This window comes from Rhodovulum bhavnagarense, from assembly GCF_004343505.1.
GTDB classification, from domain to species: domain Bacteria; phylum Pseudomonadota; class Alphaproteobacteria; order Rhodobacterales; family Rhodobacteraceae; genus Rhodovulum; species Rhodovulum bhavnagarense.
Window position 1 is genome coordinate 1 of the sequence record NZ_SLXU01000004.1, and the last position, 56,849, is coordinate 56,849.

General features: G+C 65.5%; 53 protein-coding genes (1 of these 53 running past the window's edge). 24 read left to right on the forward strand and 29 right to left on the reverse strand.

Going from position 1 to position 56,849, the window contains the following annotated elements; translation table 11 throughout:
• On the forward strand, positions 1–245 hold a 245-nt coding region (locus EV663_RS15730), incomplete at its 5' end, for a hypothetical protein (RefSeq protein ID WP_207904401.1).
• Here EV663_RS15730 and EV663_RS06055 read toward each other — a convergent pair.
• The 5 genes from EV663_RS06055 to EV663_RS06075 all read right to left on the reverse strand — a co-directional run bounded on the left by EV663_RS06055 (position 242) and on the right by EV663_RS06075 (position 10,107).
• Positions 242–2,644, reverse strand: a complete 2,403-nt coding sequence (locus EV663_RS06055; protein WP_132950898.1) for a calcium-binding protein — start codon at positions 2,642–2,644, stop codon at positions 242–244. The two genes, EV663_RS15730 and EV663_RS06055, sit on opposite strands and share 4 nt — an antisense overlap.
• A 117-nt stretch (positions 2,645–2,761) precedes the next feature.
• A complete protein-coding gene (locus EV663_RS06060) occupies positions 2,762–3,184 on the reverse strand; it encodes a hypothetical protein (protein ID WP_132950899.1) in 423 nt (140 codons plus the stop codon).
• Positions 3,185–3,392: 208 nt separating this feature from the next.
• The gene (locus tag EV663_RS06065; protein WP_132950900.1) at positions 3,393–6,374 is read right to left on the reverse strand and encodes a choice-of-anchor L domain-containing protein; all 2,982 of its coding nucleotides are present in this window, start codon (positions 6,372–6,374) and stop codon (positions 3,393–3,395) included.
• Between the two features lie 267 nt (positions 6,375–6,641).
• On the reverse strand, positions 6,642–9,131 hold the full coding sequence (locus EV663_RS06070) for a pre-peptidase C-terminal domain-containing protein (protein WP_165910141.1): 2,490 nt from the start codon (positions 9,129–9,131) through the stop codon (positions 6,642–6,644).
• Positions 9,132–9,321: 190 nt separating this feature from the next.
• Complete coding sequence (locus EV663_RS06075; protein WP_132950902.1) at positions 9,322–10,107, reverse strand: TOBE domain-containing protein; 786 nt, start codon at positions 10,105–10,107, stop codon at positions 9,322–9,324.
• 314 nt (positions 10,108–10,421) lie between these two features.
• Here EV663_RS06075 and EV663_RS06080 point away from each other — a divergent pair, with 314 nt between their 5' ends.
• From EV663_RS06080 to modC, 4 genes are read left to right on the forward strand one after another with little or no spacing between them, the layout of a single operon-like run.
• Positions 10,422–10,847, forward strand: a complete 426-nt coding sequence (locus tag EV663_RS06080; RefSeq protein WP_243697887.1) for a TOBE domain-containing protein — start codon at positions 10,422–10,424, stop codon at positions 10,845–10,847.
• 38 nt (positions 10,848–10,885) lie between these two features.
• Entirely contained in the window at positions 10,886–11,650 is a 765-nt protein-coding gene (gene modA, locus EV663_RS06085) for a molybdate ABC transporter substrate-binding protein (RefSeq protein WP_132950904.1), read from the forward strand.
• A 3-nt stretch (positions 11,651–11,653) separates the two neighbouring features.
• The gene (gene modB / locus EV663_RS06090; protein ID WP_132950905.1) at positions 11,654–12,337 is read left to right on the forward strand and encodes a molybdate ABC transporter permease subunit; all 684 of its coding nucleotides are present in this window, start codon (positions 11,654–11,656) and stop codon (positions 12,335–12,337) included.
• Positions 12,334–13,470, forward strand: coding sequence for a molybdenum ABC transporter ATP-binding protein (gene modC / locus EV663_RS06095; RefSeq protein ID WP_132950906.1), 1,137 nt, complete (start codon positions 12,334–12,336; stop codon positions 13,468–13,470). Before modB ends, modC begins: the two co-directional genes overlap by 4 nt.
• Before the next feature lie 13 nt (positions 13,471–13,483).
• Here modC and EV663_RS06100 read toward each other — a convergent pair whose 3' ends face one another.
• The 5 genes from EV663_RS06100 to EV663_RS06120 form a co-directional block, all read right to left on the reverse strand.
• Complete coding sequence (locus EV663_RS06100; RefSeq protein WP_132950907.1) at positions 13,484–14,110, reverse strand: DUF1523 family protein; 627 nt, start codon at positions 14,108–14,110, stop codon at positions 13,484–13,486.
• A gap of 7 nt (positions 14,111–14,117) precedes the next feature.
• Positions 14,118–14,384 (reverse strand): hypothetical protein, encoded by a 267-nt coding sequence (locus EV663_RS06105; protein WP_132950908.1) that lies wholly within the window; start codon positions 14,382–14,384, stop codon positions 14,118–14,120.
• A 108-nt stretch (positions 14,385–14,492) separates the two neighbouring features.
• The gene (panC, locus tag EV663_RS06110; protein ID WP_132950909.1) at positions 14,493–15,344 is read right to left on the reverse strand and encodes a pantoate--beta-alanine ligase; all 852 of its coding nucleotides are present in this window, start codon (positions 15,342–15,344) and stop codon (positions 14,493–14,495) included.
• Entirely contained in the window at positions 15,341–16,159 is an 819-nt protein-coding gene (panB, locus tag EV663_RS06115; protein ID WP_132950910.1) for a 3-methyl-2-oxobutanoate hydroxymethyltransferase, read from the reverse strand. Before panB ends, panC begins: the two co-directional genes overlap by 4 nt.
• A 444-nt stretch (positions 16,160–16,603) precedes the next feature.
• The gene (locus EV663_RS06120; protein ID WP_132950911.1) at positions 16,604–17,809 is read right to left on the reverse strand and encodes an aminopeptidase P family protein; all 1,206 of its coding nucleotides are present in this window, start codon (positions 17,807–17,809) and stop codon (positions 16,604–16,606) included.
• A gap of 458 nt (positions 17,810–18,267) precedes the next feature.
• On the opposite strand from EV663_RS06120, the gene EV663_RS06125 reads away from it, so the two are divergent.
• The gene (locus tag EV663_RS06125; protein WP_132950912.1) at positions 18,268–19,263 is read left to right on the forward strand and encodes a P1 family peptidase; all 996 of its coding nucleotides are present in this window, start codon (positions 18,268–18,270) and stop codon (positions 19,261–19,263) included.
• Between the two features lie 78 nt (positions 19,264–19,341).
• Here EV663_RS06125 and EV663_RS06130 read toward each other — a convergent pair whose 3' ends face one another.
• Positions 19,342–20,163, reverse strand: coding sequence for an alpha/beta hydrolase (locus EV663_RS06130; protein WP_425057126.1), 822 nt, complete (start codon positions 20,161–20,163; stop codon positions 19,342–19,344).
• Positions 20,164–20,213: 50 nt separating this feature from the next.
• Between EV663_RS06130 and EV663_RS06135 the strand changes: the two genes are divergently transcribed.
• Positions 20,214–21,686 carry an NAD-dependent succinate-semialdehyde dehydrogenase gene (locus EV663_RS06135; protein ID WP_132950913.1) on the forward strand — a complete coding sequence of 491 codons (1,473 nt, stop codon included), beginning with the start codon at positions 20,214–20,216 and terminating at the stop codon, positions 21,684–21,686.
• A gap of 351 nt (positions 21,687–22,037) precedes the next feature.
• Complete coding sequence (locus EV663_RS06140) at positions 22,038–23,972, forward strand: elongation factor G (protein ID WP_132950914.1); 1,935 nt, start codon at positions 22,038–22,040, stop codon at positions 23,970–23,972.
• Positions 23,973–23,991: 19 nt separating this feature from the next.
• Here EV663_RS06140 and EV663_RS06145 read toward each other — a convergent pair whose 3' ends face one another.
• The 7 genes from EV663_RS06145 to EV663_RS06175 all read right to left on the reverse strand — a co-directional run bounded on the left by EV663_RS06145 (position 23,992) and on the right by EV663_RS06175 (position 32,567).
• Positions 23,992–25,308 (reverse strand): M16 family metallopeptidase, encoded by a 1,317-nt coding sequence (locus EV663_RS06145; protein ID WP_132950915.1) that lies wholly within the window; start codon positions 25,306–25,308, stop codon positions 23,992–23,994.
• The gene (locus EV663_RS06150) at positions 25,305–26,651 is read right to left on the reverse strand and encodes a M16 family metallopeptidase (protein ID WP_425057127.1); all 1,347 of its coding nucleotides are present in this window, start codon (positions 26,649–26,651) and stop codon (positions 25,305–25,307) included. Before EV663_RS06150 ends, EV663_RS06145 begins: the two co-directional genes overlap by 4 nt.
• A gap of 86 nt (positions 26,652–26,737) precedes the next feature.
• Positions 26,738–27,265: a DUF3035 domain-containing protein gene (locus EV663_RS06155; RefSeq protein WP_132950916.1), complete on the reverse strand. Its 528-nt coding sequence runs from the start codon at positions 27,263–27,265 to the stop codon at positions 26,738–26,740.
• Between the two features lie 53 nt (positions 27,266–27,318).
• On the reverse strand, positions 27,319–27,789 hold the full coding sequence (gene lspA / locus EV663_RS06160; RefSeq protein ID WP_132950917.1) for a signal peptidase II: 471 nt from the start codon (positions 27,787–27,789) through the stop codon (positions 27,319–27,321).
• Positions 27,790–27,807: 18 nt separating this feature from the next.
• Complete coding sequence (gene purH, locus EV663_RS06165; protein WP_132950918.1) at positions 27,808–29,397, reverse strand: bifunctional phosphoribosylaminoimidazolecarboxamide formyltransferase/IMP cyclohydrolase; 1,590 nt, start codon at positions 29,395–29,397, stop codon at positions 27,808–27,810.
• A gap of 21 nt (positions 29,398–29,418) precedes the next feature.
• Positions 29,419–31,152, reverse strand: coding sequence for a heparinase II/III family protein (locus EV663_RS06170; protein WP_132950919.1), 1,734 nt, complete (start codon positions 31,150–31,152; stop codon positions 29,419–29,421).
• Between the two features lie 134 nt (positions 31,153–31,286).
• Positions 31,287–32,567 carry an RsmB/NOP family class I SAM-dependent RNA methyltransferase gene (locus EV663_RS06175; protein WP_132951068.1) on the reverse strand — a complete coding sequence of 427 codons (1,281 nt, stop codon included), beginning with the start codon at positions 32,565–32,567 and terminating at the stop codon, positions 31,287–31,289.
• A 70-nt stretch (positions 32,568–32,637) separates the two neighbouring features.
• Here EV663_RS06175 and EV663_RS06180 point away from each other — a divergent pair, with 70 nt between their 5' ends.
• Positions 32,638–32,823 carry a DUF1674 domain-containing protein gene (locus tag EV663_RS06180; protein WP_132950920.1) on the forward strand — a complete coding sequence of 62 codons (186 nt, stop codon included), beginning with the start codon at positions 32,638–32,640 and terminating at the stop codon, positions 32,821–32,823.
• A gap of 216 nt (positions 32,824–33,039) precedes the next feature.
• Here the strand turns inward: EV663_RS06180 and dapB are convergent, their stop codons facing one another.
• Complete coding sequence (dapB, locus tag EV663_RS06185) at positions 33,040–33,849, reverse strand: 4-hydroxy-tetrahydrodipicolinate reductase (RefSeq protein ID WP_132950921.1); 810 nt, start codon at positions 33,847–33,849, stop codon at positions 33,040–33,042.
• 83 nt (positions 33,850–33,932) lie between these two features.
• Here dapB and rbfA point away from each other — a divergent pair, with 83 nt between their 5' ends.
• The 6 genes from rbfA (at position 33,933) to rpsO (ending at position 38,177) form a co-directional block, all read left to right on the forward strand.
• On the forward strand, positions 33,933–34,331 hold the full coding sequence (gene rbfA / locus EV663_RS06190; protein ID WP_207904402.1) for a 30S ribosome-binding factor RbfA: 399 nt from the start codon (positions 33,933–33,935) through the stop codon (positions 34,329–34,331).
• Complete coding sequence (locus EV663_RS06195; protein ID WP_132950923.1) at positions 34,321–35,061, forward strand: phosphodiester glycosidase family protein; 741 nt, start codon at positions 34,321–34,323, stop codon at positions 35,059–35,061. The genes rbfA and EV663_RS06195 overlap by 11 nt, the downstream gene beginning before the upstream one ends.
• Before the next feature lie 59 nt (positions 35,062–35,120).
• On the forward strand, positions 35,121–36,026 hold the full coding sequence (truB, locus tag EV663_RS06200; protein WP_132950924.1) for a tRNA pseudouridine(55) synthase TruB: 906 nt from the start codon (positions 35,121–35,123) through the stop codon (positions 36,024–36,026).
• Positions 36,027–36,034: 8 nt separating this feature from the next.
• Positions 36,035–36,541, forward strand: coding sequence for a DUF1643 domain-containing protein (locus EV663_RS06205; protein WP_132950925.1), 507 nt, complete (start codon positions 36,035–36,037; stop codon positions 36,539–36,541).
• Positions 36,542–36,672: 131 nt separating this feature from the next.
• On the forward strand, positions 36,673–37,689 hold the full coding sequence (locus tag EV663_RS06210; RefSeq protein ID WP_165910142.1) for a calcium-binding protein: 1,017 nt from the start codon (positions 36,673–36,675) through the stop codon (positions 37,687–37,689).
• 218 nt (positions 37,690–37,907) lie between these two features.
• Positions 37,908–38,177, forward strand: coding sequence for a 30S ribosomal protein S15 (gene rpsO, locus EV663_RS06215; protein ID WP_132950927.1), 270 nt, complete (start codon positions 37,908–37,910; stop codon positions 38,175–38,177).
• Between the two features lie 63 nt (positions 38,178–38,240).
• On the opposite strand, the gene EV663_RS06220 is transcribed toward rpsO, so the two are convergent.
• A complete protein-coding gene (locus EV663_RS06220) occupies positions 38,241–38,864 on the reverse strand; it encodes a TetR/AcrR family transcriptional regulator (protein ID WP_132950928.1) in 624 nt (207 codons plus the stop codon).
• A gap of 94 nt (positions 38,865–38,958) precedes the next feature.
• Between EV663_RS06220 and EV663_RS06225 the strand changes: the two genes are divergently transcribed.
• The 3 genes from EV663_RS06225 to pnp all read left to right on the forward strand — a co-directional run bounded on the left by EV663_RS06225 (position 38,959) and on the right by pnp (position 42,188).
• Entirely contained in the window at positions 38,959–39,390 is a 432-nt protein-coding gene (locus EV663_RS06225; RefSeq protein WP_132950929.1) for a DUF2147 domain-containing protein, read from the forward strand.
• Positions 39,391–39,404: 14 nt separating this feature from the next.
• The gene (locus tag EV663_RS06230) at positions 39,405–39,839 is read left to right on the forward strand and encodes a hypothetical protein (RefSeq protein ID WP_132950930.1); all 435 of its coding nucleotides are present in this window, start codon (positions 39,405–39,407) and stop codon (positions 39,837–39,839) included.
• Between the two features lie 213 nt (positions 39,840–40,052).
• Complete coding sequence (gene pnp / locus EV663_RS06235; RefSeq protein ID WP_132950931.1) at positions 40,053–42,188, forward strand: polyribonucleotide nucleotidyltransferase; 2,136 nt, start codon at positions 40,053–40,055, stop codon at positions 42,186–42,188.
• Positions 42,189–42,282: 94 nt separating this feature from the next.
• On the opposite strand, the gene EV663_RS06240 is transcribed toward pnp, so the two are convergent.
• The 4 genes from EV663_RS06240 to EV663_RS06255 form a co-directional block, all read right to left on the reverse strand.
• A complete protein-coding gene (locus EV663_RS06240) occupies positions 42,283–42,939 on the reverse strand; it encodes a peroxiredoxin (protein ID WP_132950932.1) in 657 nt (218 codons plus the stop codon).
• A gap of 170 nt (positions 42,940–43,109) precedes the next feature.
• Positions 43,110–43,757: a pseudouridine synthase gene (locus tag EV663_RS06245; protein ID WP_132950933.1), complete on the reverse strand. Its 648-nt coding sequence runs from the start codon at positions 43,755–43,757 to the stop codon at positions 43,110–43,112.
• 79 nt (positions 43,758–43,836) lie between these two features.
• On the reverse strand, positions 43,837–44,289 hold the full coding sequence (locus tag EV663_RS06250) for a GAF domain-containing protein (protein WP_132950934.1): 453 nt from the start codon (positions 44,287–44,289) through the stop codon (positions 43,837–43,839).
• Positions 44,290–44,373: 84 nt separating this feature from the next.
• Positions 44,374–45,546 (reverse strand): thiolase family protein, encoded by a 1,173-nt coding sequence (locus EV663_RS06255; RefSeq protein ID WP_132950935.1) that lies wholly within the window; start codon positions 45,544–45,546, stop codon positions 44,374–44,376.
• An 88-nt stretch (positions 45,547–45,634) separates the two neighbouring features.
• On the opposite strand from EV663_RS06255, the gene EV663_RS06260 reads away from it, so the two are divergent.
• The 3 genes from EV663_RS06260 (at position 45,635) to EV663_RS06270 (ending at position 48,254) form a co-directional block, all read left to right on the forward strand.
• The gene (locus EV663_RS06260; RefSeq protein ID WP_132950936.1) at positions 45,635–45,979 is read left to right on the forward strand and encodes an STAS domain-containing protein; all 345 of its coding nucleotides are present in this window, start codon (positions 45,635–45,637) and stop codon (positions 45,977–45,979) included.
• Positions 45,976–46,452 carry an ATP-binding protein gene (locus EV663_RS06265; RefSeq protein ID WP_165910143.1) on the forward strand — a complete coding sequence of 159 codons (477 nt, stop codon included), beginning with the start codon at positions 45,976–45,978 and terminating at the stop codon, positions 46,450–46,452. Before EV663_RS06260 ends, EV663_RS06265 begins: the two co-directional genes overlap by 4 nt.
• A gap of 221 nt (positions 46,453–46,673) precedes the next feature.
• Positions 46,674–48,254, forward strand: coding sequence for a gamma-glutamyltransferase family protein (locus EV663_RS06270; RefSeq protein WP_132950938.1), 1,581 nt, complete (start codon positions 46,674–46,676; stop codon positions 48,252–48,254).
• A gap of 12 nt (positions 48,255–48,266) precedes the next feature.
• Here EV663_RS06270 and hspQ read toward each other — a convergent pair whose 3' ends face one another.
• A complete protein-coding gene (gene hspQ / locus EV663_RS06275; RefSeq protein ID WP_132950939.1) occupies positions 48,267–48,593 on the reverse strand; it encodes a heat shock protein HspQ in 327 nt (108 codons plus the stop codon).
• 83 nt (positions 48,594–48,676) lie between these two features.
• Between hspQ and EV663_RS06280 the strand changes: the two genes are divergently transcribed.
• Positions 48,677–49,558, forward strand: coding sequence for an AEC family transporter (locus EV663_RS06280; RefSeq protein ID WP_132950940.1), 882 nt, complete (start codon positions 48,677–48,679; stop codon positions 49,556–49,558).
• Between the two features lie 74 nt (positions 49,559–49,632).
• Positions 49,633–50,214: a transglycosylase SLT domain-containing protein gene (locus tag EV663_RS06285; RefSeq protein ID WP_132950941.1), complete on the forward strand. Its 582-nt coding sequence runs from the start codon at positions 49,633–49,635 to the stop codon at positions 50,212–50,214.
• Between the two features lie 6 nt (positions 50,215–50,220).
• Here EV663_RS06285 and EV663_RS06290 read toward each other — a convergent pair whose 3' ends face one another.
• From EV663_RS06290 to EV663_RS06305, 4 genes are all read right to left on the reverse strand, one after another.
• A complete protein-coding gene (locus tag EV663_RS06290) occupies positions 50,221–50,832 on the reverse strand; it encodes a LolA family protein (protein ID WP_132950942.1) in 612 nt (203 codons plus the stop codon).
• Between the two features lie 67 nt (positions 50,833–50,899).
• The gene (locus EV663_RS06295; protein ID WP_132950943.1) at positions 50,900–53,755 is read right to left on the reverse strand and encodes a DNA translocase FtsK; all 2,856 of its coding nucleotides are present in this window, start codon (positions 53,753–53,755) and stop codon (positions 50,900–50,902) included.
• A 12-nt stretch (positions 53,756–53,767) separates the two neighbouring features.
• Positions 53,768–54,949 carry an aminotransferase class I/II-fold pyridoxal phosphate-dependent enzyme gene (locus EV663_RS06300; protein ID WP_132950944.1) on the reverse strand — a complete coding sequence of 394 codons (1,182 nt, stop codon included), beginning with the start codon at positions 54,947–54,949 and terminating at the stop codon, positions 53,768–53,770.
• A 139-nt stretch (positions 54,950–55,088) separates the two neighbouring features.
• Positions 55,089–56,414 (reverse strand): amidase, encoded by a 1,326-nt coding sequence (locus EV663_RS06305; RefSeq protein ID WP_132950945.1) that lies wholly within the window; start codon positions 56,412–56,414, stop codon positions 55,089–55,091.
• Positions 56,415–56,497: 83 nt separating this feature from the next.
• Here EV663_RS06305 and EV663_RS06310 point away from each other — a divergent pair, with 83 nt between their 5' ends.
• On the forward strand, positions 56,498–56,849 hold the 5' end (the start) of the coding sequence (locus tag EV663_RS06310; RefSeq protein ID WP_132950946.1) for an FAD-dependent monooxygenase. 875 nt of this gene lie beyond the right edge of the window; the window shows 352 of its 1,227 coding nt (coding positions 1–352); the start codon lies at positions 56,498–56,500; the stop codon falls past the right edge of the window.

Below are 56,849 nucleotides of genomic sequence, written 5' to 3' on the forward strand. Positions count from 1 at the left end.
CCCTTTTTTCCAAAAATGTCATAAATCCACAAAAAACATCGCAACTCACTGATAATGCAGATAATTCCAAAAAGACAGAAAAAGAGAGAAAGGCGTTACAGGGGCGCCATCTCTCCGGCGAACCCGCGACTCCCCGTTATCCACATGGTTATCCACACGATCATCCACCGAACGCTCCCTGGCCGCCGACTCGGACAGGATCAGAGCTTGGGGCCGGACAGGAAAAAACCGGTCCGGGCGCCTAAAGGAACAGGAAGTCACCGGCATCGATCTGCTCGATTTCGATTCCCTCCAGCGTGATCATGTGTCCCCCATGGTCGATCCGCAGCCCGTCCGCAGCGCTGGTAATGTGCAACGCATCGAACTTGCCTTGCTGACCCTGCCCCGCAACGCCATCCAGCCGCAGACGGTCAAGCCCCACCTGGAAATCGGTGATCGTGTCATGTTCGCCCGCGCTGAACTCCGAAAACACGAACAGATCCTTGCCCGGTCCACCCTCCAACCGGTCATCGCCAGTGCCACCGTTCAGGCTATCCGCGCCCGCTCCCCCGAATAACAGGTCCGGCCCCGGACCTCCGCCGATGAAATCGTCGCCGTCGCCACCCTCAAGCCTGTCCTCGCCTTCGCCGCCCCCCAGGCTGTCTGCGCCTTCGCCCCCGATCAGCAGATCCCGCCCGGCCCCGCCCCCAAGCGAGTCATGGCCGCCGCCGCCATCGATCAGGTCATGCCCAAAACTGCCCGCCAGCGTGTCGTTGCCCGCCTCGCCCAAGACAATGTCATCGTCCGGGCCACCGCTGGCAACGTCGTTATCCCCGCCGCACAGGATGCTGTCGGCGCCAAGCCCGCCCCCCACCGTATCGCGCCCGTCCCCGCACAGGATCGTGTCATCGCCGGTGCCCCCGCCGATATCGTCATTCCCCGCCCCGGCCTCGACCAGGTCGTTACCGTCAGAGGCCGCGATCATGTCATTGCCTGCCAATGCCTCGATCACGTCATTGCCCGCCTGGCCCAACAGCGTGTCATCCCACTGGGTTCCGGTCAGCGTGTCATCGCCGGCCGCGCCCTCGACAAGGTGGCCCATGCCGGTGCTGCCCGAATCGGCCGGCGCGGGGGGCGCGTCAGGTTTGGGCTGCGAGATCGGGCCTGGAACGGGCACCGGCAGAGGATCGCTGAGTTGCAGCGGGGCCGGCACGATCTCGTAGCGCGAGACAGATACCGACAGCAGCGCGGCGATATCCTCTGCATCGAATGCCGTGCCGTCCCAGCTGTGAAGGTTCAGAATTTCCTCGCCGTAGGTCACGATCGCGCCCCAGCCTGTCGTTTCGACCTCAAGCTGCTGGACCCCATGCAGGAATGGCCAAATCGAAAGATCCAACATGTCTTCACCGGGGCGGATGTCGGTAATCACGTCGACCGCGCCATCGACCCCGAGCAAGAAGGTATCGCGCCCCGGCCCCCCGGTCAGGGTATCCGCGCCCGGCCCGTCACTGATCACGTCATCGCCGCCACCGCCCTCGATCACCCCGGAATCGGAGGACAGCGACAGGATATCATCGTCATCGCCCCCGCTGACCGGCCCATCGGCACCGGCAAGAACCACTCCCGGCGACACGCTGACGGAAATCTGGCTCAGGCCCGGTTCGCTCGCCGAGGCGACAAGAATGGCAAACCCCGCATCGGTGCGGGCCATGCCCAGTCCAGAGACATCGGCAAGCGACAAACCGGGCTGGTCGGCGATGCTCGCCAAATGGACAAGCCGTCCCTCGGCCGTCAACCGAAACACTGTCACGCCGTCGTCGCCGCCAGCAGCAGACACGAAGACCTGGTCACCAACCGTGACACTGGCAAGTTGTCCGGCCTCGGCAAAACGTGTGTGCAGCGTATCGACAACATGATCTGTCACGCTCAGCCCCCCGTTTTCGGCGACCTGGAACACCGTCAGGCTCGATGTGCCCGCTGCGGCCGCGATCAGGTAGGTCGCCCCATCCAGGCGGACGGCCTCAAGCGCGGTGACGGTCTGGACCGGCACGCTGTCGGACACGCCAAGGGCCGAAACCGGCTCTGGCGCCGACATGCCGTCGACCCTCAGGATACTGATGCCATTTTCGGTGGCAGAAGCGGCGGCAACGAAAAGGCCCTGCGCGGTCTCGATCGCTTGCAGATCCGACACCCCGGCGAGATAGGTTGCCTCGCTATCTTGCAGGGTCACCCCCACGCCGGGACTGCCGGTTTCATCCACCGCGAACAGCGTCACCCCCGGCGCCGCCCCTTGCGCCGCCATGACAAACCCTTGCCCGTCCGGCCCTGCCGCCGCAAGCGTCACCCCATCCCCGGGCAGGCCACCCGGATCGAAAAGCGCCCCCTGCCCCGCGCCCCCGCCGGCGAGGGCGGCCTGCCAGGCCGGTGCCGCGATGCTTCCCCCAAGCCCGACAACCGACAGCGCGATCCGGTCATCCGGCAAATGCACCTGCATTCCCGTCACCTGCGGCACAAAAACGCCGGGCGCGACTGAATAGGTCACGCCCCCGGCATGATCGGTGACATGCCATGCCGCCGCGCCATCGGGCACGATTGATACGGCACCCAAAGGCGCCCCCGTTCCGCCAAGGGCCGATGTGCCCTGCGGTTCCACCAAGATTGTCATGCGCTGCACCACCCCGATGCACGCCCCCACACCGGGAACAGGATCGGCGGCAGCGGTCAGGCATGTCTTAACGAATTGTGGCGGAGATGCGGCCCTTGCGACGGATTTTGATAAAGGTCAGGGAATCATCAGCGCCCCCAACAGCGCATCGATCAACCGAGCGCGCGCGGACTCGTCCAGGGCGGCCCCTCGCCGCCGCGCCGCCAACGGGCCGCTGCGCGCCCCGCCCGCCGCCTCGATCCGGGCCACCAGAACCGAGGAACCCACCTCTTCGACGACCAGAACCAGGTCGCCACCTTCGGTCACCTCATCAACCGCGCGCCCCGACCATGCCTTTGTGCGGGCAGAAAACAGCGCGCAAAGATCAGGGGACGGCGCGGCCTTATCCCCCTCGAAGACGCAGCGCACCAGCAAGACCTGACGGGATCGTCCCATGGCAGCCCCCTCGAACGGCACGGCCAGCAGCGCCGCCCCGCCAAGGACGGCGCGGCGGGTCAGCGTCCCGGCCAGGTTCCGCGGGGCCATGACAGGCGGTTTCACGTTGCGCTCCTCCGGTTGGCATCACGGGCCGGGCGGTCGGCCCGGCCCCGAAACTCTATCTTACCGGGGCGCCCCGCAATAGCGATACCGTCACCCCCTTACGCAAAAGCGTGAACCCGCCGTGGTCGATGCCGCGGCGGGTTCCCCGTTTTTCCTGCGAGGCATCTGCGCGCGCCGGAAAAGGCCGCCCGCACCCCCTCGCGTCCGTTCAGACGAAGGTGAAGTCGTCGACCTCCAGCGTCTGCACGCTCAACCCGTCGCCAAGGACGTTTATCACGTGACCATCATAGGCAATCTGAACGCCACCCGTGATGTTGGAGACGTCAAGCGCAGCGATGTAACCGGCCATGCCCGCACCGCCATTGTCGACCCCGATCATCAGGAAGCTGTCCACCCCGATCTCGAAATCCTCGATCACGTCGACGCGCGGCGCGGTGAAGGCATCGAAGTTGAAGTTGAACTGATCCGCACCAGCGCCGCCCGACATCGTGTCATTGCCGTCGCCGCCGTTAATCGTGTCATCCCCATCGCCGCCGCGAATGACGTCGTGACGACCGCCGCCGGCAAGGAAATCGTCACCCCCACCGCCGTAGATCGTATCGTCACCCTCGCCACCGCCAACCGAGTCGTTGCCCGCGCCGCCCTCGATATAGTCGGTGCCAGCACCGCCGCCGATGTCGTCATTGCCTTCGCCGCCATAAACGGTGTCAGCCCCAAGCGACGCGCCCATCGTGTCGTTGCCGTCATCGCCGTAAAGCACGTCATCGCCAGCGCCGCCATTCACAACGTCATTGCCGGTGCCGCCGGACAGATAGTCATCGTCCATGCCACCGCCCATGAAGTCGTCGCCACCCTCGCCGTAAAGCGTGTCATTCCCGGTGCCCCCGCCGATCGAGTCATCCCCGTCGCCGCCCGTCACCGAATCCGCACCATCGCCCGCGCCGATATTGTCGTTCCCCGCGCCGCCGTCGATCGTGTCATCGCCCCCAAGACCGAACAACGCGTCGTCACCGCCAAAACCGGTGATCACGTCAGCACCAGCCGTGCCGGTGATGTTAACAGGATCATCACCAGCATCTTCGATAACACCGGTCGCCGAAATGGACGTGCCATCGCCGGTTTCCTGGTAGTCAAAGGTTGCCTGGCTGAAATCGCCTTGCAAGGTCACGGTGGTATCGGCCAGGCCGTCCCCATCGGTGTCGATATCGAGAATGGCAGAGCCCATCGTCACGGTCACGTCATCCTCGCCAAAGCTTGCACCCTCGACGAACAATTCGTCATCGTCGCCAAAGCCCTCGATAACATCGCCATCCAGTTCCGCCGCGGTGCCGGTGACGGTATCCGCACCTCCGTTCAGCGCGACCAGTTGCGGCGCAGCATTGCCCTCTATGACGTCATCGCCCTCGCTGCCGGTCTCGTTGACATAGCTGCCACCGGTTTCAACGTCGGACCCTTGGATGTTGCCCACGAAGATACCAGAATCGTAGGCCGAGTCCCCGGTATCGGCCACCGCGACGGTTACCGTGTTCAGGCCCGGTTTCACCGGCGCGACCACGGTCAGCAAGCGCGAGAACCCGTCATACTCGGTGTCGAAGGTACCGGTATAGGGATCGCCATCCGTCCCATCATCGCCGTTGTTGTTATAGAAATTGCCCACGGTCGTGATCGAGGTGCCTGTGATCGACAGGGGCTGCGCGGGATCGTTGTTGAACAGCGCATAGTTGACGCCGTTGACGTAGATCGCCGCGATATCAACGAAGGAACTATTGACATATTCCGGGTACTCGTCTGACCCGAAGAACACGTCGAAACTGATCGAGGGCTGATCGCCCAGGTCAGAGGCATTGAACGTGAAGGTCAGCAACGAGGCGTCGTTGGTACTGCCCGCGCCCGGATAGGCATCCTGCGCTGTTTCGGTCAGGCGCGGATCGCCCGGTTCGAACAGAACACGGGTATAGCTGGAAGACGTGTTCTGCGTTCCCGGTCCATCACCAGAGGTCAGGAATACGCCGCGATCCAGTCCGACGATGGCCTCTGGATTATCCGGGTCGGAAACTTCGAAAATCGTGTGCCCCTCGGGCAGCAGCGCAACACCCTCGATCGCACCGGTATAGTAGAGGTCAACGGGTGTGATCGTATCACCGGCAAAAAGGTAGGACGAGATGTCGCCGAAATCCTGCGGCCCTGCAATCGTTTCGCCGATACCGGGATTGTGGGCAAGTTCGGGATCAAGTTGCAAGACGGTATTGCCGCCCACCGCGGTTTCCAGCAACAGCCCAGACGCATCCGATGCCAATGTGTAATAGAAGGTGGCCTCTGGCGTGTCGTCACCGGTCGTTTCGACCGTGACCACGCCATCGGTGACCGTCACCGCATCAGGACTGACACCCTCGATGATGATCCGGTCGCCGAAATCGATACCCTGGATCCGGTCCTCGTTCAGCTCACCCGGCGTGCCGCGCACAACGTCAAGCCCCGGACCCGGATTGACGATATCGTAGCCGACACCGGTATCGGGTGAAAAACTGCCGGAATTGATGTCATCATTGCCCGCGCCACCAAACAGCTGATCGTTTCCATTACCGCCGGTGATCGTGTCATTGCCATATTCGCCGTCGATCGTGTCACTGCCGCCCAGGCCATCGATCGCGTCATCGTCGCCCCATGCCAGGATACTGTCGTCGCCCTCGGTGCCCGCAAAGGGATCGGCATCGATCGCCACGCTCACAGGCAGAGCCGCAGACCACTCGGCACCCGGCGCAAACGGACCGTCGGGGATCAGGGTCAGATCACCGTTGGTCAGGAAATCATCGATCTCTGCCGCGGTGGGTACCGCACCGGCCCCGAGCGGATCACCGGACAGCACGAACATGTGGGTCGGGTTCAAACCGGACGTATCGATCAGGATCAGCACATCGGTCACGTTATCACCCAGCGTGATCCGGCCCATCCCGGCCTCGTAGTAGTCATCGATGAATGGCGTATCACCCAATGCCAGGTTGAAGATACGTCCAGACGTCTCGTCGAGCGATCCACTTACATCGGACGCGTCCTCCGGTTCGGGATTGGCCGTGAACGTGAACGCCAAGTCATCGGTGCCACCAATTTCCAGCACCGAGGCTTCTGGCGACTCCGCCCCCGCCGGATTATCTACAAAGCTAAAGCCCGTCAGCGTGTAAAGAGTAGACATGTCGCTCTCCTAACTTCCCCCCGCCCGCGATCCGCTCAGGCCACGTGCCTTCGCGGAAATGGCGGGCATTGCCGGGGACCCCGCGCAAACGAGGTCGCGGTCCCCTGCAAGACACCAGGCACCCCCAATGGACATGAGGTAACACCCATAAGGTTAACGCTAGGGCTGCGCGGCGAGTCGGTCAAGGAAAACGGATATTTGACCGCCCGAAAGAACAGGGAACCAGACCAAAAGAGCGATTATGCGCGTTGCTTGACGCGCGTCCGTTCAGACAAAGGTGAAGTCGTCGACCTCCAGCGTCTGCACGCTCAGCCCGTCGCCCATGACCTCGATCACGTGGTCCTCATAGCCGATCCGGATACCACCCAGGATGTTGCCAAGGTAAAGCGACGACAAGCCGCCATCGACCCCGATCATCAGGAAGCTGTCCACCCCGATCTCGAAATCCTCGATCACGTCGACGCGCGGCGCGGTGAAGGCATCGAAGTTGAAGTTGAACTGATCCGCACCAGCGCCGCCCGACATCGTGTCATTGCCGTCGCCGCCGTTAATCGTGTCATCCCCATCGCCGCCGCGAATGACGTCGTGACGACCGCCGCCGGCAAGGAAATCGTCACCCCCACCGCCGTAGATCGTATCGTCACCCTCGCCACCGCCAACCGAGTCGTTGCCCGCGCCGCCCTCGATATAGTCGGTGCCAGCACCGCCGCCGATGTCGTCATTGCCTTCGCCGCCATAAACGGTGTCAGCCCCAAGCGACGCGCCCATCGTGTCGTTGCCGTCATCGCCGTAAAGCACGTCATCGCCAGCGCCGCCATTCACAACGTCATTGCCGGTGCCGCCGGACAGATAGTCATCGTCCATGCCACCGCCCATGAAGTCGTCGCCACCCTCGCCGTAAAGCGTGTCATTCCCGGTGCCCCCGCCGATCGAGTCATCCCCGTCGCCGCCCGTCACCGAATCCGCACCATCGCCCGCGCCGATATTGTCGTTCCCCGCGCCGCCGTCGATCGTGTCATCGCCCCCAAGACCGAACAACGCGTCGTCACCGCCAAAACCGGTGATCACGTCAGCACCAGCCGTGCCGGTTAGCGTGTCGTTGCCTTCGGTTCCGGCCATGGGCTCGACCGGCACCTGACCACCCAGCAACTCGGCCGCACTCAGGGTCATGTCGTCAAAGGCAAAGAATTCGACACTGGTGAACATGTCGGACCCCAGCGCCGATGAGACGATGATGGAGGCGCCGGAGATATCGGCCGTGACATCGCCGCTTGCGACCGCCAGAACGGCGGTATCGATGCCTGCGCCGCCCATGATCGTATCATCGCCCGCGCCGCCTTCCAGGATGTTATCGGCCGCGTTCCCGGTGATCGCGTCATGGCCGCTGCCGCCACGGGCGTTTTCGATGATGGTGGTGATATCGATGGACAGCGCCGAGACGACACCGCCGATATCCGAAACCGCGCCCGGGGTCAGGTCGATGCGCTGATCGGCGGTGACGGTCGACAGGTCGACAAGATCGGTGCCGCCGGTATCGAACAGCGTCAGGGCGACCGCTTCGCCCTCGTAAAACGCTCCGTCCTGCGGCGCTCCGTCGAACAGGATCGCGAACAGATCGCCCATCCAGCCCCCCACGTTCGACCCTGCCCCCCAAACCGTATCGCCCGCATAGGCCTCGGGCTGGCCATAGACCGCATGCACCGCCGCAAGGTCTGCTCGCATAGGCGTCAGGATCGACAGCACCTCGCCCTCTACATTGGGGTTCTGGGGTGGATCAAAATAGCTCATCACCGACATGATCGTGCTGTCATTGGCGATCAGGTTGTCCACGCCGAAGGTCGCGGTACCGTCATAGGGCCCCAGATGCCCAAGCCCCAGCGCATGGCCGGTCTCGTGCAGATAGGTCTGGTAGGAATAGCTATCGACCGTGGTACCGTAGTAATTCACCCACTGGTTGCCGATATTGACCTCGGAATAGGTATTGATCCCGGTGACGGGGTCGTATTCCTGCGGCCCGGCAAAGGCGCCTGGATCGTCATCGACATACATGATGTTCGTAAGGTCGGGATCGTCGGTCTCGACAAAGGTCAGACCGGTCGCGATGGCCCATTCCTCAAGCGCCCAGCGGGCGAGTTGCTGGGCATCGGGTTGCAGTTCGGTGATGTTCACATAGACGGTTTCGGTCGCGAAATGAATCGGGGCCGGGCTACCCCAGTCGACCTCGATAAGGTAGGTCGCGGCCTGTTCGACCGAGTAGAGCGCATCGGCAGCCATCAGGTGATAATCGCCGGTCCGGTTCAGATAGGCGCCAGCCTCGAGGTAATAGGTGCCGGTCGCGGGCGCGGTGAACTGGATTGCCGAGAAAAGAGTGCCCCATTGCTCTGCGATATCGTCATTGGTTGCGAGCACGGACCCGCTGGAATCATACAGTGACAGCTTGGTATCCCTCAGGCCGTCCGCGCTGCCGCCCACGCCCCATTGCGTAAAGACATAGCTCTGCCCGGCCACCAGCTCGATCGCGACCCAGTCGGTATCGCCACTCGCCGCGATCGTTCCGGCAAAGACATCATCGACCTGCATCGCGTAGGCGGTCATGGTTCCACTTGCGGCATCCGCGTCCTCGGTCTGGCTCGCCGGGATGACCGTAAGCGCGGTCCCAAGCGCCGAGGATGTCAGCGGCGCCGCCGGATAGGCGACCGGCTCCCCCGCAGCAACCAACGCAAGGTTCACATCGAGGGACACGCATAGTTCGCACATCTTACTGGTCTCCAGTTTGGCCGACCGTCCCATGCCGGATCACAACGGCGCGCAGAAAAACGGTCCTTGGGCAAGAGGATGGAATCTCGACCGCCCGTTGTCCAGCCGCGAAGCACTCAACCGAACCAGCGCCGCGCCCAGCACCGCGCGATGCCGCCTCGACAGGGGGCGTCTTTCGGCGCCGTGCCACTCAGGGCAGGGCCAGGATGACATGGCTGGCCTTGACCAGCGCCGTCGCCCGATCACCCGGACCAAGCCCAAGGTCATCGGCGCTGTCACGCGTGATCGTCGCGGCCAGTGTCTTTCCCCACCCCAGGTCAAGGACGATTTCGCTGTTAACTTCGCCGTCCGTGCGGGAAAGCAACGTTCCCTCAAGACGGTTGCGCACCGAAACCGGCCCGATGTCATGCCCGGCGGCAATCGCGACCAGACTGGATTTCAGCAGGGCAAAGACCTCCTTGCCGGGGCCCAGGTCCATCTCGGCGGCGCTTTGCCCGGTAATGACGGAAACCAGCCGCTGACCGGCCCCAAGGCTCATGTCGACCTCTGCGCTGACCGCGCTGCCGGTGACGCCCTGGACGGTACAGCGATAGACATTGCGCACCGAAGTCTTCATCGTCAGGCTACCCAGCATTTCGTCGGGGTCGATACCGATCCGCGCCTCCAGGCTGGCGACCACGCGGGCCAGATCCTCTTGCAGGGCCGCGTAGGCCAAGATCACCTTTTCGCCCGCGGGGGTCAGACAGGCCCCACCGCCCGACCGACCGCCCGGTGCCGCGCTGACCAGCGGCGCGGCAAAGAGATTGTTCATCGCCTGCACCCCGTCCCAGGCGGCCTTGTAAGACAATCCCACCTCGCGCGCGGCCGCGGAAATCGACCCCGTCCGCCCCACCGCTGCCAATAGCGCCACGCGGTCCGCCCCCATCCGTGCCCCGGATCGTTCCAGTATCAGCGCACCGCGCAGACCTTTAGACATCGCGTGTCATCCCCTTTCGATTGCCCTGTCTTACCCCGGCGCCCTGATCGCCGCCACCGCCAGTTGCCGACAGGCGTGGTGCGCGATGCATTTCAGTCTGCCGTGCCATTGTGCGTTTTTCCGGTCTTCGCCCAAATTGACACCGCAACCGCCCGCCCGGATGCGGCGGATCACCACGGCGTGTCGGCCGGGTCTAGGCAAAACGCTATGAGGCCGACCTAAATAACGATGGGGATCGCGCAGAACCTTTGCGTATCGATATGTGGGTTGCATACATATCGCTTTTGCGACACCGTAACGAACAGGAAAACATCATGCAGACAAGCACCAGGAACACCTATCGCTGCACGGTCACCAAGATCACGCAAGGCGCGGTGAACGCGGAAATCGATCTTGCCCTGCCGGATGGCCAGCGGCTTGCCGCTGTCATAACCGAACGCAGCGCGCAAGACATGGGGCTGAGCGAAGGCGCAGAGGTCTTTGCCCTGGTCAAGGCGACCTTCATCATGCTGATGGCTGGGGATGCGCCTGGCCGGGTCTCAGCCTGCAACCGCCTGGCCGGTAGGGTCTCGGCACGCAAGGATGGCCCGGTCAACAGCGAGATCATCCTCGACCTCGGCACGGGCAACACCATTACCGCCATCGTCACGCGCGCCAGTGCCGACAGCCTGGGGCTGGCTCCCGGCGCAACGGCGACCGCGCTGTTCAAGGCATCCCATGTCATCCTCGCACTGCCCTGAGGGGCTGACAGGAATTTCAAAAGGAAAGGACAAATACCATGACATTCGAAAAGTCCATTTCGCGCAGTGGCATCGCGGCCTTCCTGGTGGCCTGCGCTTTCTGCGGGCCAGTCCGGGCGGGCGAAACCATCGCCGCGGTGGCCGCCAATTTCACCGAGGCCGCGAAAGAGATCGGCGCGGCCTTTACCCAGGCCACCGGGCATGACGTCATCTACAGCTTTGGCCCAACCGGCCAACTTTATACCCAGATCACCCAGGACGCGCCGTTCGAGGTGTTTCTTGCCGCCGATCAGGCCCGCCCCGAACTGGCCGAGGCGGAAGGATATGCGGCGCCTGGATCGCGGTTCACATACGCGGTCGGCCAACTGGTTCTATGGAGCGCGGATGCCGGGCTGATCGACGGGACCAGCGCCGCGCTTGAGGCCGGTGAGTTCACCCATGTCGCCATCGCCAATCCCCAGACCGCCCCCTATGGCGCAGCCGCGGTCGAGGTAATGAAAGCGCTTGCCGTCCATGACGATCTTGCGCCCAAGATCGTTCAGGGCAAGAGCATCAGCCAGACCCACCAGTTCGCCACCACCGGCAATGCCGAGCTGGGCTTTGTCGCGCTCAGCCAGGTTATCGCGGATGAGGCCGGCTCGCGCTGGGTGATCCCGCAAGAGATGTATTCCCCGATCCGGCAGGATGCCGTCCTGCTTGAAAAAGGCGCCCGGAACGAGGCTGCCACCGCCTATATCGATTTCCTCAAGGGCCCCGAGGCCCGCACCATCATAGCCAAGTACGGCTACGGCACGGGGGAATAAGCCATGTCAGAGGGGGCCCTGTTAGACGCGGCAATGGTCCAGACCATCGCCCTGACGCTGAAGCTGGCGATGATCACCACGATCGTGTTGCTGCTGGTGGGCACCCCTCTGGCCTGGTGGCTGGCCCGGTCTCGTGGCCTGTGGAAAGAGGTGGTGGCCGCCGTCGTGGCCCTGCCTATCGTGCTGCCGCCCACGGTTCTTGGGTTCTACCTGTTGATCGCGATGGGGCCGAATTCGCCGCTGACCACGATCCTGGGGCGCAAGCTGTCCTTCACCTTCGAGGGGCTGGTGATCGGCTCGGTCATCTATTCGCTGCCCTTCGTGGTCAACCCGATCCGCAACGCGTTCGAGGCGATGGGGGATCGCCCGATGGAGGTGGCCGCCACCCTGCGCTCCGGGCCGCTGGATGCCTTCTTTACCGTCGCGTTGCCGCTGGCGCTGCCGGGTATCTTTACCGGGGCGATTCTGGGCTTTGCCCATACGATAGGCGAATTCGGCGTCGTGCTGATGATCGGCGGCGGCATCCCGGGTGTGACCAAGGTGCTATCGGTGACGATCTTCGACTACGTGGAAACGCTGCAATGGGGAAAGGCGCATATCCTTGCGGGCGGCATGCTGGGAATGTCCTTTGTCGTGATCCTCGCGATGATGCTGATCGAGCGGCGGCTGAACGGGGCGCGGCGATGATCGAGGCGGCATTCAAGGGGCGTCTGGGCAGTTTCGACCTGGACGCGGAATTCACCGCGCCGGGCCAGGGCGTCACCGCGCTGTTCGGCCCGTCGGGCTGTGGCAAGACGACGGTCCTGCGCAGCATCGCGGGGCTGATGCGCCTGCCTGCGGGCCGGCTGGTTGTGAACGGAGTGACCTGGCAGGACGGTCGGCGCTTTGTGCCGCCCCATCGCCGCGCCATGGGCTATGTGTTTCAAGAGGCCAGCCTGTTTCCCCATCTCTCGATCGAGGCCAACCTGACCTTCGGGATGCGCCGCCAGAAGGCACCCGCCCGCATCGGACTGGACGAGGTTATCGACCTTTTGGGCATCGGCCGGCTTTTCGACCGGCACCCGACGCAACTGTCCGGGGGCGAACGTCAGCGGGTCGCAATCGGTCGGGCCCTGCTATCCCAGCCCGAACTTTTGCTGATGGATGAACCGCTATCGGCGCTCGACCGCTTCTCCAAGGACGACATCCTGCCCTATCTCGAACGGCTGCACGCTGCGCTGTCGATCCCGGTGCTTTACGTCAGCCACGACATTGCCGAGGTCGAGCGACTGGCCGATACGCTGGTTCTGATGGAGGCGGGCCGCGTGCGCGCCGCCGGCCCCATCGCCGACGTGCTGGCCAATCCCGCGCTGCCGCTGATACGGTTGCCCGACCCCGCCGCAGTGATCGACGGCACGGTAATCGCGACTGACCCGCGTTACGGCCTGTCCGAGGTCGCGGTGCGGGGCGGGGTAATGACGGTGCCCGGCCTGCTGGGCGCAGTGGGCACGCGCCGCCGCTTGCGCGTTCTTGCACGCGATATCAGCCTGGGCCGCCATGCCCCACAGGATACGACCATCCTTAACGCGCTGACCGCGCGCATCGAGGGCGCCGAGGAAACCGCGGACCACCAGGTCACGGTGCGGCTGCGGCTTGGCGCCGATGGCATGGGTGCGGCACTTGTCGCCCGTGTCTCGCGCAAGTCCTGGGACATGCTGGGCCTGCGCACCGGGGAAACGATTGTCGCACGCCTGAAGGCCGTGGCGCTTGTCGAACCGGCCCGCCAGGCGGCACCGCAACACGATAAGTCCGGCATCCAGGCCCGCCCATGGCAGTCGTGACACCCGCGCCGTCCTAGCGACGCCCGAAAAGCCGCTGCCAGAGGTTTTCGGCGCGGTCGTCCACGCTGTCGATGAAATCGCCGGCCTCGTCTATCAGCGGCTCGATCCGGTCTTCGCGAAACCGTGCCAGCACACGCCAGATCCAGGCTGCGATCACTGTCAGAGTGCCGAGGATCAGGATGTTCAACCAGGGGATGATCGTCACGTCCGGGCGATCCACGGCACGAATACCCACCGCGTTGGGATAGATCGACAGGTATTCGTTGCGCCATCCGTAATGGGTCACCACCACCCATTGCGGGTTGTCCTTGCTGGACTTCAGATCGCCCGCCTCGGCCTGAAGATTCGATGTGTCGAACTTGAAATAGGGCGGCCAGCCCCAGCCGGTATCCTCGTTGCGAAACACGATGACCTTGCCCTCGGGCGTAAAGGTCTCGATCAGGTTGACATAACGCTGTGCGCCCGGGCTGCCTTCGCCCGGCGCGGTTCCCGCCCAGAACAGGGCATTGTCGCCGACCGTGACCTGCGTCTCGTAGGCGCGGTTGATCCGCACGACATCATGCTGCGGCAGCGTGTAATGCAGAAAGGCCCCGATCAGCACGGCGATCACCGCCAGAAAGGTCCATTTGACGTAAACCATTGCAGCCTCACGTATAATTTATGACGTAGATGATCGTGCCGATTACCGTTATCGGCACGATATAGACTCCGAGGATCAGCTTGCGGCGCAGCGAACGATCATACTCTTCAAGTCCTGCGCGAACGAAGGCGTCACGTTCGCCGGCGTCTGCCTCTTGATCCCATTCGCGTTTCAGCCTCTCGCGGCGCACCGCCCGCGAATAAAGCGAAAGACTGATATAGACGACGCTCAGGGCGACAAATCCCAGAATGACAAAGCGCAGCAGCGCGATCATCAAAGCCCCTTCCCGGTTCGCTCGGCGGCCAGTCTCTTGACCACCAATATAGGCGAAACGGCGACTGGTTTGCACCCTGCGCGCGCAGTGCGGCGCAAAAGCGCGCCCTCAGGCCTGAGACAGCGCGATATTGTCGATCAGGCGCACCCCAGCGAGGTGCGCGGCGGCCAATAGCCGGGCAGGCCGGTCTAGACGATCAAGAGGCACAAGACTGTCGGCGGCGCAGAGTTCGACATAATCGACCGCCTCAAAACCACCCGACAGGATCGCGGCGCGCGCCTTGTCCAATGCCCCGGCCACCGGCAAACCGCTCTCGATCGTCCTGCCCGCCCCCCGCAACGCGGCGTAAAGCGCGGGCGCCGCGGCCCGCGCCGCCCCCGTCAGACGCTGATTTCGCGAAGATAGCGCCAGCCCGTCGGCCTCGCGCACGGTCGGGCAGCCAATGATGTCAACTGCAATATCCAGGTCGCGCGCCATCCGGCGCACCACCGCAAGCTGCTGAAAATCCTTTTCGCCGAAATAGGCCAGCTCCGCCTGCGTCTGGTTGAAAAGCTTGGCCACCACGGTGGTAACCCCGTCGAAATGTCCGGGCCGGTGAGCCCCGCACAACCTGTCGGTAAGCCCCGCTACAGAAACAGTGGTGGCAAAGCCACCGGGGTAGACCTCGTCCGGCCCGGGCGCATAGATTGCATCCACTGCGAAAGGGGCAAGGAGGGACGCGTCACGCTCCTCTGTGCGAGGATAACCGGCCAGGTCATCGGGATTATCGAATTGCCGAGGGTTGACAAAGATTGTCACGATCACCCGGTCTGCCCCGGCACGGGCGGCACGCACGAGACTCAGATGCCCCTCGTGCAGCGCGCCCATCGTGGGCACAACCGCCACGCGCGCGCCCTCGCCCCGCCATTGCGCGCTCAGCGATCGCAGATCGGACAGGCGCCGCAGGATCGGCGCGCTCATGCATCCTCCCCGAACACATGCTCGGCCGCCGGAAATCGGCGCGCGCGGACCTCTTCGGCATAGGCCGCGATGGCCGCCCCGGCATCGCGCCCCAGCTCGGCATAGCGCTTGGCGAACTTTGGTTTGAAATCCGTGAACAGGCCCAGCATGTCGTCGACCACCAGAACCTGCCCGTCGCAACCGGCCGAGGCCCCGATGCCGATGGTGGGAATCGCCACCTCGGCGGTGACACGGTCGGCCAGATCCGCCGGGACCTTTTCCAGCACGACCGAGAACGCCCCGGCCTCGGCCACCGCGCGGGCATCGGCCAGCACCCGGTCGGCATCCGCGCCGCGCCCCTGCACCTTGTAGCCGCCCAGCGTGTTGATCGCCTGCGGCGTCAGCCCGACATGGGCCATCACCGGAATGGAGCGCGCCGTCAGGAACCGGACCGTGTCGGCCATCGCCACGCCGCCCTCCAGCTTGACCGCGCCTGCGCCGGTCTCGGCCATCAGGCGGGCGGCGTTGCGAAAGGCCTGCTCGGGACCTTCCTCGTAGCTGCCAAAGGGCATGTCGACCACCATCAGCGCATGGTTGACCCCGCGCGCCACCGCCTGCCCGTGCAGGATCATCATCTCCATCGTGACGCCCAGCGTCGAGGGCAGTCCATGAAGCACCATGCCGACGCTGTCGCCGACCAGCACAAGATCGCATTCCGCATCGACCAGCCGGGCCACCGGCGTGGTGTAGGCCGTCAGGCAGACAATGGGCGTGGCGCCCTTGCGGGCCCGGATATCGACCGGCGTCACTTGGCGTATCGGTGCGCTTGCGCTCATGGCTCTTACCTCGCACTTCAGGGTGGCCGGGTTTATAGCCATGCCGCAGCGCGGAATCCAGCCCCCACGAGGCCCGCCTCCCTGCGTACGACCCGTCTGCGCAGCGCGGATGAAGCGCCCGGATGCCATGGCCGATCCTGCGAAACGCTTCGCCTGCCCAAGGGAACACCAACCATGATTGCCACGGGACATACGAACGGCCACCTCTTCCAACTCGCCAGGACCGGCGCGGCCAAACGGCGGATCGAAAGAGCAAACATGACGCGCCGCGCCGTCTGATCGCATCCAGATTGCGTGCCTGCGGCGCACGGCTTTCGTCCCCCCCTTACGGGGCGGACGGATTTGGGTATTTGGGCCAAGAAGAAGCCAGCAGGCACGGCTCTGCCACCTTCTTCTTGGTGAAAATACCCATGTCGCCGCGGCGGCCAGGGGCGAATGGCGGGGTCATCCAACGACATTGAAATCGGGTCCGTAGGGATAGGCGGTAATATTCTCGGCGCCAGTTTCGGTCAGCACGAGGATATCGTGCTCGCGGTAGCCGCCTGCACCGGGCTGCCCTTGCGGAATGGTCAGCATCGGTTCCATCGAGACCACCATGCCGGGTTCGAGCACCGTATCGATATCCTCGCGCAACTCCAGCCCGGCTTCGCGGCCATAGTAATACGAAAGCAATCCGAAGGAGTGACCATAACCGAAGCTGCGATAGCGCAACAGGTCACGTTCTGCGAAGAACGCGTTGATCGCACGGGTCACCTCGGCGCAACTCATCCCCGGTTTCAACAGCGACATGCCGTATTCATGGGCGGCCACGTTTGCCTCCCATATCGCGAGGCATTCTGCATCCACCTCTGCCGCGAACATGGTGCGTTCCAGCGCCGTGTAATAGCCCGAGATCATCGGAAAGGCGTTGAGCGAAAGGATATCGCCGCGCTGCAAGCGGCGCGCGGTTACCGGGTTATGCGCGCCGTCGGTGTTCAGACCAGACTGGAACCACGCCCAGGTATCGCGATACTCGGCATCGGGAAACCGGCGGGCGATGTCCAGTTCCATCGCGTCACGGCCCGCCATGGCGACATCGATTTCGCGCGCGCCGAGGCGCACCGCCTCGCGGATGGCATAGCCGCCCAGATCGGCAACCGCCGCACCGGCGCGGATCAGCGCGATCTCGGCGGGGCTTTTGCGCATACGCTGCTGCATGGTCGCCGGCGCGATATCCACCGTTTCGCGCGGGCGAAGGAAAGCATCGAGCCGGTCTTTCTGCGCCAGCGCCAGGTGGTCGGCCTCAAGGCCCAAGGCTCGCCCCTGCCCTGCCACATGGGCCACCGCGCGCCAGAAATTGTCGCGCGCCCAGTCGGTATAGGTGAGGTTGTCGCCATGGCAGCGCCGCCAGGGCTGGCCGGCATCTATGCCTGCGCTGATCGTCACCGCCTCCGATGCCGTGACCACCAGGGCGTAGGGCCGACCGAAGCTGCAATAAAGAAAGCCTGAATAGTAGGCCACGTTCTGCATGGATGTCAGCACCGCAATCTCGACGCCCGCGGCATCCATCGCCGTGCGCAGGCCCATCAGGCGGGTGTCGTACTCTGCGGACGAAAACGGTAGCGTGGCCTTTTCGCCGTTGTGAAAGCGGAAAAATTCGGGGCGGGGCATTCGGCTCTCCGAGGCTCGGGGGCCCGGAAGATCACCGGACCACGGGCGATCCCGGCGTTCAGGACGGTGGACGGGTTCGCGCCGCCGGGCCTTGGGTAACATCCCGCGGCGACGCCATCGCCACGCGGCCCGCTGTCGAGTTTAGCCCAAGCGCGCGCGTCGGCAAGCCGGGCCTGAATGCCAGGCTCGAGACCGTGGCCGCGCTGCGCGAGGCGCTGGACCCGACGGACGGCATGCATATGCCCGGAATTGACCTATGTGGCGCGAGCAGGAGTTGCGCATGACCGTTTCCCGATACGCCGGCGCGGTTGGACGCCGCGCCCGCAATCCCGCTTTCCGACGGCTGAGGCTGTTATTTTCCCGCGAAAGATCTTGCGTTTCTTCGTAGAAGAAAAAAGGCGCGGGCGTTCCGCCCGGGCGGGTGAGTATTTGGACCAAGAAGAAGACCGGGGGGCGCGATGCGGCCGGGAAGGCGGAACTTGATTACCGATGTGGCCGGGCTGATGGTCGGACAGGCCCATGACACGCGCCTGAAATCGGGCGTGAGCGTGGTCGTGGGCGAGCGGCCTTTCGTGGCCGGGGTTCACGTGATGGGCGGCGCGCCCGGCACGCGCGAGACCGATCTTCTGGCCCCCGACAGGCTGGTGCAGGAGGTCGATGCACTGGTTCTGTCGGGCGGCTCGGCCTTTGGACTGGATGCCGCCGCCGGCGTGGTCGAGGGCCTGCGCGCGGCGGGCCGCGGCTATGCCGTGGGCGAGACCCGCGTGCCGATCGTACCGGCGGCGATCCTGTTCGACCTGCTCAATGGCGGGCGCAAGGACTGGCATCAATCGCCTTACCGGGCCCTGGGTCGCGCGGCGCTGGAACATGCCGGGACGGGGGTCGTGCTTGGCACGGCCGGGGCCGGATTCGGGGCGACCACGGCGGATCTGAAGGGCGGACTTGGATCGGCCTCGGTGGTACTGGATGGCGGTTACACCGTCGGAGCGCTGGTGGCGGTAAACGCCTTGGGATCGGCAGTGATGGGCGGTGGGCCGGAATTCTGGGCGGCGCCCTGGGAAATGGAAGGCGAGTTCGGCGGGTTGGGCATGGGCCGTGCGGATCCCGGCGCCGAGCCGCGGCCCAAGACCGGCGCGTGCACGGCCACCACGATTGCCATCGTTGCCACCGATGCGCGGCTGAACCAGGCACAGGCCACGCGACTGGCCGTGGCCGCCCATGACGGGATGGCCCGCGCACTATGCCCCAGCCATACGCTGATGGACGGCGACCTGGTTTTTGCCGCGGCCACCGGGGCCCGCGCGCTGTCCGATCCCGAGGGCGACGCGCTGCGGCTGGGTCACGCCGCGGCCGTCTGCCTGGCCCGCGCGATCGCGCGCGGTATCTACCATGCATCGGACTGTCCCGGCGACACCTTGCCGAGTTGGCAGGATCGCTTTGGGACACGGGCCTGAGTCAAGGCGCCTATCGATCCATGATCGGGGAAAGCCGATGGCGCGGACAGGTTGGAAACGTCGGTACGGTGACGAAGATCACGTCGGCACGGCATCGAGCAGCGCCCCGGTCAGCGGGCTATCGGGCCTGGCAAACCCCTCGATCACATCGAAATGGTGGCGTGCTGCATCGATGCTCAGCGCCGCGCCGGGCCAGGCCGCGGCCAGCCATCGCGCCTGGTCGAGAAAGGCCGGCCGCTCGGCCCCGCCGACCCAGATCACGACCGGCACGTCGGGACGCGGGGTGTGGCAGACCGGGCTTTGCGCACGCGCCTCGGGCTCGTCCAGGCCGAGCGCGGTGTTCATCTGCGTCCGCATAAGCGGGCGAAGGTCGGAAAGGGGCGAAACGGGCACCACGCGGGCGATCCGCGCGGCGACCGTTTCGGGCAGGTGGATATCCTTGCAGATCATCCGCGCCACCAGGTGCCCGCCGGCGGAATGACCCGCCAACACGATCGGCCCCCTGGGCAAAAGACGCGCCATTACCCCAAGCGCCTGCGCGATATCATGCGTGATGCAGGCGATGCCGACCTCGGGCGCCAGCCGGTAGGAGGGCAGCGCCACCGCCCAGCCGCGCGCCAGCGGCCCCGCCGCCAGGTGCGACCAGAAAGATTTGTCGAACCGCAACCAGTAACCGCCATGGACGAAGACAGCCAGGCCAGCCGGAGCACCCGGGGGCATGAACAGGTCGAAACGCTGGCGCGGGTGGTGCCCATAGGGCAGATCGCATTCCCCAAACGCGCCGGCACGAAAGGCCGCTGCCGCCTCTGCCCAGCGCGACGGATAGTCGGCCGCGCCGGGGATGTGGGCGGCGTTGGCATAGGCATCGTCCCAGTCGATGCCGTCCTCTTGTCTGGACATCGCCCCACCCCCCATGGTTTGCCTTGGGCAAACAACAGGGAGAATGACCGATGCCTGCCCCAGATCTCAAGCGCCTTTTGAACGATCCCGACCTCCTGGAAAGCCGTGCTTATGTCGCCGGGGCCTGGATCGATGCGGATGACGGCGCGACATTCGAGGTTCTCAACCCTGCCGACGGCAGTGTCCTGACATCGGTGCCCGACCTGACCCGCACCGAGACCGCCCGCGCCATCGCCGCCGCCAGGGCCGCGCAGAAGGACTGGGCCGCGCGCACCGCCAAGGAACGGGCCAATATCCTGCGCAAATGGTTCGAGTTGATGATGGCCGCCCAGGACGACCTGGCGGTGATCCTGACCGCCGAGATGGGCAAGCCGCTGGCCGAGGCGAAGGGCGAGATCGCCTATGGCGCCTCTTTCGTGGAATGGTTCGCCGAAGAGGCCAAGCGCATCTATGGCGAGACGATCCCGGGTCACCAGCCGGACAAGCGGCTGATGGTGATCCGCCAGCCCGTGGGCGTGGTCGGCGCGATCACCCCGTGGAACTTCCCCAACGCGATGATCACCCGCAAGGCCGCGCCGGCGCTGGCCGCGGGCTGTGCCTTCCTTGTGAAACCGGCGGAGGATACGCCGCTGTCGGCGCTGGCGCTGGCGGTGCTGGCCGAACGGGCGGGACTGCCCGCGGGCCTCTTCTCGGTGATCACCTCGACCCGGTCGGCCGATATCGGCAAGGAGTTCTGCGAGAACCCGACGATCGCCAAGATCACCTTCACCGGGTCGACCCAGGTCGGGCGCATCCTGCTGGAACAGGCCGCGCCGCAGGTCAAGAAATGCTCGATGGAGTTGGGCGGCAACGCGCCCTTCATCGTGTTCGACGACGCCGACCTGGACGCGGCGGTCGAGGGCGCCATCGCCTGCAAGTTCCGCAATAACGGCCAGACCTGCGTCTGCGCAAACCGGATCTACGTGCAGGCGGGCATATATGACGCCTTCGCCGCGAAACTGGCCGAGGCCGTGGGCCGGCTGCGCGTGGGCAACGGGATGGACGAGGGCATTGATCTGGGGCCGCTGATTTCCGTCGCCGCGCTCGACAAGGTCGAGGACCATATCAAGGATGCCACAGCAAAAGGTGGCCAGATCCTGCGCGGCGGGCAGCGGCACGGCAATGGCGGCACCTTCTTCGAGCCCACGGTGGTGACCGGCGCCACGCAAGAGATGAAATGCGCAACCGAGGAAACTTTTGGTCCCTTTGCGCCACTTTTCAGGTTCGAGACCGAGGATGATGTGATCGCCATGGCGAACGACACGATTTTCGGCCTGGCCTCCTATTTCTATGCCCGGGATCTGTCGCGCGTCTACAAGGTGGCCGAAGCGCTGGAATACGGGATCGTGGGGATCAATACCGGGATCATCTCGACCGAGGTCGCGCCCTTTGGCGGGGTCAAGCAATCGGGGCTGGGCCGCGAGGGCAGCCGCCACGGAATCGAGGACTATCTGGAGATGAAATACATCTGCCTGTCGGTCTGAGCCGGTGACGACGGTTTCGGCTTGCCTGCGGCAAGCCGACCGGTCGGGGGCGCCGCCCCCGTCGCCGCCTTCGCGGCGACTCCCCCCGGGGGGTATTTTTACCAAGAAGAAGAGGGGAAGGTGGTGCGCACGGAACAGCCGGGCAGTGCGACAGGCGCCGGCCGGGAGGGGCGATTTCGCTTGACCACGTGCGAGGTAACAGCCGAACATCAGAGCGAGGGGACAGCGGCCCGACGCCTCCGGCGGCCGCACCCATGGGGGGGCAGCGCGCGTGGTGCCCGGCCCGGGCGCAGCGGATCGGCGGCAGACCTGGCCCCTGCCCCGCGCACGCGACAGACCGGAGGATGACAGATGCGCTGTTTCACGATCATGGGCCCCTCGCAAGCGGGCAAGACAACGCTGTTGGAGGCGTTGGGATCGCTTGAGGGACGGTCCATTGCCGCCGAGTTCACCGATGCGCTGGCAGTGCGCCAGTTCACCTACCTGGACGAATCCTGGATCGGGTTCGACATTGCGGGCGGCCCCGATTACCTGGGCCATGCCGGCGGGGCGCTGGCGGCGTCAGATGCAGCCATCCTGTGCGTCGCGCCCGATCCGCAGGCCGCAGTGCTGGCCGCGCCCTATTTGCGGCTGATCGAGGAATCGCGCGTCCCCTGCTTCATCTTCATCAACAAGATGGACCTCGATGAGGCCCGCATCCGTGACATCGTCGCCGCACTCCAGGCCTATGCGGGACATCACATCGTTTTGCGCCAGGCCCCAATCCGCGATGCCGAGGGGCATGTAACCGGCTCGGTCGACCTGGTCTCGGAACGTGCCTTCAAGTATCGTGAGGGCAAACCGTCGCGCCTGGTCGAGATTCCGTCCCATGTGCAGGACCGGGAACAGGAGGCGCGCGCCGACCTGCTGGAGCATCTGGCCGATTACGACGACCACCTGATGGAGGAGCTGATCGAGGATCGTCAGCCGGCCCCCGCGGAGATCTATTCGGTGCTGGCCGAGGCCCATCGCGACAACCGCGTCATGGCCGCCTACCTGGGCGCGGCAAGCCATGGCAACGGGGTGACGCGTCTGATGAAGGCCCTGCGCCACGAAGCGCCGGGCATGGAGGCCATCGGCACGCGACTGGGGATCGAGGATGCGCTGGCCATCGGGGTGGCCTCGGACACAAAACGCCATGTCGGCAAGTCAGTCCTGATCCGCGCGCTGGGACCGGGCATCCGGCATGCCGCCCCCCTTGCGGGCGGCACCATCGGCAGCCTGACAGGCCTTGACGGCAAGCCCGCACCAGAGCCGCTGGCCACCGGTGGGGTCGCGGTGGCGGTCAAATCCGATCACATGGAACCAGGGCTGGCCTACTGCGCCGAGCGCAGCACGCCCCTGCCCGCCTGGACCCGCGGGCGCCCACCCGCCTATGCCCGCGTTCTGAGCCCTGCCAATGAGCGCGACGATGCCCGCCTGTCGGCGGCGATTGCCCGCATGGCGGCCAGCGATCCAGGAATGTGGACCACGCAGGACGGCACGACCGGGCAACTCGTCGTCAGGCTGCAAGGGCCTCTCCACCTGCGCCGGGTTCTCGCCAAGCTGGCCGGCGAGTTCGGAATCGAGGCGGTGGAACAACCCGTTTCGGGTATCTACCGCGAAACGATCACCAAGACCGTCACGACCCGTCACCGCCACCGTAAGCAGTCGGGCGGCGCGGGGCAGTTCGCCGATGTGGAACTGAGCGTGCGGCCGCTGGATCGCGGCACGGGATTCGGCTTCGACGAGACGGTCAAGGGCGGCGCGGTACCGCGCAACTTCATCCCCGCGGTAGAGGCCGGCGCGCGCGAGGCGATGGAGCGGGGGCCGCTGGGATTCCCCGTTGTGGATGTTGCGGTAACGTTGAGCGATGGCAAGCATCACGCGGTCGACAGTTCGGACCATGCCTTTCGGACCGCCGCCAGGAATGGCGTGCGCGAGGCGCTTGAACAGGCGGGTCCGGTGGTGTTGCACCCGATCGACCGGGTGGCGATCCACCTGCCCAGTATCCATAGCGGCGCACTTGTGGCACTGGCCAGCAGCCTCAAGGGCCAGGTCCTGGGATTCGCCGCGCATCCCGAAGCGCGCGGCTGGGATGTATTCGAGGCGTTGATCCCAGCCTCGGCGCAAGAAGAACTTTTCCAGGCGTTGGGCGGGTTGACCCATGGCACCGCGTGGTTCGAGGCCCGGTTCGACCATTACGAAGAGTTGCACGGCAAGGAGGCCGAGCGCATCTGCCAGGCGCGGGCCGCCGAACTGGCCTGAGCCGCTGTGCAAGGGCCGCTCAGTCGGCGGGGCGGCCCAGGCCCTCTGGCTGCCCGACCACGACGAAATGCAATCTTTCGGGCTGTAGCAGCGTTGCAGCAACGCGACGCAGATCGGCAAGGCTGACGGCGCGGATGCGGTCGTTGCGGGTGGTCACGTAGTCGGGCGCCAGGCCCTGCATCTGCATTCCCACGAGGATGCGCGCGATATTGGCGTTGCCGTCGAAGCGCAGGGGATAGGCGCCGGTCAGGTAGGTCTTGACCGCGTCCAGTTCGGCCTCGCTTGCGCCTTGCGCGGCCATGCGGACCCATTCGGCCCCGATCACCTCTATCGCCTCGGCAATCCGCGCATTGGATGATGCAACTTGTCCCAGAATCAGCGGCGCCAGGTCCATCGGGTAGAGATAGCTGTAGACCCCGTAGGTCAGACCCCGTTTTTCGCGCAGTTCGTCCATCAAGCGCGAGCCGAAACCACCGGCCCCCAGCACCTCGTTCATGACGTAGGCGGCAAAGAAATCGGGATGGTCGCGGGCCATGCCCTCGTGGCCGAAGATGGCGACGGCCTGCGGCGTGTCGAAGGGCACGACGCTTACCCCGCCCTCCAGCAGGAAGCTGGCCTGTGCCGGCATCGGGGCGCCCTGCTCCGGCAGGCCCTCGAACAGGCGATCCAGCAACAGGGCCAGATCCTCGGCGGTGATATCGCCGGCCGCCGCGACATACAGCCGATCGCGCGCCATGACACGCGCCTTGGCCCTAACCAGGTCGTCACGGATCAATGAGCCGACACTATGCGCGGTGCCTTTGACGGGGCTGGCATAGGGATGATCGCCGAAGGCCAGCCGGTCAAATGTCTGGCCGGCAATCGCGTCGGGGTCCTTGGCATCGGAAGCGATCGAGGACAGGACCTGCCCGCGCACGCGTTCGACCGCGTCTGGATCGAACCGGGGCGCGTGCAGGGCCTGGCGCAACAAGCCAACGGCCGAATCCCGGTTTTCGGTCAGCATCCGCGCCGACACGCGCAGCGATTCCGCGCCGACATCAAAGCGAAAGCTGGCGGCGAGCGCATCGCGGGCGCGGGCAAAGGCGCGGGCATCCAGGTCGCCTGCGCCCTCTTCCAGTAGGGCCGCCATCAGGTTGATCGCCCCGCGCGTGTCGGGATCGTCCAGGCTGGCGCCGCCACGGAACCGGATTTCCAGCGCGACAAAGGGGATTTCGTGGCTTTCCACCAGCCAGGCATTGATGCCCCCGGGCGAAGTCACCTGCTGGATCGCGACCTCGCCACGCACCGGCATACCCAGGGTCAGCGCAATGGCCAGCGCCAGGATGAGCCGGATCATTGAGTGACCTCCGCGATCTCGTGGCCCGGCCGTGTCAGCCAGCCTGTCACCGATCGCCTGGGATCGAACAGATCGCGCGCCGCGGCCATCACCTCATCGGCTGTGACGGCCTGCAAGACGGCGGGCCAGTCCTGCACATCGGCCACCGTCAGCCCGGAGGCCAGCGCCGCGCCATAGCGCCGTGCCAGCCCCTGAACATTGTCGCGCGCATAGATTTCGGAGGCATGCATCTGCGTCTTGAGACTGGCAAACAAGGCGGGATCGACGCCTTCCTCGATGAAGTCGGACAGAGCCTCGTCCAGCGCGGCCTCTGCCTCGGCAAGGCTCACACCCGGTGCCGGCACCACGTAAACGTCGAATGTCGTATCGTCACGCGAAAGCCCGTCATATCCCGCCCCGGTATAGAGCGCGAGACGTGCCTCGAATTGCAGCCGCTCGCCCAGAACCGATGTGGCGCCCTCGCCCCCCAGCAGCGCGGCGAGATAGCTTAGGGCGGCGGCGCGGGACTGGTCGCCGGGATCGCGTTCGGGCGCAAGGTAGCTGCGCATCAACAAGGGCTGTGCGACGCGGTCATCCTCCAGCACCAGGCGCCGTCCGGCCAGGTGCGGGGGCTCTTGCGGACGGGCGCGGTCAACCGTCGCGCCGGCGGCAGGCAGCGCCCCGTAATGCGCCTGTGCCAGCGCATGAACCTGCTCGGGCGAGACATCTCCCGCAACGACGAGGATCGCATCTTCGGGCGCGTAATGGCGGTTGTAAAAGGACAGCGCATCATCCTTGGACAGCGCCTCTATCTCGTGCTTCCAGCCGATGATCGGGGTGCCGTAGGGATGGTTGAGGTAGAGCGCCGCGCGCATCTGTTCGCGAAACAGCGCGCCAGGGTCGTTCTCGGTACGCTGGTTGCGCTCTTCGAGGATCACATCGCGTTCGGTCTTTACATTCTCTTCATCGAGACGCAGGCCGGTCATCCGGTCCGCCTCCATCTGCATCATCAGCCCCAGCCGGTCGGCGGCGACGCGCTGGAAATATGCGGTGTAGTCCCAAGAGGTAAAGGCGTTGTCGGACCCACCCTGCGCCTTTACAGCCAAGGAAAACTCGCCCGGCCCGATTTCATCGGTACCCTTGAACATGAGATGCTCGAGGAAATGCGCGATACCCGAATGGCCCGGCGGCTCGTCCGCCGCGCCCACGCGATACCAGACCATGTGAACGGCGACAGGCGCCCGGTGATCCTCGATCACGACGACCTGCATCCCGTTATCAAGGGTAAAATCGGTGACTGTTTCGGCCTGAGCAGGCCATGCCCACAAAGCCAGCAGAACCAGAAGGCTGCGCATCATCGCCATGGCCAGACCCCATTTTTCGCCTTGTTTGGAGCAACCTACGTGCGCGGGGGCCTTTTTCAAGACGCGGCCACGGGGTTGTGACAGGCCTATCGCTGATCCTCGTCCAGCCCTTCGGGCGGGGCCGAGACATTGCGCACCCCTAGCCGCCGCCACCTTTCCAACTCGGCATGCTGGTTCAGCGACTGCCGCGAATAGGCCTCGAAATAGACGTTGACGTTGAACCAACGTTCCAGCAGACGCCCGTCATTCTGACGGCGATATTCCAGGTCCTCGGCGGCAAGGGTCTGGCGGATAACGGGCGAGACGCCAAACCGGCTGACATGCGACATCAGCCGCTGGTCGGCGCGCGTGGCACGCGCCGCGTTGCCGCCGAGCGCGGCGATTGCGTCGGCCTCGGGCGTGGGGTCGGTGCGGTTGGGTGCGCCGGGCGTCGGTTGCGGCAGTTGCGCCATGTCCTGGGGCATCTCAAGCGGCTTGCCGGGCAACACCATGAACTCGTCCGGGGAATTGGTCTGGGCGCGGATGTTCATCAGCTTGGGCTCCTTCTCGCTGGCACAGCCCGCGAGCGCCGTGGCCGTGGCCGCCGCCCAAAGCATGGTCCGCGTCAATCCCATCGCCTGATCCCTCCGTCCGGTCCTGCCCTCTTTAGCGCAGGCGCAACGGCACGTCACGGGGTGTTGTCGCGCCCGGTAAAGGCGACAAGCCCCATCGCACCCGCGAAAATCGCGATATCGGCCACGTTGAACGCATAGGGGTTGTCGATACCGCAACAGGACATGTTCAGGAAATCGGCCACTGCGCCATAGACGACGCGGTCGACCACATTGCCGATTGCCCCCCCGATCAACAGCCCCGCCGACAACCTGGCCCAGACCCCGTGCGCGCCCCGCATCATCCAGATCACAACGCCCATAGAGATCGCCAGCGCCACACCGATCAGGACCCAGCGGCCCGCGTCACCATCGGCGGGCAGCAGGCCGAAATTGATCCCGCGATTCCATGCCATGCGCAGGTTCAGGTAGGGGGGCCAGACATCAAGGCGCAACTTTTCGGCCAGCCCCAGCCAGTGCACCACGTAAATCTTGGTGATCTGGTCAAGGACGAAAACCGCCCCCGCCATGCCAAACAGCGCGCGCATCGCCCGCCCCCTGCCGAATCAGTGCCGGAAATGGCGCATGCCGGTGAACACCATCGCAAGGCCGGCCTCGTCGGCGGCGGCGATCACCTCGTCGTCGCGCATGCTGCCGCCGGGCTGGATTACCGCCGTCGCCCCGGCCTCGGCCGCGGTCAGCAGGCCGTCGGGGAACGGAAAGAACGCGTCCGAGGCCACGACCGAGCCCTTGGTGGGCGTTTCGGGCAGGCCCACGGCCTCGGCCATGTCCTGGGCCTTGCGCGCGGCGATGCGGGTGGAATCCACCCGGCTCATCTGGCCGGCGCCGACGCCGACGGTGGCGCCATCCTTGACATAGACGATGGCGTTGGACTTCACATGCTTGCCCACGGTCCAGGCAAACAGCATGTCGGCGATCTCGGCCTCGGTGGGGGCGCGTTTCGTGACCACCTTCAGATCCTCGGCCGTGATCCGACCGTTATCCTTGTCCTGCGCCAGGAACCCGCCCGACACCTGGCGGATCGTCAGCCCCGCCGCCCCGGGATTGGCAAGCCCCCCGGTGGTCAGCAGGCGCAGGTTCTTCTTGGCGGCAAAGACCTCTTTCGCGGCGTCGTCGGCGGCCGGCGCGATCACCACCTCGGTGAAGATCTCGCAGATCGCGCGGGCCGTCGGTTCGTCCAGCTTCATGTTCAGCGCGATGATCCCGCCAAAGGCCGAGGTCCGGTCGCAGTCGAAGGCCCGGCGATACGCCTCTTCCAGCGAGGCGCCACGCGCCACGCCGCAGGGGTTGGCGTGCTTGATGATGGCGCAGGCGGGACCGCCCGCGGGCAAAAACTCGCTGACCAGCTCGAACGCGGCGTCGGTGTCGTTGATGTTGTTGTAGGACAGCTCCTTGCCCTGCCACTGTTTCGCGGTGGCCACGCCGGGCCGGTCGGACCCGTCCAGGTAAAAGGCCGCCCCCTGGTGCGGGTTCTCGCCATAGCGCAGGGGCTGGGCCAGCGTGCCGGCCACCACGCGGCGGCGCGGGGTCTTCTCGCCGATGGCGCCCGCCATCCAGGTCGAGACCGCCGCATCGTAGGCCCCGGTGCGGGCATAGGCCGTCTGCGCCAGCTTCTTGCGGAAGGCCAGCGTCGTGGCCCCGTCATTGGCGTCCAGCTCGGCCAGCAGCGCGGCATAATCCTCGGTGTCGACCACCACGTTCACGAAGGCGTGGTTCTTGGCGCCCGCGCGGATCATCGCCGGGCCGCCGATGTCGATATTCTCGATGCAGTCGTCATAGCCCGCCCCGGCGGCCACTGTCGCCTCGAACGGGTAGAGGTTGACCACCAGCAGGTCAATCGGGCCAATCCCGTGGGTTTCCATCGCGGCCACATGGTCCGGGTTGTCTCGCAGCGCCAAGAGCCCACCATGAACCATCGGGTGCAGCGTCTTGACCCGGCCATCCATCATTTCGGGAAAACCCGTCACCTCTGCCACGTCGATCACACCCAGCCCCGCATCGCGCAGCGTCCGCGCGGTACCGCCGGTCGACAACAACTCGACCCCGCGCGCGGCCAGCGCCTGGCCCAGTTCAACCAGGCCGGTCTTGTCGGAAACGGAAAGCAATGCGCGGCAAACGGGGGCAAGATCGGTCATCGGGATATCCTTCGTGTGCGTTCAGAGGTCCCGGCGCCACGGCGTCCGGGGCGGCTCCAGCGTCTCGTCCGGCTCATCCGGTTCGAGATCGCGCAGCGCCCGCGGTGTATCCTGCGCCTTGGCCAGGTTCCAGGTGATGAGGCTCGCATAATCCATCGCGCGCGAAGTTAGAACGATTTGTTGCGTCGCACGCGGCCTGACGCGTCCATTTTCAAGATAAACGCTTGGTTCAAGGCGCAATTCGGCGACCGCGTCATGACGGAAGACCCAGATTTCGCCGCTTTTCAGTGCCAAAGACACCGCCGCGCCACCCATGTCGATCGCGACATCGACCTCGGGATGCAGGTGAAACCGGATCGCGAACGCGATACCTTGCAGGCTGACGCGGTCCATCGCGCGGTCAAAGCGCGCGCGCTCTTGCTCGGTAAAGGCCGCAAGCGTGTCCTCGCCTGACAGCGACCGGCCGTCATATGCAAGCTGCAACTGGCGCACATGTGTCAACCCATGGGTCGGCCCATAGCCGTCATGCCAGCCAGTCATCCCATGCCCGCCCAACCCCGAATCAAGGCGTGCCTCGACCGTGGCGGGCGTATCGACAAGCCAAAGCCCGTCCGAGCGCCCGCGCGCGGGCCCGAGCCGCGAGGACGACAGCCCCTCCAGCCCCAGCGCCGAATGGGACTGGGTAGCGCGGCCCGCCTTGCGCCAGTCCGGCCCGAAACTGCCGCCCGCGCCGCAATTGACGACGACCGGTCGGCGGCCCGAGGTCAGCTCGAACGCCAGGGTCGAGGCATGCGCCTCGTGCGAGGCGCGGCGCGCGGGCGGGGGGGCGGCATCGACGATCACCGTCGTTCGCCCGGCCGACAGCCGCGCATAGCCCATCGCCAGCCCCCGGATCGGCCGCGGCCGAACGCCCGCCTCGGCCAGCGCCTGTTCCAGCCGCCCCGGCATGCCGCGCCCGCCGCCATGGAACCGCGCCAGCCCGCCATCGGCGTGGCGCAGGGCGCGCAGCACAGGTGCAATCCGCTCTATCGCGGCGCGATGCGCGGGGCCCGGCTCGCGACCGGTCTCGCGCAAGCTCGCCTCGGCCCAGGTCAGCAGGGTAAAGATTTCCAGCAATTCCTCTGGATTTCGGCTAGGCAATCCGCCGTTTCCATCGATTTCATGGCGACACTCGCCTTCCAGCGCGCGTAGCGCTGGGGCGGTGTAGCCCTCCAGCCCGGTCAACGACAGGCCAGAATAAACCAGCCCGGTCAGCGCCTCGAACCGCGGCAGGCCGGGCCGCACGCTGCGCCAGCGGCGCGACAGGAACCGCGTCTGGCGCGCAAGCGCACCGAAAAGCCGCCCCGATCCGGGCCTGTCCAGCCCGTTCAGAAGCAATGGCGCATGATGTATCCAGCGGATCAGCCGCCGCCCGGTCAGATCGGGGCTCCACCCCGGGCCGCGGCCCTGACCGTAACGGGCAATCCAGGCCAGCGTCCAACCCTGCGCGCGCGCGCGGGCCTGACCATCACCTGCCGCGGCGAGGTCGTCCAGCCAGGTGAACCCTTGCAATGCCTCGGCAAAGGCACGGCCAGGCGCAGGCACGTCCCAGATGAGGGTATCGGGTGCCTCGACAAGGACCCCCTCGAACAGGAAATTCCCGGCACATAGCTGACGGCCACGCGCATAGCTGCCGATCGAGCGCGGCTCGGGCTGCGACACGAAGCCTTTGGCCGGGCGCGCAAGGCCGCTCAGCCGGGCGTGAAGGCGGTTCATCGTGCTGCCGCGCGGCGGCGACGGTGGGGGGCTCTGCCGGGCGCCTGCCATGGTCGGGTGCTGCTCTGGGCCATTTTGCCTGCTGTCCTGACCATACCGGCCCCGGCGGCGAGTGTCACCGCCTTTGCCGCCGTTCAGCCCGCTTTGACCAGGCAGGCAATGTAAAAGCCGTCCATACCACCACGATCAGGCCAGCAATCAGGGCGCAGGCGCAGCCCCCCCTGCGTATCTCGCCAACCCGGTTCGATCCCCGGCAGATCGGCGGGACGGACATGCAACCCCGGATGGCGCACAAGGGCGGCGGCCACCTGTTTCTCACCCTCTTCGGGCAGCAGCGAACAGGTGCAAAATACAAGCCGCCCCCCCGGCGCCAACATGCCGATCGCCCGGTCGATCAGTCGTTCCTGCAAGTAAAACAGCGGCTTGATCGTGGCCGCATCCTTGGCAAAGGGTAGATCGGGGTGGCGACGGATCGTACCGGTGGCCGAACAGGGCGCATCCAGGAGTATCGCGTCGAACGGAGCCGGCGCCCCCCATGCCAGGGCATCGGCAACGACCAGATCGGCGGCCAGGTCCATGCGGGCGAGATTTTCCTCGACCCGCGCCATGCGATACTCGGAAATATCCAGCGCCGTGACACGCGCGCCCATAGCCGCAAGTTGCAGCGTCTTGCCGCCCGGTGCAGCGCAGAGGTCCAGAACCCGCTCACCGGGTTCGGGCGCCAGCAGGCGGGCGGGCATCGCGGCGGCGGCGTCCTGCACCCACCAGGCGCCCTCGGCATAGCCCGGCAGGGCCGAAACCTGCACGCCCGCGCCCAGCCGCACCGATCCCGTGGGCAGGGCCATCCCCCCCACCGCCGCCGCCAGCGCCGCGGCATCGCCATCGCGCGGCGTCAGGTCCAGCGGCGCCCCGGCGGCATGGGCGGCCTCGATCCCGGTTACGGCGGCGCGCCCCCAGGCGCTGTCCAGCCGCCCACGCAGCCATCCCGGCAGACGTTGCGGCGGCAATGCGGCCCAATCCTGCGGCGGCGTTTCGGCAACCTTGCGCAGCACCGCGTTGACCAGCCCCGCCATGGCCTGTGTTCGTTGCCCAGCGCGGGCCAGCGCGACGGCCGCATTCACCACGCCATGCGCCGCGGCGCCTTCTTGCAACATTTCGACCGTGGCCATGCGCAATATCGCGCGCACCGGCACCGGCGGAGCTTTGCGCATATGGGGTTTCAACGCCGCGTCGGCCCGGCCCAGGTGCCGCAGCGTCGTGCGCGCCAGACGGCTGGCGCGGGCGCGTTCCGCCGGGGGCAGATCGGCCAGCGGCCCGTCCTCGCCCTCCATCTCGGCCAGAAGATGCCGGTCCTCCAGCACGCCCAGGATCAGCCCCAACGCCGCGCCTCGCGCCCTGTCACCCTGCCCTGCCATCGCCGCCCCCGCTTGCCAGCCAATGGGCACCGGGTATATCACCACGGCCGCACCGGCAAGGAGCCCCGCCATGACCGACGAGACACGCAAGGATCTGCCCCCTGCCGCGATTCGCGCCCTGCAAGAGGCCGCGGAACGGCGCAAGAAGGCCGAGGCAGAGGCCCGGCAAATGCCCCCGGAACTGGGCGGGCGCGACGGGCCGGAACCCGTGCGCTATGGCGATTGGGAAAAAAAGGGCATCGCGGTCGATTTCTAGACCGAAATTCAGGGCTGTTTTCCGCGCAAACCCACGTCCCTGCCCGGCCACCAGGGCCCGGACACAAGCCTGCCGCCCATCGCCACCGACCAAGCGGAGTTTGCCCCCAGCACTGGAAGCCCCGGCGCGGCGTCGCCACGGACATGGCCCTGCGCCCGGGACCGGGCGCCCTGTTCGGACGACCATGCGCAAGGGCCCGGCAAAAGGATGACGCGCCTAGAGGCCGAGAACGTCGTTCATGTCGTATTCGCCCGGTTTGCGGTCCTGCCCCCAGATCGCGGCGGCCAACGCCCCGCGGGCAAAGATCGCCCTGTCGGTCGCGATATGGCGCAGGACCAGACGCTCGCCGGCCCCGGCAAAGATCACGTCATGTTCCCCCACCACGTCACCGCCGCGAATCGCCGAAAAACCGATTGCCCCGCTGTCGCGCGCCCCGGTGATCCCGTCGCGTCCGCGCTCGGCAACCTCGTCGAGATGCACGCCGCGCCCCTCTGCCGCGGCCTCGCCCAGCATCAGCGCGGTGCCCGAGGGGGCGTCGACCTTGTGGCGGTGATGCGCCTCTACGATCTCGATGTCGAATTCCGGGCCGAGAACGGCGGAAACCTTGCGGGTCAGCCCGACCAGCAGGTTGACGCCAAGGCTCATGTTGCCGGCCCGCACGATCACGGCATGGCGCGCGGCAGCGCGGATCTTTTGCAACTCTTCCGGGTTGAACCCCGTGGTGCCGATCACATGCACCGCGCGGGCCTGGGCAGTCAGCGTCGCGGTCGCCACGGTGGCGGCAGGCGCAGTAAAGTCGATCACCGCCTGCGCCTGTGCGATCACGCCAACCGCGTCGTCGGTGACGGGCAACCCGATATGCGCGCCGCCCATGGCCTCGCCCACATCCCGGCCAACCCAGGGATGGCCGGGCCGTTCGACGCAGCCGACCAGCCGCGCGCGGTCGCTTTGCAGCACGGTATGGACCAGCATCTGGCCCATCCGGCCCGATGCCCCCATCACGACGATTCCCGGCAGGTTGCCCATCATGCGCTCCTTCTGATCTCGCGCCCGGTCTACCCCAGCGCCCCCCGCTTGGCAAAGGCCCGTGCATCGCCTAGATGAGGAACATGTCACGCTCTTCCGTCCCCTCCCAAAGACAGCTTCGCGTCGGCGAACTGATCCGTCGCACCCTGTCAGAGGTTTTGGCCCGCGGCGATGTCCACGATCCCGACCTCAACCGGATGTCGATCACCGTGGGCGAGGTCCGCACCTCGCCCGATCTGCGGGTCGCCACGGCCTATGTGCTGCCGCTTGGCGGGCACGAGGCCGATGCGGCGCTGGCCGCGCTGCGGCGCAACAGGGGCGAGTTGCGTCACCTTGTCTCGAAGAAACTGACCTTGAAATTCTCGCCCGAGCTGCGTTTCACGCTGGACGAGACCTTTGACCGGATGGACGAGACACGCCGCCTGCTGTCGCAGGATGCGGTACGACGCGATCTGACCGGACCCGAGGGCGATGAGGACTAGCGCGGCGCTTGCCTTCCTTTTGGCGCTGACCCTTCCGGGCCTTGCCATGGCCGCTTGCCGTCAGACCGAACACGAAGAGCGCGCCTACACCGTTTGCAGCTTTGATCCCGCCGAGGCAGAGCTGCGCCTTTTTCTGCGCGACCAGACCGGCGCAATCATCGGCAGCTTTTCACGGCTTGAAACCCTGTTGGCCAATCAGGGCAAGGATCTGATCTTTGCGATGAATGCCGGGATGTATCATCCCGACCGCAGCCCTGTCGGGCTGTACCTTGAGGACGGACAACCCCAGGCCCCCGCCGTGGCCCGCGCGGGCCCCGGCAATTTCGGCATGTTGCCTAACGGCATACTGTGCCTTGACGATGACCGCACGGCAGTGATCGAAACACGACGCTACCTGAACCGGCAACCCGGCTGCCGACACGCCACCCAGTCCGGCCCGATGCTGGTGATCGACGGTGCGCTTCACCCGCGTTTCCTGCCCGACAGCACCTCGCGCCATGTTCGCAACGGTGTCGGGGTGGATCAGGCGGGGGTGGTGCATTTCGCGATCTCGGCGCGGCCGGTGACCTTTCATGAATTCGGGCGCCTGTTCCGCGATGTCCTGGACACCCCGCAGGCTCTGTACCTGGATGGCAAGATTTCCCGCCTGTTCGCGCCGGGGATGGGGCGCGCGGATGGCGGGTTGCCGATGGGGCCGATCGTGGCCGTGGTGCAGGACGCGCCGCGTTGACCTTGGCGCCCGTCTTCGCTAGCAGGCGATCCTTACTCGGAAAGAACGGAGCATCGCAATTGGGACGCCGCCGCAAGGGACGCGACATTTCGGGCTGGATCGTGGTGGACAAACCCGCGGGCCTGACCTCGACCGCCGTGGTCAACAAGGTTCGCTGGGCGCTGGATGCCCGCAAGGCGGGCCATGCGGGCACGCTTGACCCAGCGGCAACGGGCGTTCTGGCGATTGCACTGGGCGAGGCGACAAAGACGGTACCCTACATCACCGAGGCGCTGAAAGCCTATCGATTCACGGTGCGCCTTGGCGTTGCCACCAATACCGACGACGCCGAGGGCGAGGTGATCGCGACATCGCCCGCGCGCCCCACCGACGCGGAAATCGCCGCTGCCCTGCCGGGATTCGAGGGCGACATCATGCAGGTGCCGCCGCAGTTTTCCGCCGTCAAGATCGACGGCGAACGCGCTTATGCCCGCGCTCGCGCCGGCGAAGAGGTCGAGATCGCGGCCCGCCCCCTTTATGTCGACAGCCTTACCCTGGTCGCCCGCCCCGACGCCGACCACGTCGAACTGGAAATGGTCTGCGGCAAGGGCGGCTATGTCCGGTCCATCGCACGCGATCTCGGCGAGGCGCTGGGGTGCCTGGGTCATGTCGTTAGCCTGCGCCGCATCTGGTCGGGACCGTTCGATGCCGAGGACGGCATCACTCTGGGGCTGATCGACGAATTGGCGAAAACCCCCGAACTGGACGACTATCTTCGTCCGCTGGAAGAGGGGCTTGCCGATCTGCCCGAATTGCGCACAACCCCCGAGGGCGCGGCGCGGATGCGCAACGGCAATCCCGGCATCGTGATCACGGCAGAGGCCGAATACGGCGACGAAGCCTGGGCCTCTCTGGACGGGCAGGCAGTCGCGGTGGGCATCTACAAGGCCGGCGAATTGCATCCCAGCCGAGTGTTTCACGCCTGAGCTGCGCGATGATCACGCGCATCCATCAAAAGGGCGATGCCGCATCAGAGGCCGTTTATTCCTGCTGCGGCGCCTATCGCTACCTGCTGACCCGCACCTGGGACCGGTCGGGGCCTCGGGCGCTTTTCGTGATGCTGAACCCCTCGACCGCGACCGAGGTCCAGAACGATCCCACTGTCGAACGCTGTGAACGGCGCGCCCGCGCCCTGGGTTTCGGAGCGTTTCGTGTGACCAACATCTTTGCCTTGCGTGCCACCGATCCGCGCGTGATGCGCGCCGCGCCCGACCCGGTGGGCCCCGGCAATGACGCCGCGATCACCGACAGTGCCCCATGGGCCAACCGGATCATCTGTGCATGGGGGGCACATGGTGCGCACCTCGATCGCGGCCGGGCGGTCGAACAGCTGTTGCGCGCCACTGGTCAGCCGCTATGGCACCTGGGGCTGACGCGGGCGGGCCATCCCAGGCACCCCCTTTACATCGCCTATTCGCAGCAACCCCAGCCCTGGGGCTGACCGACGACCCGAGCCGGGGTTAACCATTGCAGAAGGTCATGCTCGCCCCGGCCCCGCCGCACAGGCTATCCTGTGGCCGAGGGGCGTGTTTCGTTCGCCGCGATACCGGCGACGGAGATAAGGGAAAGCGCATGTTCACGCTGGCAAGCCTGTTCGGGCTGCTCCTGGCCGGGGCGGCGGTTGATCTCGGTGATCTCGTGGCGCGGCCTGACGCGCCAAAAGACGACCCGCGGGACGAGTCGGACCACGAGGATGAGTGCGACCGCCCCCCCGAGTCTCCGCTTGCAGGCCCCACGATTGAGGGCGGCGCGGGCAACGATGCGCTGAACGGCACACCGTTAGATGACATCCTGTTCGCATGGGACGGTGATGACGTGGTTCATGGCAACCTGGGCGACGACCTTGTCGATGGCGGCGAAGGTGACGACCTGCTGATGGGGGCCGAGGGCAGCGACACGCTGATCGGCGCCGCGGGAGCGGACGATTTGCTGGGCGACCTGGACGGCGACGCGCTGGCCGGGGGGGCGGGCGATGACACCCTGGCCGGCCATGATGGAAACGACCTGCTGGACGGTGGGCCGGGCGATGACGAACTGATCGGCGGGCCGGGCGATGACGGCCTGATCGGCGGGCCGGGCGACGATGCGATGATGGGGGGGTATGGCGCGGATACGCTGACCGGCGGGCCGGGCGACGACATCATGAACGGCAATGACGACGACGACCTTCTGGCCAGCGTCACTCGAGACACATCGAGCTATAGCTATGCCGATTCGGGCGGCATCGACTATCTGAACGGCGGCACGGGAGATGATACCCTGCTGATCGGCGGCGGCGACATCGCCACTGCCGGACCCGGCGCGGACCAGGTGATCCTGGGCGATTGGATCGTCACGAGCGCGGATGGCCCGGCCCGGATCATGGATTTCGATGCGGCCGAGGACGCGCTGATCGTGGTCTACGATGCCCAGGCCCATCCCGATCCGGCCCTTACGCTGGCACCGGGCGGCGACAGCATGGCAGACGCGCTTCTCATGCTGGATGGTGTGCCTTTGGCCGTTGTGACCGGCGGCGCAGGGATCGGACCGGACCAGATCGCGCTGGTGCCCGATGTCGCCCTCCCGCCCTCGATCTCGCGGGCGATCTGACCGCGCGAACCAGGCCACGCCTGCGCCGGTATCTTTACAAGGGCGCGGGCCGGGTGTGCCTCGGGGCGGCGGGCGCGGCGACATCGCGCAACAGCCCCCTTTTCAAATCGGACCGAATCCCCTATTCACTCCCATCCGCTGAACTGGCGGTAACCTCCACGGGCCATGCTGGACGACATCCCGGCTTGTGCCATCAACCCTCAGACAAGGAGAGCCCGATGTCGATCACCGCCGAAGAAAAGACCCGCCTGATCAAGGAATACGCCACCAAGGAAGGTGACACCGGTTCGCCCGAGGTACAGGTTGCGATCCTGACCAGCCGCATCACCACCCTGACCGAGCACTTCAAGACCCACAAGAAAGACAACCATTCCCGTCGGGGTCTGCTGATGATGGTGGCCCAGCGCCGCAAGCTGCTGGACTATCTCAAGGGTAAGGACGAGGGCCGTTACAAGGACCTCATCGCGCGCCTCGGCATCCGTCGCTAAGCGCGGGCCTTTCAGGCCATTCAGGGCGCCCCGCATCCGCGGGGCGTTTTCTGTTTCGGCGGCTCAGGGATGGCGCAGCAGGCCCGCCACCGCCTCTTGCACCAGCGCCTCTGGCGTGGCCCAGTCATAGCCGCCGATGGTGATCAGGTTGTGCGCGGTGCCATTCAGCGCACAAAGCAGGGCCTCGGATTTCACGCGCAGGTCCTGCGGCGGCGGACCGTCGCCAAGCGCCTGGGCCAGACAGATACGAAAAAGGTCAAACCGCGCGAGCGCTGCGTCCCCCTGGACAAAGCCCGTGACATCGGCCCGCGTCAGCCCGCCGGACATGAAGATCATGAAGTAATGGTCGCGATGGGTCAGCCAGTAGGCGACATAACCCTGGGCGACCGCGTTCAACCGGGCCACCGGGTCGGGCTCGGCCGCCGCGATGCGGTCAAGCCCGTCGAACAGCTCTGCCAGCACATCGGCCCAGAGGGCGCGCAGAATGTCGATCTTGTTCTCAAAATAACTGTAAAGCGTCATCGGCGTGCACCCAGCCTCGCCCGCGAGGCGGCGCATGGAAACGGCGGCGTACCCCTCGGACTGAAACAGCTTCAGCGCTGCGGCGGCGATATGCGCGCGCATGTCCGCGACCTGCGTAGCAGAGCGCGCGGGTCTGCCACGGCGGCGGGGCGTCGGATTGGCCATCTCTCCTCCTTTCGGGCGCGTCGTCGGGGGTGCTTGACAGAGCGATGCTCATATTTTTATAACGCGTTATATTTTTATTGTAAGGCGGCTCCCGATGCACCTCGCGGCCCCAGTCTTTGCCCTCGCAGCCCTTGCCGCAAGCGGTCTTTACGCCGAAGGGCTTGAGGATGTGACCGGGCACTGGCGCACCGTGCGCCACGGCGCGTTGGTCAGGATCACCGATTGCGGCGACAGCTCGCCCTGCGGGCGGCTGGCCTGGGTCGCCCCGGCCATCGCCGAGGGCAACACGCACGACATCCGCAACCCTGACGCAGCGCTGCGCCGCCGCCCGCTGATCGGCGTACCGATCCTGTGGGGGTTCACGCCGGACGGCCAGGGCTGGACCGGCGGACACCTTTACAACCCCGATGACGGTAAGACATTCCGCGCCCATCTGCATCTGCTGTCCCCCCGCGCGTTGCACGTCACCGGCTGCCTTGGCCCGCTGTGCCGCAGCCAGGTCTGGACGCGGGCAGACGCCCCTTGACCCAAGGTTTCCCTATGCACGACGCCCTGTTCCCCCCGTTGCCCTCACGCGATCTTTGGCGCTTTCGGATCTTGTTCCTGATCGCCGCGATCTGGAACTTCGCCGGCGGCACGCCGGGCCTGTTCGACAGCGCCGCAATGTTCGAACAGGAATTCGGCCACGCCCTGACCGATCCGGTTCTGGTCGCGGTCTACCGCGGCGCCTGGGGCACGGCATTCCTTTACGGGTTCGGCTTTCTGATGGCCGCCCGCGATCCTACCCGCCATACCGGCGTTGTACTGATGGGCGGCATCGGCAAGGCGTTGTTCGCGCTGAACCTTGCCTACATGTATTTCAGCGGCTGGACCTCGCAATTCGCCCTTGTGGTGATCGGCGGCGATATCGTCTTCGTTGCACTCTTCATCGACTATTTCCGTCGCTTGCACCGCGCCGGGATCCGCCCTGTCTGACCGGCGGGCCAGGAGAATCCCCTGCCCCCGCCTCCCGTGCTACGGGACGTCCCCCCTTTCTTTCAGACCGAAACTCGGCTATGGGCGCAGCATCTGAGACGTTGCGCCCTGACCCCGGCGCTCGGAAATGGATAGGAGGGGTCGGCGGCAATGCGGCCGCCATTCAAACAGGGCCCCGGGATACGCCCGGGAGTGCCCGACTAGGATAGATGTATGTTCAACGTTACGACGAAATCGATGCAGTGGGGGGAGGAAACCCTCACCCTCGAAACCGGCAAGGTTGCCCGCCAGGCAGATGGCTCGGTCATTGCCACGCTGGGCGAAACCAGCGTCATGGCCAACGTGACCTTTGCCCGGGAACAGAAACCGGGGCAGGACTTTTTCCCGCTGACTGTTCACTACCAGGAAAAATACTATGCCGCGGGCAAGGTGCCCGGCGGCTTTTTCAAGCGCGAGGCGCGGCCGACCGAAAAGGAAACGCTGACCGCGCGCCTGATCGACCGCCCGATCCGCCCGCTCTTCGTGCCCGGCTTCAAGAACGAAGTGCTGGTCATGTGCACGGTGCTGTCCCACGATCTGGTCAACGACCCCGACATCGTGGCGATGATCGCGGCCAGCGCAGCACTGACGATTTCGGGGGTTCCCTTCATGGGCCCGATCGCGGGATGCCGGGTCGGGTTTGCCAACGGCGAATATGTCCTCAACCCCGAGGTCGAGGACATGCAGAACTTGCGCAATAATCCCGAGCAGCGGCTTGACCTTGTCGTGGCCGGCACCCGCGACGCGGTCATGATGGTCGAGTCCGAGGCCTATGAGCTGACCGAGGAAGAAATGCTGGGCGCGGTCACCTTCGCGCATGAGCAGATCAAGCCCGTCTGCGACCTGATCGTGTCGCTGGCCGAGGCCGCCGCAAAAGAGCCCTTTGACTTCACCCCGCCGGATTACTCGTCGCTTTACGAGGTCGTAAAAGGTCTGGGCGAAGACAAGATGCGCGCCGCCTATGCGATCACCGACAAGCAGGAACGCGTAGCCGCCGTCGCCGCCGCCAAGGAAGAGATCAAGGCCAGCCTCAGCGCAGAGCAGTTGGAAGACCCCAACCTGGGTTCCGCCATCAAGAAACTGGAATCGGTCGTGCTGCGTGGTGACGTGGTCAAGAATGGCAAACGGATCGACGGCCGTGCCCTGGACCAGGTCCGCCCGATCCAGTGCGAGGTCGGCCTGCTGCCCCGCACCCATGGCTCGGCACTGTTCACCCGTGGCGAAACCCAAGGCCTGGTCGTGACCACCCTGGGAACCGGCGATGACGAACAGATCATCGACGCGCTGCACGGCAATTTCCGCTCCAACTTCCTACTGCATTACAACTTCCCGCCCTACTCGGTCGGCGAGGTTGGCCGCGTGGGCAGCCCCGGCCGCCGTGAAATCGGCCACGGGAAACTGGCCTGGCGCGCGTTGCAGGCGGTTCTGCCGGCACCGACCGATTTCCCCTACACGATCCGCGTTGTTTCCGAGATCACCGAATCCAATGGTTCTTCCTCGATGGCGTCGGTCTGCGGCGGGTCGCTGTCGATGATGGATGCGGGCGTTCCGCTGAAGGCACCGGTCGCGGGCGTTGCCATGGGCCTGGTCCTTGAAGAGGATGGCAGCTTTGCCGTTCTGACCGACATCCTGGGCGACGAGGATCACCTGGGCGACATGGACTTCAAGGTCGCGGGCACCGAGAACGGCATCACGTCCTTGCAGATGGATATCAAGGTCGCGGGCATCACCCCCGAGATCATGCGCCAGGCGCTGGCCCAGGCCAAAGAGGGCCGGATGCACATCCTGGGGGAGATGTCCAAGGCGCTGACCTCGGCGGGCGAATTCTCGGTTCACGCGCCGCGCATCGAGACCATGCAGATCCCCACCGACAAGATCCGCGAAGTGATCGGATCGGGCGGCAAGGTGATCCGCGAGATCGTCGAGGTATCGGGGGCCAAGGTCGACATCAATGATGACGGCGTGATCAAGATCGCCAGCCCCAATGGCGAGGCCATCCAGAAGGCCTATGACATGATCTACTCGATCGTGGCAGAGCCCGAAGAGGGCGGCATCTACAAGGGCAAGGTCGTCAAGATCGTCGATTTCGGCGCCTTCGTGAACTTCTTTGGCAAGCGCGACGGCCTGGTCCACGTCAGCCAGATCGAGAACCGCCGCCTGAACCACCCCTCGGACGTTCTGAAAGAGGGCCAGGAGGTCTGGGTCAAGCTGCTGGGCTTTGACGATCGCGGCAAGGTTCGCCTGTCGATGAAGGTCGTCGACCAGGAGACCGGCCAGGAAGTCCCGAAAGAGGAAAAGGCCGAGGAGTAATCCCAGGCCCATACCGAAAACGCGAACGGCCCCGGATTGCTCCGGGGCCGTTTTCGTATCAAGTTATCACGTAATCAGGTCAGGCGCGGGGCGCTCAGGCGGCCGGACTCTTGACCTTGCGCAGATAAGGAAAGATTTCCTCTACCTCGCCAAAGCGGGTGCGCGCATCCTCGGTCGAGATATCCATGCGCACGATCATGTCGTCGCCCGGACGCCAGTCGGCCGGTGTGGCGACCGGCGCGGTCTTGTTGTTCTGGATCGCGTCCAGCGCGCGCAGGATCTCGTCGAAATTGCGCCCCACGGTCATGGGGTAGATCAGCATCAACTCGATCTTCTTGTCGGGATTGATGATGAAGGTCGTGCGCACGGTCGCGGTCACACCGTCGGTGCTGCCATCGGCGGCATAAGCATCGGCGGGCAGCATGTCGTAAAGCTTGGCAACCTCGAACTTGTCATCCGCGATGATCGGAAAGGCCATCTTGGTACCGGCATAGCGTTCGACATCCGACTTCCATTTCAGGTGTTCTTCGACCGTGTCCATCGAGATACCGATGACCTTGGTGTTGCGCCGCGCAAAATCGTCGGCCAGCTTTGCAGCGGCTGCGAACTCGGTGGTGCAGACGGGCGTGAAATCGGCCGGGTGCGAAAACAGGACGGCATAGCTGTCGCCGATCCAGTCATGGAAATCGATCTTACCATCGGTGGTGTCGGCGGTGAAATTCGGCGCTATGTCATTGATGCGAAGGGCCACGAAATCTTCCTTTCTGTGAATCGGGGGACATTCCAACCTTTAGATACATTCTAAATACAGATTTTCCAGCCCGCCTTCGGTCGAAAACCCCAAAAACTGCGCCATGGCGCATCCTGTGCTCAAGAAACTATTTTTCGCGGAAATATCAGGCGCGGCCGGAATAGGCCGGATCAGAATGGGCATGACACGCGGAAACAGATGCCGCGCCCGCCCTCGGGGTGGCGCAGGCGCAATTCCTCGGCATGCAGCATCAGCCGAGGCGCGTCACGCGCAGGGCCTTGCGCATAGAACGGGTCACCCAGGATCGGGTGGCCCAGCGCCTGCATATGCACCCGCAACTGGTGGCTGCGCCCGGTTCGGGGAAACAGCCGCACCCGCGTTGCGTGCTCTTCGTGACGCAGCACCCGCCAATCGGTAATGGCGCTCTTTCCATGGTCGTGGTCGACGATCTGGCGGGGCCGGTTCGGCCAGTCCACGATCAGCGGCAGGTCGACCGTGCCCGTCCTGGGCTCCAGCCGTCCCCATATCCGGGCGACATAGGTCTTTTTCGTCTGGCGTTTCTCGAATTGCAACCCCAGGTGACGCTGCGCCTGCGGCGTCAGGGCAAAGACGATCACGCCCGAGGTATCGCGGTCGAGCCGATGCACCAGCAGCGCTTCGGGAAAGGCCGCCTGCACGCGCGCCAGCAGGCAATCGGCCAGATGCGCCCCCCTGCCCGGCACGGACAGCAGGCCGGGTGGCTTGTTCACCGCCAGTAGCGCGTGATCATGGTGGATCACATCCAGCGGGGTGTCAGGCGGGGCGTAGGTATCACTCATGCGCCCGGCGGTAACGGGTTGGCCTGTCCGGGGCAAGACCGCGCGCCCCGGCTGCGGGCAAACACCACCCCCGCCCGGATCATCGCGCGAAGGTTTGCGCGAGCAGCCGGGCAAGCCCCTCAGCATCGCGGCGGTCAAAGGCCGCGGGCTGATCGCTATCGATATCGAGCACCCCCAGAAGTGCCCCAGCCCCTGACCAGACTGGCAGGACGATTTCCGATCGTGTCGAGGACGCGCAGGCGATATGGCCGGGAAAGGCATCGACATCGTCAACCAGCTGGATCTCGCCCGTCCGGGCCGCAGCGCCACAGACCCCGCGGGAATAGGGGATCGCCAGACAGCCATGCGCGCCCTGGTAGGGGCCGATCCTGAGCATCCCGTCCCCGACGGCGCGGTAAAACCCCGTCCAGTCGAACCGGTCGTCGGCATGATGAAGTTCGCAAGCCATCGTGGCCATCAGCGCGATGGTATCGGTTTCACCATCGGTCAGCGCGGCCAATGTTCTGGACATATCGTCATAATCGATGCGCATCGCATTCTCCGGGCCGGGGAAGGGGGCGCTGCCCCCGTCGCCCGTTCGGGCGACTCCCCCGGGGTATTTGACCCAAGAAGAAGGTCAGGGGCGTTCGATCGCGATGGCCGTGCCTTCGCCACCGCCGATGCAGATCGCGGCGATGCCGCGTTTGAGGCCGCGTTTTTCGAGGGCGTTGAGCAGGGTGACCATGATGCGCGCGCCCGACGCGCCGATCGGATGGCCCAGCGCGCAGGCGCCGCCATTCACGTTGACCTTGTCGCGGGGCAGGCCCATCTCGTGCATGAAGGCCATGGGAACGACGGCGAAAGCCTCGTTGACCTCCCACAGGTCCACGTCGTCGGCGGACCAGCCGAGTCTGGCCAGCAGTTTCTGCGCGGCCGGGACCGGGGCGGTGGTGAACCAGCCCGGGGCCTGGGCATGGCTGGCATGGCCCAGGATGCGGGCGCGGACCGGCAATCCGCGCGCCTCGGCCGCTGCGCGGCTCGCCAGGATCAGGGCCGCGGCCCCGTCGGAGATAGAGGAGGAATTGGCCGGGGTGACCGTGCCGTCCTTGCGGAAGGCGGGCTTGAGCTGGGGGATCTTTTCGGGGCGGGCATTTGCGGGCTGTTCGTCCTCGGCCACCACGGTGTCGCCCTTGCGGGTGGTCACGGTGACCGGGGTGATCTCGCCCTCGAACGCGCCAGAGGCCTGCGCGGCGCGCGCGTTGGAGAGCGAGCCGAGCGCGTAGTCGTCCTGGGCCTCTCGGGTGAACTGGAACTTCTCGGCGCAATCCTCGGCGAAGGTGCCCATCAGGCGGCCCTTGTCATAGGCGTCTTCCAGACCGTCGAGAAACATGTGGTCGATCACCTGGCCGTGGCCGATCCGGGCACCGGCGCGCATCTTGGGCAGCAGGTAGGGGGCGTTGGTCATGCTTTCCATGCCGCCCGCGCAGATCACCTGCGCGCCGCCCAGCGCCAGCTGGTCATGCGCGAGCATCGCCGCCTTCATGCCCGAGCCGCACATCTTGTTCAGCGTGGTCGCGGGCACCTCTTGGCCGAGGCCGGCGTGAAACCCCGCCTGGCGGGCGGGCGCCTGGCCCTGGCCGGCGGGCAGGACGCAGCCCATCAGGAGTTCATCAACGGTTTCGACGCCCGCGCCCGCCATCGCCGCGCGGATCGCGACGCCGCCCAGCGTCGATGCGTCAAGGCCCGAAAACACTCCCTGGAATCCGCCCATCGGTGTTCGGGCCGCGCCGCAGATCACAACCTCGTTCATCTCTTTCCTCCCAGATCGGACAGACCCAGCCTTACCGAATGGTAAGGATTGGCGTCTAGCCTCATCGTCACCGAGAAAGGAGATGGCGATGGAATTGTACAGTGAAACCCGTGACAAGACGCTGGTGGTCACCGTTGCAGAGGCCCGGATCGATTCCGCCGTGGCAATCCGGTTCAAGGAACGGATGCGCGACCTGGCATCGGGCGGGCATGGCCGGGTCTTGCTGGACCTGTCGCGAGTCGGGTTCGTCGATTCCAGCGGGTTGGGCGCCGTGGTCGCGGTGATGAAGCTGTTGGCGCCGGAATGCCGGCTGGAGCTGTGCGGACTGACGCCCACCGTTGCCAAGGTATTTCGCCTGACCCGCATGGATCGTGTGTTCACGATTCACGAGGATTGCGCCGCCGCCCTTGCGGCGCAGACCACATGCGGATGAGCGGTTGCATCACCCTGAACGGTGGCGGAACCGCGGCCCGTTGGGGCGACCGGCTCTGTTTGCAGTTCATGTCCACGCCGCGGGCGGTACGTCGCGCCCTGCTCGGGATGCGTGAGCATTACGAGAGGCGGCTTGGGCCAGGGCAAAGTCTCGACCTGGTCGAAACGGTTCTGGCCGAAGCGTTGAACAATATCGGCGAACATGCCTACACGCCCGCAGCACCCGGCAGGGTCGAGATGCACCTGTCGCGCATCGGGGATGGTCTGGCGGTCGAGTTGCGGGATCGCGGGGCCGCGATGCCGGGCGGGCGGGTGCCCCGTGGCGGGCTACCGCCCGAGGGTGCGTTGCCGCCAGAGGGGGGGTTCGGCTGGTTCCTGATCCGGACGCTGGCCGAGGACCTGCGGTATTGCCGTCACGGGGATGAAAACCGGCTGCACCTGCTGGTTTCATTACGAAAGGACAAGACCTGGTGACGAGGCATCTTGCCCGGAAATCGTCACATTGGCTCCAAGGATGGGCCGCAATGCAGGGCTAGACAGAAGCTGTAGCTGCATAGGCTTCCCTCGGCGCCGCGTTAACAGCCCCCACCCAGTGCGCGGCGTCGAGGTCCATCCCCCAGCGATCCGGTGCAAATCGCGTTGGCAAGGCCGCCCCTGCGGCTTAGGGTCAGGCCACCGTGATCGAGGAGAAGAGGATGCGCGATTTCCAGATGCCCGGCCGTTCGGCCGTCTTTGCCATGAACGGCATGTGCGCCACCTCGCATCCGCTGGCGGCAAAGGTCGCCGTGCAGATGCTGGAGGCAGGTGGAAACGCGGTGGATGCGGCGATTGCGGGGGCTGTCCTGCTTGGAATTTGCGAACCTCAGATGACCGGGATCGGCGGCGACTGTTTCGTTCTGGTCAAACCGGCGGGCGAGGACAGGATCGTGGCGCTTAACGGGTCGGGCCGTGCCCCGGCCGGGTTGGATGCGGCCGCGCTGCGTGCCCGGGGATTGGGCGTCATGCCCACCGATACCGCCGATGCCGTCACGGTGCCCGGCGCCATCGATGCCTTTTGCCGGCTTTCACGCGATTGGGGTCGGGCCGGGCTGAAGGCCAGCCTTGCCCCCGCGATTCATTATGCCGAGGCGGGCGTGCCGGTCGCACCGCGCACTGCCTTTGACTGGGGCCGGGCCGAGGGCCACCTCAAGGGCGCCGCACGAGACCACTACCTGTTTGCCGGTGTTGCGCCGCACCCCGGCCAGGTCTTTCGCGCCCCGCAACAGGCCGAGGTTCTTCGCCGCGTCGCGATGGAGGGGCGCGCGGGCTTTTACGAGGGCGAGGTGGCCGAGGACATGGTTGCCTCGCTGAACGCACTTGGCGGCAGTCATACGCTTGAGGATTTCGCGGCGACTGCCTGCGACTATACCGATCCGATCAGTGGCCCCTACAAGGGCGTGGACCTGGTCGAGCATCCGCCCAACGGCCAGGGGGCCACCGCGATCCTGATGGCCAATATCCTGAGCCATTTTGACTTGCCCGATATGGACCCGTTAGGCGCGATGCGTGCCCATATCGAGGCCGAGGCCGCGAAACTGGCCTATGACACACGCAACCGTTTTCTCGCCGATGCGGACCACATCACGCGGCTGGCACATATGCTGTCCCCTGAAACGGCGCGGAAACTGGCGGGGCTGATCGATCCGGACCGCACGATGGAAAACCCCGCCGCCCTGTCCGAGGCAGTCCATCGCGAGACGATCTATATCACCGTGGTCGATCGCGACCGCATGGCGGTGTCGCTGATCTATTCGATCTTCCACAGCTTTGGTTCGGGGCTTGCGTCCGACAAATTCGGGATCAACTTTCAAAATCGCGGCGCGGGCTTTTGCCTGGAACAGGGCCATCCAAACGAGGCGGGCGGCGGCAAGCGCCCGATGCACACCATCATTCCTGCCATGCTCAAGAAGGATGGCAAGATCCTGCTACCTTTCGGCGTGATGGGGGGGGCCTATCAGCCCAACGGCCATGCGCGCATCCTGACAAACCTTGTAGATTACGGGATGCACCCGCAACAGGCCATCGACGCGCCGCGTAGCTTTGCCGATGCAACGGGCCTGTTGGTCGAGCGTGGCTATGGCGAGGATGTGCGCGCCGCGCTGGCCGCCAAGGGGCACAAGGTCGTGACGCCCGATTCGGCCATCGGCGGGGCGCAAGCGATCCTGATCGACGATGAAACAGGAGTACTGCAAGGCGCGTCCGACCCACGCAAGGATGGCTGCGCACTGGGATACTGAGCGCGCAGGCGCTTAGTTCAACTGGAACTGAAGGTTGTAGTGATCGCCCTCGAACTCGCCGAAAAGTTCAGGCAGGTCGGGGTGTTCGACCGGTTCGCCCGTATCGTCGGGCACAAGATTTTGTTCGGAAACGTAGGCAACATAGTAACTGTGGTCGTTCTCGGCCAGAAGATGATAGAAAGGCTGGTCCTTTCGCGGGCGGCTATCCTCTGGGATCGCGTCATACCAGTCGTCGCTGTTCGAGAACCGGGCATCGACGTCGAAAACCACCCCGCGGAAGGGATGCTTGCGGTGGCGGACCACCTGGCCCAGATGATATTTCGTTCGCGTCGTATGCATCACGTTGTGCCCCCTGCCGGCCGAATGTAAGCCGGGCCAGGGGGGCTGTCCATGCGACGGCACAATTTTCCGGGAAACAGATTGTGAACCTTGTTCTGACAGTTCTGGAAATCGTTGCACCGGTTTTTCTGTTGGCGGGCATTGGCTTTACCTGGGTCAAGCTGGGGCTGGAATACCGGGTGCAATTCGTTACCCGGCTGGCAATGTCACTGGCCGTTCCCTGCCTGATCTTCACCGCCCTGATGAAGACAGAGATCGAGCCGCAGGCATTGAGCACGCTGTCATTAGCGGCGGCGCTATCCTACGGGGCCGTGGCGATTCTGTCCCTGGCCGTTGTTGTCTTGGCGCGGCTGGACCGGCGCACCTATCTTGCACCGATCGTCTTTGGCAATACCGGCAACATGGGGCTGCCGCTGGCGCTGTTTGCCTTTGGCGAGGCGGGGTTGGGTTATGCGGTGGTCGTCTTCGCGGTGATGGCGATCTTTTCGTTCACATTCGGGGTCTGGCTGGTCTCGGGCGGCGGCTCGCCCGGCAAGGCGCTGCGCGAACCGCTGGTTGGCGCCACGCTCCTGGGGGGGCTGTTCCTGTGGCAGGGCTGGCAGACACCGCCCTTCCTTACCAATACCCTGGACCTGATCGGCCAGATGGCGATTCCGCTCATGCTGCTCACGTTGGGCGTGGCGATCGCGCGGTTGCATCCGGGCCACCTGCCGCGTGCGCTCTGGCTATCGGCGGTGAAACTTGTGCTGTGCCTCGGGGTCGCGGTGGGCGTGGGGGTGTGGTTCGCGCTGCCGCCCGTGCCTTTCGCTGTCCTCGTGCTGCAAATCTCCACCCCCGTGGCGGTTACCTCTTACCTTCTGGCCGAGAAATACGGCGCCGATGCCGAGGCGGTGGCGGGTCTGGTGGTCGTATCAACGCTGATTTCGGTGCTGGCACTGCCAGTCACTCTCGCATTTCTGATCTGACCGGCGGGGTTTGACGTTTTCCCCGAACCGTTTTTCCTCTACCCTGTGCAAAACAAAAATCGAGCGAGGGGCAGATGAGCAGGATCCTTCTCGTGGCGCTTTGCCTGGTTCTGGCCGGGTGCGGCGGTGGCTACAAGGGCGCGCCGCGCAACCTGGACAATGCCTGTGCGCTGGCGGCGGAGCGCCCGAAATACATGCGCGCCATGCAAAAGACCGAACGCCGCTGGGGCGTGCCAGTGCATGTGCAGATGGCCATGATCCATCAAGAAAGCAAGTTCGACGGCCGTGCCCGTACCCCGCATCGCTATGCGCTGGGGATCATTCCGATGGGGCGACAAAGCTCGGCCTACGGGTATTCACAGGCGTTGGACGGCACCTGGGAGGATTACCAGCGCGCCACCGGCAAGCGCCGCGCCAAGCGCACCGATATCGGCGATGCAACCGATTTCATGGGCTGGTACATGACCCAGACGAAAAACAGGCTGGGCATCCCCCTGACGGATACGCGCAACCAGTATCTCGCCTATCACGAGGGCCAGACCGGCTATGCGCGGGGCACCCATAACAGCAAGGGCTGGCTTTTGGCCGTGGCGGACAGGGTCGACGCGCGGGCCGACACCTATGAACGCCAACTCAAGAGTTGCCGCCGCTGGTAAGCGCGGTCAGTTCTCGCCGGTACGGCGCCGGGTTTCCCCGACGATGTCGAAAAACCGCGTGGGCAGGTCCATGCCGGTCTGCATCTGGTCAAGGATGACGGTGGTGGGCTGACCGGTGCCATCGGTGATGATCCATTGCCGCAATTCCACCGGGTCGTCGGAAAAGACCAGCGCGATCTTGCCGTATTCGGGATGGGCGGGGTCCTGCGCGATGACGCGGGTGGCATCGGCATCGCCGTCATGGCCCACGACCATCTGCGCAGCGGCGAAATCCACCCTTGCCGCAAGGATCACGCTGAGCGGTGTCTGGTCCAGCGGGTATTGCTCGGGGGGCTGGTTGGACTTGTCATCAAAGATCGCCACCCGGCCACTGCCCGCGATCACGAGCGCCTTGTTCGGCGGGTCGTATTCGAACCGCGCCTTGCCCGGCCGTTTCAACATCAGCCTCCCGGTCGAGACCGAGCCATCCGCATTGACCTGGGTGAATGCGGCCTGGGCCGTGGCAAAGCTGTTGAAATAGGCCGAAATCCGCGAAAGCTGGATCTTTTCCGCAAGCGCCGGACCGGCGATGCCAGCGGCGAACACGGCCGCGCCAAGAGCAAGGGCAAAACGTTTCATGGCACCAATCTAGGCGCGCGCTGAAGGCTTTGCACCTGCCAATCGCTCACATCAACGTCACCCGATCTCAGCCCTGTTCGGGCACCAGGATCTCGCGCTTGCCGACGTGGTTGGCGGGGCTGACGACGCCCTCTTCCTCCATCTGTTCGACCAGGCGGGCGGCCTTGTTGTAACCGATCGCCAGCTTGCGCTGGATGTAGGAAGTGGAACATTTGCGATCCTTGAGAACGATCGCGACCGCCTGATCGTAGAGCGCATCGTCCGAACTGGTGTTTCCGCCCAGTCCCAGCACCGCGTCAATATCGCTTTCCTTGTCCTCGTCGGGACCGTCCAGGACGCTGCCGACATAGTCGGGCGGCCCGAACGCCTTGAGGAAGGTCACGATTTCTTCGACCTCCTCGTCGCTGACAAAGGGACCGTGGACGCGGGAAATGCGCCCGCCGCCGGCCATGTACAGCATGTCGCCCATGCCCAGCAGTTGCTCGGCGCCTTGTTCGCCCAGGATGGTGCGGCTGTCGATCTTGCCTGTCACCTGGAAGGAAATCCGGGTGGGGAAGTTCGCCTTGATCGTGCCGGTAATGACATCGACCGAGGGGCGCTGGGTGGCCATGATCAGGTGGATGCCCGATGCCCGCGCCATCTGGGCAAGCCGCTGGATACAGGCCTCGATCTCTTTCCCTGCGACCATCATCAGGTCGGCCATCTCGTCGACGATCACGACGATGTAGGGCAGGGTCTCGGGCAGGAATTCCTCGGTCTCGAAAACGGGTTCGCCCGTTTCGTCGTCGAACCCGGTCTGCACCGTGCGCTTGAACATCTCGCCCTTGGCCTGCGCATCGAGCACCCGGCCGTTATAGCCCTCGATGTTGCGAACGCCCATCTTGGACATCTTGCGATAGCGTTCCTCCATTTCGGCCACGACCCATTTCAGCGCGACGACGGCCTTTTTCGGGTCTGTGACCACGGGCGACAGCAGGTGCGGGATACCGTCATAAACCGACAGTTCCAGCATCTTGGGGTCGATCATGATCAGACGGCATTCATCCGGCGACAGCTTGTAGAGCAGCGACAGGATCATCGTGTTGATCGCAACCGACTTGCCGGACCCGGTCGTGCCCGCGATCAACAGGTGGGGCATCTTGGCCAGGTTCGCGACCACCGGTTCGCCACCGATATCCTTGCCAAGCGCGAGCGGCAGCCGCATCGAGGTGTCCCCGAATTGACGCGCAGACAGGATCTCGCGCAGCATCACCTTTTCACGGTTGGAATTGGGCAATTCGATCCCGATCACGCTGCGCCCCGGCACGGTCGATACACGCGCCGACAGCGCCGACATGCTGCGCGCGATGTCATCGGCCAGCCCGATCACGCGCGACGCCTTTAGCCCCGGTGCGGGTTCCAGTTCGTACATGGTGACGACGGGGCCGGGGCGAACCGACACGATTTCGCCCTTGACGCCGTAATCATCCAGCACGTTTTCCAGCATCCTTGCGTTTTCTTCCAGCGCCTCGTCGCTGAGATGCAGGCGTTCGACCGTCGAGGGGCTGCTCAGCAGTGAAAGCGGCGGTGTCTCGTAGAGCTCTGCGAGCTCTGCACCCTCGTCGAATTTCAGGGCGGGCTGGGCCTCTTCGATCGCGCGGCGCGAGGGTTGCACGGTTTTGCGCGGCGGGTGCTGCACCACCTTGCGCGGCTCTGCCAGGGGAATGGCCGGGCGCGGCATGGCCGGTTGCGCAAAAGGTTCGATGACGGCATCGGACAGCGGCGCCTCGGCCTCTGGCTCAATCTCCGGGACAGGCGCAGCGGCGGTCAGGGGCGGTTCGGCCACAAGGCGGTCATTCAGGATCAGCGGCTGTGGACCGCGACGGCGCAGCGGCGGTTCGGCGCGCGCGGCCGGCGCGACGCGGCTCTGGCGTGCGCGCGACTTGATCACGTCGGCAATCCGCGCCTTGATCCGGTCTTCCGACAGCGGGTCAAGGTCGCCATCGAGTGCGGGCAGTTCGGGTTCGACCAGCTCTGGTTCGGGCACCTCGTCAGGCACCCGGCGCATCAATGCCGGCATCCGGGCAAACAAACCCGCGCGCGGGCGCGGCGCGGGGTCTGCGGGCGCAACGTCATCGGCATGAACAGGCGGTTCGGCACGCGTAACGCGCGATGTGGCGGCGCCGACAGCAGCGGGCGCGGGCCCTGCCACGTCAGCGGCACGGGCGCGTCGTTCTTGCAGGCGGGTCTGAAACGCCTCTGCCCCGCGCAGCGCCCCGTCCATCGCCCCGCGCGCCGATTTCCCGGCAAGGCGGCGCAGCCCCTCGTAGGTCAGGATCACCCCGATCACGATCAGCCGGGTAAAGCGACGGAGCTCGGCCCGATCCAGCCCCAGAACGAACAGCATCATGGCCAGCGTCGCAAGCCATACAAGCCCCGCCAACAGCCGCAGCCCCAGCACCGTATCCACCGGCGCAAGATTGAGAAGAGCACCCAGAACGGTATCACCGAAAAGCCCGCCCATACCGAAACTATGGGTCCAGGACGCAGGCGGCACATGTGTCGAGGCATAGACCGCCGCCAGCGCCACGGCGATGGGGGCAAAGATCATCCGACTGAACAGCCGTTCTTCGCCCCAATGGCCGACAAGGCGCACCCCCCAGGCCGCAGGCACAAGGACCAGCCCCCAGGCGCCCCAGCCAACCACGATGAACAGCGGCGCGGCCAAAGAGGCCCCGAAATGACCCAGCAGATTCTGCGCAGGCGCATCGGTAGCCGACAGCCAGCTTGGATCGTCCGGCACGTAAGAGCCGAGGATCATCGCCAGCACAAGGGCAATCCCCAGAAGCGTGAACCCCAGCAATTCCTTGCCGCGCCGCTCGATCGCCTCTTGCATCGTGGCATCAAGCAACGGTTCGCGATCCTTGATCTGGTAAGACGCCATAGCCTGAAATCCTCACCCGTAGAGGCAGTCACGCAGCCGTGTCAGCCCGTGCCGCATTTCTTGTTCTGGGGCGACCATCGCGACGCGGATATAGCCCGCGCCGGGATTGCCGCCGTTCACGTCGCGCGAAAGATAGGCGCCGGGCAGAACCCGCACGCCGGTCAGCCGCCACGCCCTGAGCGCGGCCTCTTCGCCGTCATCCACCGGCAGCCACAGGAAAAACCCCGCCTGGGGCGCGCAATAGCCAGGCACATCGCCAAATATCTCATCCGCGATAAGGTATTTACGCTGATACAGGGCACGATTTTCCCGCACATGGGTCTCATCCGCCCAGATCTTTTCGGCCACCCGTTGCAGCGGCAACGGCAGAGGCGCCCCGGCATAAGAGCGCAACAGCTTTATCCGGCGCAAGGATTCGGGACCGCCCGCCAGAAAGCCAGAGCGCAGGCCGGGCAGGTTGGACCTTTTCGAAAGCGAATGAAATATCACCAGCCGCTCGGGATCGGCGCCGATTTCACGAGCGGCCTCCAGCGCGCCGGGAGGGGGTGCATCGCGGTAAACCTCGGAATAACACTCGTCGGCGAAGACCTGGAAATCGTGTTTCTCAGCCAACCGAAGCAGGTCTTTCCAATAGGCCTTGTCGGCCACCGCGCCTTGCGGATTCGAGGGCGAACAAAGATAGGCAATCGCCGTGCGGTCCAGCACCTCGGCGGGCAATGCCGCGTAATCGGGCAGAAACCCGCTTTCGGCCGCGGCAGGCACATAGACGGGTTCGGCCGCCACCGCCAGCGCCGCCACCGCATAGACCTGGTAGAAAGGGTTGGGCGTCAGGATCACCGACCGTTGGCCCTGTTTTCGTTCCGGGCACAGCGCAAGCGCGGCGTTGAACAGTCCCTCGCGCGTGCCGTTCAAGACGGCAATGTTACGGTCAGGGTCAAGCATCACACCATAACGTCGGACGATCCAGTCGGTGATCGCGGCGCGCAATTCAGGCGTGCCCTCGTTGGGGGGGTACTTGCCGAACTCGTGGGCATGTTCGGCCACGATCCCCGCCACCCATGACGGAAAGGCATGTTGCGGCTCGCCGATGGTCATGTGAATCGGCGCGCCCCCCGGACCGTGACAGTCCAGAAGGCGGCGCAGCCGCGGAAAGGCGTAGTCTGGCAGGTTCGAAAACCGCTCGGGAAAGGTCATGGACCCTGACTTGATGTTGTGTCTGCCTCAATCCGGGGTCGTTTCGGACCGCCCCGTTTTGCGCAACGATACTCCCTGCGCGGGGGCGGGTCCAGAAACCGGGCGCCGCCGGCACTGTGCCGGCGGCAGAATGTGGCATTTAGGCCAGAGCCACCTCTGCCGCGGCCCCCAGCCGCAACAGCCGAGCCTCGGACATCGGCGCACCCATCAGCGAAATCCCCGTCGACGCTATCCCGGTCGGAATCGTCAGAACCGTCGCCCCCATCAGGTTGCCGATCCGGGTATTGCGCAGCGCCAGGAGGTTTTCGGAAACGAAGAAATCGGGATCGGCCAACAGCCGGGCCACGTTCGGCGGCAGGATCGGACAGGTCGGCAACACCACCGCGTCAAACCCCGCGATGCGCCGCACCCAGTCCGCGCGCAGCCGGTCAAGCCTTTGCCATGCGGCCACGTAATCCGTCCCCGCGTGATCGCGCCCGCCGCGAAAGCGTTTCAATATCTCGGGATACATACGCTCGGGCGCGGCCTCGATCACGTTTTCCCATGTCCCGTAGGCCTCGGTGGCAAACAGCACACCCGAAAGCGCCATCGCGTCGGCCACCTCGGGCGCGGCGCGCCATTCCAGCGTGGCCCCGGCCGCCGCCAGCCGCGTCAGCGCATGTTCAAACCCGGCGCGGGGGGCCTCGCGCAGACCGTCCAGCGCGACGGTTTCCAACACCATCAACCGCGCACCGTTCAGCGTCGCGCCGCGCAGATCGGCAGGTCTGCCCCCCTCAAGCGCGGCCAGCAACAGCGCGGCATCCTCCACGGTTCGGGTCAGCGGGCCGACCGTGTCGAATTTCGGCGCCAGCGGCACGACGCCCGCCAGCGGCAGCCGCCCCGCCGTGGTCTTGAGCCCCACGAGATCGTTCCAGACCGCGGGCACCCGGACCGACCCGCCAGTATCGGACCCGATCCCCGCCGCGGCCAACCCGAAGGCAACCGAGGCCGCCGCCCCAGAGGACGACCCGCCCGGCGCGGCCTGCGGGTCATGAATGCAGGGCGGCGTCGCGGTCATCGGGTTCACCCCCAGCCCCGAGAAGGCCAGTTCGGTCATGTGCGTTTTACCCAGGCAGACCAGCCCTTGCGCGGTGACAGTATCCAGAACGGCGGCATCACGCCCCGGCACCCGGCCGGCCAGCAGGGCAGAGCCTGCCTCGGTTGCCACGCCGGCCGTATCGAAAAGGTCTTTCCAAGACACCGGCACACCATCCAGCGGGCCCAGCCGGCGGCCCGCCCGTGCCCGATCCCGCGCCGCCGCGGCCTCGGCCAGGGCGCGGTGGGGCGTGGTGCGGGCATAGATGCGGTCGCCATGGTCATGGCTGGCAATCGCATCCAGGAAGGCGGCGCACAGCTCCATCGGGTCGATCTGCCCCGCGCCGATCCCCCGGCCCAACTCGGCCGCGCTCATCTTTCGCCAATCCATGCCCGCCCTCCGTCTGCAACGGGGCGAGGCTAGCGGGCAAGGGCGTTATGGACAATCCCGCGCGCGCGGCCATATTGCAGGGCATGACATACGATTCCGACATCCTGATCGTGGGCGGCGGGCTGAACGGCCCCGCGCTGGCCCTTGCGCTGGCCCAGGGCGGCCTTTCGGCAACCGTGATCGACGCGCTGCCCGCCGCGACCCATGCCGATGACGGTTTCGACGGGCGCGCCTATGCGCTGGCGCTGGCCTCCATGCGGCTGCTTGAGGCGGTGGGCATCTGGCGCGATGTCGGGATGCGCAGTCAGCCGATCAACCGCATCGTCGCATCCGATGGGCACGCGGGCGAGGGACCCGCCCCCTTTTTCCTCGACTTCCACCACGGCGAGATCGAGGAAGGTCCGATGGGCTACATGCTGGAGGACCGTTATCTGC

Excerpts from the sequence above, each read along its gene's own strand:
- EV663_RS06120 (WP_132950911.1), bottom strand. The coding sequence starts at position 17,809 with ATGCCCCGCCCCGAATTTTTCCGCTTTCACAACGGCGAAAAGGCCACG.
- EV663_RS06245 (WP_132950933.1), bottom strand. The coding sequence starts at position 43,757 with ATGAGTGATACCTACGCCCCGCCTGACACCCCGCTGGATGTGATCCAC.
- rpsO (WP_132950927.1), top strand. The coding sequence starts at position 37,908 with ATGTCGATCACCGCCGAAGAAAAGACCCGCCTGATCAAGGAATACGCC.
- EV663_RS06145 (WP_132950915.1), bottom strand. The coding sequence starts at position 25,308 with ATGATCCGGCTCATCCTGGCGCTGGCCATTGCGCTGACCCTGGGTATG.
- dapB (WP_132950921.1), bottom strand. The coding sequence starts at position 33,849 with ATGGGCAACCTGCCGGGAATCGTCGTGATGGGGGCATCGGGCCGGATG.
- purH (WP_132950918.1), bottom strand. The coding sequence starts at position 29,397 with ATGACCGATCTTGCCCCCGTTTGCCGCGCATTGCTTTCCGTTTCCGAC.
- EV663_RS06055 (WP_132950898.1), bottom strand. The coding sequence starts at position 2,644 with ATGACAATCTTGGTGGAACCGCAGGGCACATCGGCCCTTGGCGGAACG.
- EV663_RS06135 (WP_132950913.1), top strand. The coding sequence starts at position 20,214 with ATGCCTGCCCCAGATCTCAAGCGCCTTTTGAACGATCCCGACCTCCTG.
- EV663_RS06290 (WP_132950942.1), bottom strand. The coding sequence starts at position 50,832 with ATGAAACGTTTTGCCCTTGCTCTTGGCGCGGCCGTGTTCGCCGCTGGC.
- EV663_RS06205 (WP_132950925.1), top strand. The coding sequence starts at position 36,035 with ATGATCACGCGCATCCATCAAAAGGGCGATGCCGCATCAGAGGCCGTT.
- pnp (WP_132950931.1), top strand. The coding sequence starts at position 40,053 with ATGTTCAACGTTACGACGAAATCGATGCAGTGGGGGGAGGAAACCCTC.
- modB (WP_132950905.1), top strand. The coding sequence starts at position 11,654 with ATGTCAGAGGGGGCCCTGTTAGACGCGGCAATGGTCCAGACCATCGCC.
- EV663_RS06140 (WP_132950914.1), top strand. The coding sequence starts at position 22,038 with ATGCGCTGTTTCACGATCATGGGCCCCTCGCAAGCGGGCAAGACAACG.
- EV663_RS06250 (WP_132950934.1), bottom strand. The coding sequence starts at position 44,289 with ATGCGCATCGATTATGACGATATGTCCAGAACATTGGCCGCGCTGACC.
- EV663_RS06080 (WP_243697887.1), top strand. The coding sequence starts at position 10,422 with ATGCAGACAAGCACCAGGAACACCTATCGCTGCACGGTCACCAAGATC.
- EV663_RS06220 (WP_132950928.1), bottom strand. The coding sequence starts at position 38,864 with ATGGCCAATCCGACGCCCCGCCGCCGTGGCAGACCCGCGCGCTCTGCT.
- EV663_RS06130 (WP_425057126.1), bottom strand. The coding sequence starts at position 20,163 with ATGTCCAGACAAGAGGACGGCATCGACTGGGACGATGCCTATGCCAAC.
- EV663_RS06210 (WP_165910142.1), top strand. The coding sequence starts at position 36,673 with ATGTTCACGCTGGCAAGCCTGTTCGGGCTGCTCCTGGCCGGGGCGGCG.
- EV663_RS06070 (WP_165910141.1), bottom strand. The coding sequence starts at position 9,131 with ATGTGCGAACTATGCGTGTCCCTCGATGTGAACCTTGCGTTGGTTGCT.
- lspA (WP_132950917.1), bottom strand. The coding sequence starts at position 27,789 with ATGCGCGCGCTGTTTGGCATGGCGGGGGCGGTTTTCGTCCTTGACCAG.
- EV663_RS06105 (WP_132950908.1), bottom strand. The coding sequence starts at position 14,384 with ATGATCGCGCTGCTGCGCTTTGTCATTCTGGGATTTGTCGCCCTGAGC.
- EV663_RS06065 (WP_132950900.1), bottom strand. The coding sequence starts at position 6,374 with ATGTCTACTCTTTACACGCTGACGGGCTTTAGCTTTGTAGATAATCCG.
- EV663_RS06285 (WP_132950941.1), top strand. The coding sequence starts at position 49,633 with ATGAGCAGGATCCTTCTCGTGGCGCTTTGCCTGGTTCTGGCCGGGTGC.
- EV663_RS06225 (WP_132950929.1), top strand. The coding sequence starts at position 38,959 with ATGCACCTCGCGGCCCCAGTCTTTGCCCTCGCAGCCCTTGCCGCAAGC.
- EV663_RS06260 (WP_132950936.1), top strand. The coding sequence starts at position 45,635 with ATGGAATTGTACAGTGAAACCCGTGACAAGACGCTGGTGGTCACCGTT.
- EV663_RS06170 (WP_132950919.1), bottom strand. The coding sequence starts at position 31,152 with ATGAACCGCCTTCACGCCCGGCTGAGCGGCCTTGCGCGCCCGGCCAAA.
- EV663_RS06075 (WP_132950902.1), bottom strand. The coding sequence starts at position 10,107 with ATGTCTAAAGGTCTGCGCGGTGCGCTGATACTGGAACGATCCGGGGCA.
- EV663_RS06230 (WP_132950930.1), top strand. The coding sequence starts at position 39,405 with ATGCACGACGCCCTGTTCCCCCCGTTGCCCTCACGCGATCTTTGGCGC.
- modA (WP_132950904.1), top strand. The coding sequence starts at position 10,886 with ATGACATTCGAAAAGTCCATTTCGCGCAGTGGCATCGCGGCCTTCCTG.
- EV663_RS06270 (WP_132950938.1), top strand. The coding sequence starts at position 46,674 with ATGCGCGATTTCCAGATGCCCGGCCGTTCGGCCGTCTTTGCCATGAAC.
- EV663_RS06180 (WP_132950920.1), top strand. The coding sequence starts at position 32,638 with ATGACCGACGAGACACGCAAGGATCTGCCCCCTGCCGCGATTCGCGCC.
- EV663_RS06300 (WP_132950944.1), bottom strand. The coding sequence starts at position 54,949 with ATGACCTTTCCCGAGCGGTTTTCGAACCTGCCAGACTACGCCTTTCCG.
- EV663_RS06175 (WP_132951068.1), bottom strand. The coding sequence starts at position 32,567 with ATGGCAGGGCAGGGTGACAGGGCGCGAGGCGCGGCGTTGGGGCTGATC.
- panB (WP_132950910.1), bottom strand. The coding sequence starts at position 16,159 with ATGAGCGCAAGCGCACCGATACGCCAAGTGACGCCGGTCGATATCCGG.
- modC (WP_132950906.1), top strand. The coding sequence starts at position 12,334 with ATGATCGAGGCGGCATTCAAGGGGCGTCTGGGCAGTTTCGACCTGGAC.
- EV663_RS06100 (WP_132950907.1), bottom strand. The coding sequence starts at position 14,110 with ATGGTTTACGTCAAATGGACCTTTCTGGCGGTGATCGCCGTGCTGATC.
- EV663_RS06265 (WP_165910143.1), top strand. The coding sequence starts at position 45,976 with ATGAGCGGTTGCATCACCCTGAACGGTGGCGGAACCGCGGCCCGTTGG.
- EV663_RS06155 (WP_132950916.1), bottom strand. The coding sequence starts at position 27,265 with ATGGGATTGACGCGGACCATGCTTTGGGCGGCGGCCACGGCCACGGCG.
- EV663_RS06255 (WP_132950935.1), bottom strand. The coding sequence starts at position 45,546 with ATGAACGAGGTTGTGATCTGCGGCGCGGCCCGAACACCGATGGGCGGA.
- EV663_RS06125 (WP_132950912.1), top strand. The coding sequence starts at position 18,268 with ATGCGGCCGGGAAGGCGGAACTTGATTACCGATGTGGCCGGGCTGATG.
- hspQ (WP_132950939.1), bottom strand. The coding sequence starts at position 48,593 with ATGCATACGACGCGAACGAAATATCATCTGGGCCAGGTGGTCCGCCAC.
- EV663_RS06195 (WP_132950923.1), top strand. The coding sequence starts at position 34,321 with ATGAGGACTAGCGCGGCGCTTGCCTTCCTTTTGGCGCTGACCCTTCCG.
- panC (WP_132950909.1), bottom strand. The coding sequence starts at position 15,344 with ATGAGCGCGCCGATCCTGCGGCGCCTGTCCGATCTGCGATCGCTGAGC.
- EV663_RS06305 (WP_132950945.1), bottom strand. The coding sequence starts at position 56,414 with ATGGATTGGCGAAAGATGAGCGCGGCCGAGTTGGGCCGGGGGATCGGC.
- EV663_RS06295 (WP_132950943.1), bottom strand. The coding sequence starts at position 53,755 with ATGGCGTCTTACCAGATCAAGGATCGCGAACCGTTGCTTGATGCCACG.
- EV663_RS06150 (WP_425057127.1), bottom strand. The coding sequence starts at position 26,651 with ATGGCGATGATGCGCAGCCTTCTGGTTCTGCTGGCTTTGTGGGCATGG.
- rbfA (WP_207904402.1), top strand. The coding sequence starts at position 33,933 with ATGTCACGCTCTTCCGTCCCCTCCCAAAGACAGCTTCGCGTCGGCGAA.